47 protein-coding genes and 1 pseudogene are annotated in these 48698 nt (G+C 64.2%); 29 read left to right on the top strand and 19 right to left on the bottom strand.

The genetic code is table 11. The features are described 5' to 3' along the window. The coding region (gene mnmD, locus H928_RS0102670) for a tRNA (5-methylaminomethyl-2-thiouridine)(34)-methyltransferase MnmD (protein WP_021025114.1) at nt 1-728 on the bottom strand (728 nt) is incomplete at its 3' end. A 125-nt stretch (nt 729-853) separates the two neighbouring features. Here mnmD and H928_RS0102665 point away from each other — a divergent pair. Beyond that, a complete protein-coding gene (locus H928_RS0102665; protein ID WP_021025113.1) occupies nt 854-2155 on the top strand; it encodes a glutamate carboxypeptidase in 1302 nt (433 codons plus the stop codon). A gap of 28 nt (nt 2156-2183) precedes the next feature. On the opposite strand, the gene mmsB is transcribed toward H928_RS0102665, so the two are convergent. The 5 genes from mmsB to H928_RS0102640 form a co-directional block, all read right to left on the bottom strand. Beyond that, the gene (mmsB, locus tag H928_RS0102660; protein WP_021025112.1) at nt 2184-3083 is read right to left on the bottom strand and encodes a 3-hydroxyisobutyrate dehydrogenase; all 900 of its coding nucleotides are present in this window, start codon (nt 3081-3083) and stop codon (nt 2184-2186) included. A 70-nt stretch (nt 3084-3153) separates the two neighbouring features. Then, nucleotides 3154-3645 carry a TfoX/Sxy family protein gene (locus H928_RS0102655; protein WP_021025111.1) on the bottom strand — a complete coding sequence of 164 codons (492 nt, stop codon included), beginning with the start codon at nt 3643-3645 and terminating at the stop codon, nt 3154-3156. 42 nt (nt 3646-3687) lie between these two features. Then, entirely contained in the window at nt 3688-4854 is a 1167-nt protein-coding gene (locus H928_RS0102650; protein ID WP_021025110.1) for an acyl-CoA dehydrogenase family protein, read from the bottom strand. Nucleotides 4855-4951: 97 nt separating this feature from the next. After that, a complete protein-coding gene (locus tag H928_RS0102645) occupies nt 4952-5359 on the bottom strand; it encodes a lysozyme inhibitor LprI family protein (RefSeq protein ID WP_052329682.1) in 408 nt (135 codons plus the stop codon). Between the two features lie 68 nt (nt 5360-5427). After that, nucleotides 5428-6951 (bottom strand): CoA-acylating methylmalonate-semialdehyde dehydrogenase, encoded by a 1524-nt coding sequence (locus tag H928_RS0102640; RefSeq protein WP_021025108.1) that lies wholly within the window; start codon nt 6949-6951, stop codon nt 5428-5430. A 298-nt stretch (nt 6952-7249) separates the two neighbouring features. On the opposite strand from H928_RS0102640, the gene H928_RS0102635 reads away from it, so the two are divergent. The 3 genes from H928_RS0102635 (at nt 7250) to H928_RS0102625 (ending at nt 10265) form a co-directional block, all read left to right on the top strand. Beyond that, the gene (locus H928_RS0102635) at nt 7250-7756 is read left to right on the top strand and encodes a hypothetical protein (protein ID WP_158400437.1); all 507 of its coding nucleotides are present in this window, start codon (nt 7250-7252) and stop codon (nt 7754-7756) included. A gap of 132 nt (nt 7757-7888) precedes the next feature. Continuing rightward, entirely contained in the window at nt 7889-9292 is a 1404-nt protein-coding gene (cycA, locus tag H928_RS0102630; RefSeq protein ID WP_021025106.1) for a D-serine/D-alanine/glycine transporter, read from the top strand. A gap of 82 nt (nt 9293-9374) precedes the next feature. Next, nucleotides 9375-10265 (top strand): LysR family transcriptional regulator, encoded by an 891-nt coding sequence (locus H928_RS0102625; RefSeq protein ID WP_021025105.1) that lies wholly within the window; start codon nt 9375-9377, stop codon nt 10263-10265. A gap of 62 nt (nt 10266-10327) precedes the next feature. Here the strand turns inward: H928_RS0102625 and H928_RS0102620 are convergent, their stop codons facing one another. The 5 genes from H928_RS0102620 to H928_RS0102600 all read right to left on the bottom strand — a co-directional run bounded on the left by H928_RS0102620 (nt 10328) and on the right by H928_RS0102600 (nt 15989). Continuing rightward, the gene (locus H928_RS0102620) at nt 10328-11623 is read right to left on the bottom strand and encodes a TRAP transporter large permease (RefSeq protein WP_027010466.1); all 1296 of its coding nucleotides are present in this window, start codon (nt 11621-11623) and stop codon (nt 10328-10330) included. Next, nucleotides 11616-12122: a TRAP transporter small permease gene (locus tag H928_RS0102615; protein WP_021025103.1), complete on the bottom strand. Its 507-nt coding sequence runs from the start codon at nt 12120-12122 to the stop codon at nt 11616-11618. Before H928_RS0102615 ends, H928_RS0102620 begins: the two co-directional genes overlap by 8 nt. A gap of 89 nt (nt 12123-12211) precedes the next feature. Next, nucleotides 12212-13195, bottom strand: a complete 984-nt coding sequence (locus H928_RS0102610) for a TRAP transporter substrate-binding protein (RefSeq protein WP_021025102.1) — start codon at nt 13193-13195, stop codon at nt 12212-12214. Between the two features lie 466 nt (nt 13196-13661). Further along, nucleotides 13662-14291: a DUF2889 domain-containing protein gene (locus H928_RS0102605; protein ID WP_027010465.1), complete on the bottom strand. Its 630-nt coding sequence runs from the start codon at nt 14289-14291 to the stop codon at nt 13662-13664. A 264-nt stretch (nt 14292-14555) separates the two neighbouring features. Further along, nucleotides 14556-15989, bottom strand: a complete 1434-nt coding sequence (locus H928_RS0102600) for an aldehyde dehydrogenase family protein (RefSeq protein WP_021025100.1) — start codon at nt 15987-15989, stop codon at nt 14556-14558. Between the two features lie 265 nt (nt 15990-16254). Here H928_RS0102600 and ppa point away from each other — a divergent pair, with 265 nt between their 5' ends. From ppa to H928_RS0102550, 10 genes are all read left to right on the top strand, one after another. Continuing rightward, nucleotides 16255-16782, top strand: a complete 528-nt coding sequence (gene ppa, locus H928_RS0102595; protein ID WP_021025099.1) for an inorganic diphosphatase — start codon at nt 16255-16257, stop codon at nt 16780-16782. A 135-nt stretch (nt 16783-16917) separates the two neighbouring features. Beyond that, on the top strand, nt 16918-18030 hold the full coding sequence (locus H928_RS0102590; protein ID WP_021025098.1) for an NAD(P)/FAD-dependent oxidoreductase: 1113 nt from the start codon (nt 16918-16920) through the stop codon (nt 18028-18030). Between the two features lie 235 nt (nt 18031-18265). Next, nucleotides 18266-18583: a YqjD family protein gene (locus tag H928_RS0102585; protein WP_043338381.1), complete on the top strand. Its 318-nt coding sequence runs from the start codon at nt 18266-18268 to the stop codon at nt 18581-18583. 107 nt (nt 18584-18690) lie between these two features. Then, a complete protein-coding gene (locus H928_RS0102580) occupies nt 18691-19089 on the top strand; it encodes a phage holin family protein (protein WP_021025096.1) in 399 nt (132 codons plus the stop codon). After that, nucleotides 19089-19445 carry a hypothetical protein gene (locus H928_RS0102575; RefSeq protein ID WP_021025095.1) on the top strand — a complete coding sequence of 119 codons (357 nt, stop codon included), beginning with the start codon at nt 19089-19091 and terminating at the stop codon, nt 19443-19445. Before H928_RS0102580 ends, H928_RS0102575 begins: the two co-directional genes overlap by 1 nt. Nucleotides 19446-19852: 407 nt before the next feature. Next, nucleotides 19853-20857: a BMP family protein gene (locus H928_RS0102570; protein ID WP_021025094.1), complete on the top strand. Its 1005-nt coding sequence runs from the start codon at nt 19853-19855 to the stop codon at nt 20855-20857. Nucleotides 20858-20994: 137 nt separating this feature from the next. After that, on the top strand, nt 20995-22569 hold the full coding sequence (locus H928_RS0102565) for an ABC transporter ATP-binding protein (protein WP_027010462.1): 1575 nt from the start codon (nt 20995-20997) through the stop codon (nt 22567-22569). A 9-nt stretch (nt 22570-22578) separates the two neighbouring features. After that, nucleotides 22579-23640, top strand: a complete 1062-nt coding sequence (locus H928_RS0102560) for an ABC transporter permease (RefSeq protein WP_021025092.1) — start codon at nt 22579-22581, stop codon at nt 23638-23640. A 49-nt stretch (nt 23641-23689) separates the two neighbouring features. Next, the gene (locus H928_RS0102555; protein ID WP_021025091.1) at nt 23690-24613 is read left to right on the top strand and encodes an ABC transporter permease; all 924 of its coding nucleotides are present in this window, start codon (nt 23690-23692) and stop codon (nt 24611-24613) included. A gap of 53 nt (nt 24614-24666) precedes the next feature. Then, complete coding sequence (locus tag H928_RS0102550; RefSeq protein ID WP_021025090.1) at nt 24667-25944, top strand: amidohydrolase family protein; 1278 nt, start codon at nt 24667-24669, stop codon at nt 25942-25944. A gap of 10 nt (nt 25945-25954) precedes the next feature. Here the strand turns inward: H928_RS0102550 and H928_RS0102545 are convergent, their stop codons facing one another. Then, nucleotides 25955-27163, bottom strand: a complete 1209-nt coding sequence (locus H928_RS0102545; protein WP_021025089.1) for a glycoside hydrolase family 5 protein — start codon at nt 27161-27163, stop codon at nt 25955-25957. Nucleotides 27164-27378: 215 nt separating this feature from the next. Beyond that, nucleotides 27379-28299: a LysR substrate-binding domain-containing protein gene (locus H928_RS0102540; protein ID WP_021025088.1), complete on the bottom strand. Its 921-nt coding sequence runs from the start codon at nt 28297-28299 to the stop codon at nt 27379-27381. 161 nt (nt 28300-28460) lie between these two features. On the opposite strand from H928_RS0102540, the gene H928_RS0102535 reads away from it, so the two are divergent. The 5 genes from H928_RS0102535 (at nt 28461) to H928_RS0102515 (ending at nt 32768) form a co-directional block, all read left to right on the top strand. Beyond that, the gene (locus H928_RS0102535) at nt 28461-29228 is read left to right on the top strand and encodes an ABC transporter permease (RefSeq protein ID WP_021025087.1); all 768 of its coding nucleotides are present in this window, start codon (nt 28461-28463) and stop codon (nt 29226-29228) included. Next, on the top strand, nt 29225-30253 hold the full coding sequence (locus tag H928_RS0102530) for an ABC transporter ATP-binding protein (protein WP_021025086.1): 1029 nt from the start codon (nt 29225-29227) through the stop codon (nt 30251-30253). The genes H928_RS0102535 and H928_RS0102530 overlap by 4 nt, the downstream gene beginning before the upstream one ends. Nucleotides 30254-30314: 61 nt before the next feature. Continuing rightward, on the top strand, nt 30315-31397 hold the full coding sequence (locus tag H928_RS0102525) for an extracellular solute-binding protein (RefSeq protein ID WP_021025085.1): 1083 nt from the start codon (nt 30315-30317) through the stop codon (nt 31395-31397). Beyond that, complete coding sequence (locus H928_RS0102520; protein ID WP_021025084.1) at nt 31394-32224, top strand: ABC transporter permease; 831 nt, start codon at nt 31394-31396, stop codon at nt 32222-32224. The genes H928_RS0102525 and H928_RS0102520 overlap by 4 nt, the downstream gene beginning before the upstream one ends. Beyond that, nucleotides 32205-32768 (top strand): TIGR00725 family protein, encoded by a 564-nt coding sequence (locus H928_RS0102515; RefSeq protein ID WP_021025083.1) that lies wholly within the window; start codon nt 32205-32207, stop codon nt 32766-32768. Before H928_RS0102520 ends, H928_RS0102515 begins: the two co-directional genes overlap by 20 nt. Nucleotides 32769-33136: 368 nt before the next feature. Here the strand turns inward: H928_RS0102515 and H928_RS0102510 are convergent, their stop codons facing one another. Continuing rightward, nucleotides 33137-33412 carry an oxidative damage protection protein gene (locus H928_RS0102510; protein ID WP_027010457.1) on the bottom strand — a complete coding sequence of 92 codons (276 nt, stop codon included), beginning with the start codon at nt 33410-33412 and terminating at the stop codon, nt 33137-33139. Between the two features lie 309 nt (nt 33413-33721). On the opposite strand from H928_RS0102510, the gene H928_RS0102505 reads away from it, so the two are divergent. The 4 genes from H928_RS0102505 (at nt 33722) to pepE (ending at nt 37520) form a co-directional block, all read left to right on the top strand. Beyond that, a complete protein-coding gene (locus tag H928_RS0102505; RefSeq protein WP_021025081.1) occupies nt 33722-34768 on the top strand; it encodes a sulfate ABC transporter substrate-binding protein in 1047 nt (348 codons plus the stop codon). A gap of 62 nt (nt 34769-34830) precedes the next feature. Then, nucleotides 34831-35811 carry a CysB family HTH-type transcriptional regulator gene (locus H928_RS0102500; RefSeq protein ID WP_021025080.1) on the top strand — a complete coding sequence of 327 codons (981 nt, stop codon included), beginning with the start codon at nt 34831-34833 and terminating at the stop codon, nt 35809-35811. An 84-nt stretch (nt 35812-35895) separates the two neighbouring features. Then, the gene (locus H928_RS0102495; protein ID WP_021025079.1) at nt 35896-36660 is read left to right on the top strand and encodes a M48 family metallopeptidase; all 765 of its coding nucleotides are present in this window, start codon (nt 35896-35898) and stop codon (nt 36658-36660) included. Nucleotides 36661-36818: 158 nt separating this feature from the next. Then, the gene (gene pepE, locus H928_RS25825) at nt 36819-37520 is read left to right on the top strand and encodes a dipeptidase PepE (protein WP_021025078.1); all 702 of its coding nucleotides are present in this window, start codon (nt 36819-36821) and stop codon (nt 37518-37520) included. Nucleotides 37521-37527: 7 nt separating this feature from the next. Here the strand turns inward: pepE and bktB are convergent, their stop codons facing one another. Next, nucleotides 37528-38712 carry a beta-ketothiolase BktB gene (gene bktB, locus H928_RS0102485; RefSeq protein WP_021025077.1) on the bottom strand — a complete coding sequence of 395 codons (1185 nt, stop codon included), beginning with the start codon at nt 38710-38712 and terminating at the stop codon, nt 37528-37530. Between the two features lie 153 nt (nt 38713-38865). Beyond that, a complete protein-coding gene (locus H928_RS0102480) occupies nt 38866-39624 on the bottom strand; it encodes an SDR family NAD(P)-dependent oxidoreductase (RefSeq protein WP_021025076.1) in 759 nt (252 codons plus the stop codon). Nucleotides 39625-39747: 123 nt separating this feature from the next. On the opposite strand from H928_RS0102480, the gene H928_RS0102475 reads away from it, so the two are divergent. Next, nucleotides 39748-40452, top strand: a complete 705-nt coding sequence (locus tag H928_RS0102475) for an SDR family oxidoreductase (RefSeq protein ID WP_021025075.1) — start codon at nt 39748-39750, stop codon at nt 40450-40452. A gap of 27 nt (nt 40453-40479) precedes the next feature. Here the strand turns inward: H928_RS0102475 and H928_RS0102470 are convergent, their stop codons facing one another. Next, a complete protein-coding gene (locus H928_RS0102470) occupies nt 40480-41181 on the bottom strand; it encodes a pseudouridine synthase (protein ID WP_021025074.1) in 702 nt (233 codons plus the stop codon). Between the two features lie 257 nt (nt 41182-41438). Here H928_RS0102470 and H928_RS0102465 point away from each other — a divergent pair, with 257 nt between their 5' ends. Then, complete coding sequence (locus tag H928_RS0102465) at nt 41439-43079, top strand: 3-(methylthio)propionyl-CoA ligase (protein WP_021025073.1); 1641 nt, start codon at nt 41439-41441, stop codon at nt 43077-43079. Nucleotides 43080-43137: 58 nt separating this feature from the next. Next, the gene (locus tag H928_RS0102460) at nt 43138-43929 is read left to right on the top strand and encodes an SDR family oxidoreductase (RefSeq protein ID WP_021025072.1); all 792 of its coding nucleotides are present in this window, start codon (nt 43138-43140) and stop codon (nt 43927-43929) included. 71 nt (nt 43930-44000) lie between these two features. Here H928_RS0102460 and H928_RS0102455 read toward each other — a convergent pair whose 3' ends face one another. Together H928_RS0102455 and trmB are read right to left on the bottom strand one after the other, a co-directional pair. Beyond that, the gene (locus H928_RS0102455) at nt 44001-44975 is read right to left on the bottom strand and encodes a succinylglutamate desuccinylase/aspartoacylase family protein (protein ID WP_021025071.1); all 975 of its coding nucleotides are present in this window, start codon (nt 44973-44975) and stop codon (nt 44001-44003) included. Nucleotides 44976-45297: 322 nt separating this feature from the next. Then, complete coding sequence (gene trmB / locus H928_RS0102450) at nt 45298-46071, bottom strand: tRNA (guanosine(46)-N7)-methyltransferase TrmB (RefSeq protein WP_373604901.1); 774 nt, start codon at nt 46069-46071, stop codon at nt 45298-45300. Nucleotides 46072-46395: 324 nt separating this feature from the next. Here trmB and H928_RS0102445 point away from each other — a divergent pair, with 324 nt between their 5' ends. The 3 genes and pseudogenes from H928_RS0102445 to H928_RS25820 all read left to right on the top strand — a co-directional run. Further along, nucleotides 46396-47508 carry an acyl-CoA dehydrogenase family protein gene (locus H928_RS0102445; protein ID WP_021025069.1) on the top strand — a complete coding sequence of 371 codons (1113 nt, stop codon included), beginning with the start codon at nt 46396-46398 and terminating at the stop codon, nt 47506-47508. A 37-nt stretch (nt 47509-47545) separates the two neighbouring features. Then, nucleotides 47546-48412, top strand: coding sequence for a phosphate/phosphite/phosphonate ABC transporter substrate-binding protein (locus H928_RS0102440; RefSeq protein ID WP_021025068.1), 867 nt, complete (start codon nt 47546-47548; stop codon nt 48410-48412). A 74-nt stretch (nt 48413-48486) separates the two neighbouring features. Beyond that, nucleotides 48487-48698: pseudogene (locus H928_RS25820) on the top strand (ferritin-like domain-containing protein); the annotation flags it as partial.

Genomic DNA, 48698 nt, shown 5'->3' with positions numbered 1-48698 from the left:
CCCAGGGGCCACAGCGGCGCCTTGCGGGGCTCCCATTGGGGGGCAAAACTCGCCTGCAGGTTGTCGCGCTTGGGCGGCACGCCCGGCACCTTGCGCACCTCAAAGCCGCACTGGGCCAGGTCGCGGCGCAGTTGGGCGGCGATGGTCCAGGTCGCCAACTGGGTGCCGCGCCGGGCGCAGCGTGCCACGGCCTTCAAGCTGTGCAGGCTCCACATATCGGGGTTGCGCGCGGGGCTGAAGCCGTCCAGGTAGATGCTGTCTGCCACCAGCTCTTGCTGGCGCAGCATGGCCTGGCTGTCACCAATCAGCAGGCTGAGCAGCACCCGGCCACCGGCCAGGCGCAGGCGGTGGACGCCCGGCAGCAGCCCCCACCACTGGGCGGCGAGTTCTTCGGCCAGCGGCAGCAGATGGGGAAACTTGCGCGCCTGCGCCAAGAGGTCAGCCGCCGCAATGGGAAAGGCCTCGGTCGAGACAAAGTGCAGCAGCGCGGGGCGGGCCGGGTCTTGCTGCCAGGCATGCCAGGTGACCAGAAAATTGAGCCCAAAGCCAAAGCCGGTCTCCAGAATGCGCCATTGCGGCTGGCCGGCCCAGGCCTGGGGCAGGCCGCAGCCGGCCAGAAACACCTGCTCGGCCTGGGCCAGTGCATGGGCGGCTTCGCTGTGGTAACGGTCAGCAAAGCGGGGGCTGTAGGGCGTGCCGTCGGCCATCCATTGCACGGTCTCAGTCATGGCTTGCAAAGATCATTTCTCAAAGAAGGGGGATTGTAGGGAGTTCAGTCCCAGCGCGCGGCGCAGCATTCCCTGGATGGCGGTTTTGTGACAATTTGTTGTCAAACCCGTACTATCATGGCCCCATGCCTGATCGACCGTCTGCCCGTTCTCTAGTCTCTCACTGCCTGTGGCTGGCGCTGGCCTGGACCCTGCCTGGCCATGCCCAACCACCCGCCCAAGCCCAGCCCGCCGTCTATGCCGCTGCGCAGGCAGAGCAAACGCCCATGCTGGCGACCTTGAAAAATCTGGTGCATATCGAATCGGGTAGCCGCGATTATGGCGGTGTCAGCTATATCGCCCAGGTGGCCGCCGAGCGGCTCAAAGCACTGGGCGGCGAGGTGCAGATCATTCCGGCCAGCGATGTGGTGCGGCTGGAAGATACGCCCGAGCAGGTCGGCCCCATGGTGCAGGCCGTCTTCAAGGGCCGGGGGCAGTCGCGCATCATGATGATTGCGCACATGGACACCGTCTACCAGCGCGGCGATGTGGACAAGCAGCCGTTCCGCATTGAGGGTGACCGTGTCTACGGCCTGGGTGTCGAGGACGAAAAGCAGGGCGTGGCGCTGGTGCTGCACAGCATCGCGATGCTGCAAAAGCTGGGCTATGACAGCTTTGGCGAGATCACCGTGCTGTTCAACAGCGATGAGGAGATCAGCTCGCCGGGCTCGCGCCGGCTGATCAGCGCACTGGCGCGCGACCAGGATGCCATTTTCTCGTTCGAGAGCGGCGGCCTGCAGGGCACCCTGCACCTGGCCACCAGTGGCATTGGTGCGATGTTCCTGGATGTGCAGGGCAAATCCTCGCATGCCGGTGCCAAGCCCGAAGCAGGGGTGAATGCGCTCTATGAGCTGTCGCACCAGCTGCTGCAGATGCGAGACCTGTCGCAACCCGACAATGGCCTGAAGCTGAACTGGACCATCGCACAGGCAGGCACCACCCGCAATGTGGTGCCGCCGCATGCGCAGGCCCAGGCCGATGCGCGGGCGCTGCGGGCCCAGGATTTTCAGGCGCTGCAGGATGCGGTGCAGGAAAAAATCAAGAACCGCCTGCTGTCTGACAGCAAGGTGACGGCCAGCTTTGAGCTGCGCCGCCCGCCGATGCAGGCCAGCGATGCGGCACGCCGCATTGCCGCGCAGGCCAAGGCCATCTACCAGGATGAGCTGGGCATACCGCTGCATGTGAACGATGTGGCGCTGGGCGGCGGCACCGATGCCGCTTTTGCCGCCCTCAACACCCGGGGTGGGGTGGTCGAGGGCATGGGCGTGTGCGGCTATGGCGCGCATGACATGTATGGCGAATACATCCTGCTGGACTGCATTGCGCCGCGCCTGTACCTGGTGGCGCGCATGGTGATGGCACTGTCGGAGCCGGCGACCGCGCACTGATCGCCGGCCGCCGGAGCAGGGCTGAGGCTCAGCCCTTTTTCTGCAGCATCTTGATGACGCTGGAGAAGTCCTCCGCGCCATGGCCGGCAATGCTGTGCGCCGCATACAGCTGGCGCGCCATGCCACCCAGCGGGGTGCTGGCCTTCACCGTCATCGCGCTTTCCTGCGCCAGGCCCAGGTCCTTGAGCATCAGGTCGGTGCCAAAGCCGCCGGTGTAGCCGCGCGTGGCGGCGCTGGCCTCCTGCACGCCGGGGAAGGGGTTGTAGACCTCCAGCGCCCAGTTGCCGCCCGAGCTGCGGCGCATGATTTCGCTGAGCACCTTGGGATCCAGGCCATTGGCAACACCCAGTGCAATAGCCTCGCTGGTGCCCACCATCAAAATACCCAGCAGCATGTTGTTGCAGATCTTGGCGGTCTGGCCCGCACCGACATCGCCGGCGTGGAAGATGTTCTTGCCCATTTTCTCGAGCAGCGGACGGGCACGCTCCAGGTCGGCTGCGCTGCCGCCGACCATAAAGGTCAGCGTGCCGGCAATCGCGCCGCCGGTGCCGCCCGAGACCGGCGCATCGATAAAGCCAATGCCCAGCGCCTGCGCGGCCTTGGCCACTTTCTGGCTGGTTGCTGCCGCGATGGTGGAGCTGTCAATGATCAGCGCGCCCTTGGCGATGCCTTGCAGCAGCCCCGCCTGGCTGCCGTTGCCCAGAAACAGGCCTTCGACATGCTGGCTGGCGGGCAGCATGCTGACCACCACCTCCGCGCCATCGACGGCCTCCTGGGCGCTGGTCGCGGCGCTGCCGCCTTCTGCCACCACCTTGGCCACCGCTTCGCGGCTCAGGTCAAAAGCGCGGACCTGGTGGCCGGCTTTGGCCAGGTTGATGGCCATGGGCGCGCCCATATTGCCCAGGCCGATGAATGCGATAGTTGCCATGTTTGTCTCCTAGAAGTGTTATTGCACAGGGTTGTTAATGGACATGGATAAGGAAAGACAGCGTCAGCGTTCAAAGATCGCTGTCAAACACGCTGTGGCGTTTGCGGGCGGCGGGCGTTGGGTTCGCATCGCCAGCCGCTTTGGCGGTTTTTGCTTTTTTCAGCGGCTTGGCAGAGGGATTGGAATTAGCCGACTTGGGTTTTTTCTTCGGTGTGGCCTTGGCACGCGGGTTAAAGGCTAGCGCCGCATCGATCCAGTGCTGCCAGGCCTCACGCGTGGCATAGGCGGCGGGCCCCACCAGAAAATAGCCGTCCATCAAGCCTTTGGACGACAGCGGCCGCACTCCCGGCAGTTCTGCCACCTGGGCATGGGTTTCAGGCGCAATGCGTACCAGCAGCTCGTCGTTCTCCACGCCCAGGCACATCTTGCCGTCCACCATGAACACATGGCAGCCGAACATGGTTTTCTCTTCGACCGAGACGCCCACGGCTTGCTCGGCCAGTGCCAGGCGCACGGCATCGATAAGGCGCAGGGTTTCGGGGTCCAAAGGACGGCGGGGCATGGTGGGGGGGTGATGGGGCAGAAGGGGTAGGGAGGCGCCTGCTCAGCGGATGGCCTCGGGCGCATCCCCATCGAGCATGCGCCGGGCGATGATGACCCGCATGATCTCGTTGGTGCCTTCCAGAATCTGGTGCACCCGGGCGTCGCGCATCAGGCGCTCGAGCGGGTACTCGCGAATATAGCCGTAGCCGCCGTGCAATTGCAGCGCATCGTTGCAGACATTGAAGCCGGCGTCCGTCGCAAAGCGCTTGGCCATCGCGCAGTAGGTGGAGGCATCGCGCGCGCCGGCATCGAGCTTGCTTGCGGCCAGGCGCACCATCTGGCGCGCGGCGACCAGCTCGGTGGCCATGTCGGCCAGCTTGAACTGCAGCGCCTGAAAACTGGCAATCGGCTTGCCGAACTGCTTGCGTTCCTGCATATAGCTTTGCGCCTGGTTGAGGGCGCCCTGGGCCGCGCCCACCGAGCAGGTGGCGATATTGATGCGGCCGCCGTCGAGCCCCTTCATCGCAATCTTGAAGCCTTCGCCCTCGCGGCCCAGCAGGTGATGGGCGGGGATGCGCACATTGTCAAAGCTGATCACGCGCGTGGGCTGGCTGTTCCAGCCCATTTTTTCTTCCTTCTTGCCGTAGCTGATGCCTTCCAGGTGCGCGGGCACGGCAAAGGCGCTGATGCCCGAGGCGCCCGATTGCGCATCGCCCGTGCGGGCCATCAGCACCAGCATGTCGGTGGCGCCGGCCCCGCTGATAAAGGCCTTGCTGCCATTGATGATGTAGTCATGACCCACCAGCTCGGCCCGGGTCTTGAGCGAGGCGGCGTCGGACCCGGCACCGGGCTCGGTCAGGCAGTAGCTGGCGAGCTTCTGGCCGCTGGCGAGCAAGGGCCCCCACTCCTCGCGCACCGCGTCGCTCGCCCAGGTGCCCAGCATCCAGGTCGCCATATTGTGGATCGTGATGAAGGCGGTGGTGGAGGGGTCTACGGCGGCCAGCTCCTCGAACACCAGGGTGGCGTCGAGCCGGGGCAGCGCCAGGCCGCCAGCATTTTCGGGGGCATACAGGCCGCAAAAGCCCAGCTCGCCCGCCTTGGCAATCGCTTCGCGGGGAAAGATGGCCTCGGCATCCCAGTGCGCGGCATGCGGGGCGAGTTCCGCCTGGGCAAAGGCGCGTGCAGTGTCGGCAAAGGCGCGCTGGTCTTCTGATAGCTCGAAATCCATGGGCTGGTCTCCTGTCTCTTATCGTGCTGCGCCGGGCATGGAAGCCTGGGCAGCAGCGTTTTGTGGTGAACGCGGCTGGCTATGGTTTTTGCAGCAGCTAGTGCGGCGGGCCTTCATGCAGCCAGACCATCAACTCCTTCTTGCGCTTGCCGATTTCGGCCACCAGGCATTCGTGGTAGCGGCGCGGCCAGTCGGGCTGGGCCTCGTGCGCGGCCTGCTGCTTCTTGCAGGTGGCAGCACGCTGGCGTATCCAGTCGTTCTGGTCACGGCGCAAGGCCGGGCGCTCGTGCGCCGAGAGAATGCGCATCACATCGGCATACAGGATGTTGTTGTCGGTATCGGCTTGCTGGAAGGCCTGCACGGCGCAGGCATTGGTTTGCTCGGTATTGCCGCCGCTCACACAGGCCGCGCCGGCCTGGGCCAGCACGGTCTGCGGGGCGAGGGCAGCCGAGGCTGCAAAAAACAGAGCCAGCAGCGCTGGGCGGGATGCAAGGAAATGAGGCATAGCCCAGATCATCGCCGCAAAACTGCAGCGGTCCGGCAAAGGCCCGCTGCAGTGTTTGCCAAGGCCGCTTATTTCAGGCTGATGGTGGTGTTCACGCCATGGGCGATGGTGCTGTCGTCAAACCAGCGGGCGGTCACCGTCTTGGTCTGCGTGTAGAACATGACGACCTGCTTGCCGTAGGGGCCCAGGTCGCCGAGCTTGGAGGCGCGGCTGCCGGTGAACGAGAACAGCGGCACGGGCACAGGAATCGGCACATTGATGCCGATCTGGCCGACATCGATCTCTTCCTGGAACTTGCGCGCAGCTGCGCCGCTTTGCGTGAAGATGGCGGTGCCGTTGCCATTGGGATTGGCGTTGATGAAGGCAATGGCTTCATCGATATCGGCCGCCTCGGCAATGCAGAGCACCGGGCCAAAGATTTCCTGGTCATAGATGGCCATGCCGGGCTTGACGCCAGAGAAGACCGTTGGGCCGACAAAGTTGCCCTTTTCAAAGCCGGCGACGGCAGGCTTGCGGCCATCGAGCTCCAGCTTGGCGCCATCGGCAATGCCGCGCTCGATCAGGCTCTCCACCCGCGACAGCGCCTGGCAGGACACGACCGGGCCCACATCGGTACCGGACTCGGTACCGGCAGACACCTTCAGGGTCTTGGCCTTTTCGACCAGCTCGGGGATCCACTTCTGCGCGTCGCCCACCAGCACCACCACCGACAAGGCCATGCAGCGCTGGCCAGCAGCGCCAAAGGCGGCACCAGCGAGCGCGTTGAGCGACTGCTCCTTGTTGCAGTCAGGCAGCACGATGGCGTGGTTCTTCGCGCCCATCATGCATTGCACGCGCTTGCCGTTGAGCGATGCGCGGTTGTAGACATGGGTGCCGACCTTGGTCGAGCCGACAAAGCTGATGGCCTTGATATCGGGGTGGTCGCAGATCGCGTTGACCGCGTCTTCGCCGCCGTGGATCACGTTGAGCACACCTGGGGGCACGCCCGCTTCCAGGGCCAGCTCGCACAGGCGCATGGTCACCATCGGATCTTGCTCGGAGGGCTTGAGCACAAAGGTGTTGCCGGTGGCAATCGCCATCGGGAACATCCACAGTGGGATCATCGCCGGGAAGTTGAAGGGGGTGATGCCGGCGCACACGCCCAGCGGCTGGTTCAGGGTATAGGTGTCGACGCCATTGGCCACATTGTTGGCCAGCTCACCCAGTTGCAGCGAGCCGATGTTGGCGGCATGCTCCACCACTTCCAGGCCACGGAAGACATCGCCTTCGGCATCGGGCAGGGTCTTGCCTTGCTCGGCCGTCAGGATCGCGGCCAGCTCTTTCATGTTCTCGCGGATCAGCTGCTGGAGCTTGAGGAAGATGCGGGCGCGCGCGCCGATCGGCGTCTTCTTCCAGGTTTTGAACGCTTCCTTGGCATTGGCCACCGCGGCGTTGATCTCTTCGGGCGTGGCAAAAGGCACGCGGGCGAGCACCTGCTGCGTGGCAGGGTTGACCACATCACGCCATTGCGTGGTTTTGGATTCGACCAGCTGGCCGTTGATCAGCAGCTTGACGGTCGGCGCCAAGGTGCTGGTGGATTGCGGTGCGTTCATGTTTTGTCTCCTGGGAATCTAGAGTAGAGAGAGGCGGCAGGTTGCCGCTGGGCAACGCACCGTTATGCACATGGTAGATGTGCGCATTCGCCCAAACAAGAGGTTGGCTGCACAGGGCTGTGCGGCGCTGCACATCCGCTGGGTTGCTGGCGGCCTGGTGCATACTGGGTTGATCGCTTGCAGCAGGGAGATTTCCATGGGTTGGCTGGACAGAATTGGTCAGCTGCTGGGCGCCAAGGCGCCTGTGCAGAATGAACGCACCGCGTCTGTGCTTGCGCCGGAGCCACCCGAGCCCACGATGGACGCATGGCAGGCCTTGTGCATGGCCCTCGGCCAGGCGTTGGCCTTGGACGATAGCGATGAACTCTGGGGCGAGCTTCTGCAGGCGATCGAGCAACCCGCGCAGTACCTCGACCGTTTTGCCGATGACTTGGTCAACCGTGGCATGGAAGAGCCCGAGCAGGTCAGTCCCTGGTTGGCGCTGGTGGACGGGCTGCAGCGCCGCAAGCAGAACTTTGAGCTCGATTGGAAGCTGAACATGGATGACGCCATCTGGGCGCTGCAGCAGCTCCAGACCGTGCAGCAGCGGGGGCTGGACTTGCAGGCGCTGGCGGGCAGCCGAGCGCTGAACCACGAGGCCTTGCAGGAGGCGGGTGACTACCTGCGCAGCCAAGGCCTGAGTCTGGTCAGCTTCGACATCGATAGCGACAGCTATCCGCTGTCGGTGCTGGAGGCCAGCGCGGTTGCGCCTTTGCAGGCCTTGGCCGCGCGCGTAGGCGGCAAGTTGCTGGCTTTGCACAATTAGTTGCGCAGCATAATAACCTTTTGCCCCTGGCTGGGCTGACGCTGTTTTATCCTTGCGCACCTTCGCGGTGCGTCCGGGCCTTGGCTCGCAGGCCGCACCATCTTTCTCGCTAACGCACTGCGCTTTTTTCTCATGAGCAAACAGGCCCCAGCGGAGCAATCGGGGGCTTCGCCCGGAACCGATGACCTCCAACGCAACCTCAGCAACCGCCATATCCAGTTGATCGCCATCGGTGGCGCCATCGGCACCGGGCTTTTCATGGGCTCGGGCAAGACCATCAGCCTGGCGGGGCCGTCCATCGTGCTGGTCTACGCCATCATCGGCATCATGTTGTTCTTTGTGATGCGGGCCATGGGCGAGCTGCTGCTGTCCAACCTGCAGTACAAGTCCTTTATCGATTTCTCGGACGACCTGCTGGGGCCTTGGGCCGGCTTCTTCACCGGTTGGACCTACTGGTTCTGCTGGATCATCACCGGTATTGCCGATGTGATTGCCATTTCGGCCTATGCGCAGTTCTGGTGGCCTGATTTGCCGCAGTGGGCCCCGGCCATTGCCTGCGTGGCCGTGCTGCTGTCGCTCAACCTGCTGACCGTCAAGCTCTTTGGCGAGGTCGAGTTCTGGTTTGCGATGATCAAGATCGTGGCCATCGTCGCGCTGGTCGGTACGGGCCTCTACATGGTCAGCACCGGTTTTAGCTCGCCGGCCGGGCGCCAGGCGAACATCGCCAACCTCTGGAACGATGGCGGGCTCTTCCCCCATGGCGCCATGGGCTTTTTTGCTGGCTTCCAGATTGCGGTGTTTGCCTTTGTCGGTATCGAGCTGGTGGGCACCACGGCGGCCGAGGCCAAGGAACCGCACCGTACCCTGCCGCGCGCGATCAACTCGATTCCCGTGCGCATCATCATCTTCTACGTCTGCGCGCTGGTTGCCATCATGGCCGTCACCCCCTGGCGTGATGTGGTGCCCAGCAAGAGTCCGTTCGTCGAGCTGTTTGTGCTGGCCGGCCTGCCAGCTGCGGCCAGCGTGATCAATTTTGTCGTGCTGACCTCGGCCGCCTCGTCGGCCAACAGCGGCGTGTTCTCCACCAGCCGCATGCTTTACGGCCTGGCGCTCAAGGGCGATGCCCCGCGCTCCTTTGGCCAGCTCTCGGCCAGCAGTGTGCCTTCGCGCGGCCTGCTGTTCTCCTGCGTCTGCCTGCTGGGCGGTGCCTTTTTGATGTGGGTGGTGCCCAACCTGGTGGAAGCCTTCACCCTGGTGACCACCGTCTCGGCCATCCTCTTCATGTTTGTCTGGTCGCTGATCCTGCTGTCCTATATCAGCTACCGCAAGCAGCGCCCCGCGCTGCACCAGGCCTCCCACTACCGCATGCCGGGCGGCGTGTTCATGTGCTGGGTCTGCCTGGCCTTCTTTGCCGCCGTGCTGGTGCTGCTCAGCCTGGAGCTGGACACGCGCCAGGCGCTGATCGCGACGCCGGCCTGGTTTGTGCAGCTGGGTCTGGCCTACGCCTGGCAGCGCAAGCGCGCCAAAGTCGCCTGATCGGAGCCAGGCACGGTCCCTATCTGCTGCCCCTGTTGCAAATTTGCACAATAATGCTGTGCAACATCGACAAGGGGCTGGCATGGATTGGGATCATTTGCGCTTTTTCTGGGCCTTGGTGCAGGCCGGCACCCTGGTGGGCGCGGCCAAGGCGCTGGGTGTGGAGCACACCACAGTCTCGCGCCGCATCCAGGCTTTGGAAAAGCAGCTCGGCGCCACCTTGTTCACTCGCGAGGGCAGTGGCTACAAGCTGACCGATGCCGGCCGCCAGTTGCAGCCGCGCGCCGAGGCCATGGACCAGATTGCGCGCGGCATTGCGCCGATTGCTGCGAGCCAAAGCGCAGAGACCCCCAGCGGCGTGGTGCGCATCGGCGTGACCGAAGGCTTTGGCACCCAGGTGCTGGCCAAGCACCTGGCCTTGCTGGCCCAGCGCTACCCCTTGCTGACCATCGACCTGCTGGCCGTGCCGCGCATGCTGCAGCTCTCGCGCCGCGAAGCCGATATCGTCATCTCGCTCGAGCGCCCGGTGCGCGATACCGTCGTGACCAGCCGCCTGACCGAGTACCGCCTCTACCTCTATGGCCAGCGCGAATACCTGGCCCGCCACCCGCTGATCACCTCGACCGAAGGCCTGGCCAGCCACCGCTTTGTGCACTATGTCGATGACCAGCTCTTCACCAAGGAGCTGCAGTTTCTCGACAGCCTGAGCGCGCCCCAGCGCTTTAGCTTTCGCAGCACCAGCATCCTGGCGCAGTACACCGCCGTGCGCACCGGCGCGGGGCTGGGCGTGCTGCCGGGCTTTCTGGCTGACAAGGACCCCTTGCTGCAGCGTGTGCTGCCCGAGCAGGCGCAGTTCACCCGCACCTTTTGGATGTCGATGCCGCCCGAGCTGCGCTCGGTGCCGGGCATCCAGGTGGTCTGGCGCTTTTTGCAGGCCACGGTGCAGGAGCAGCAGGACCTGTTGCTGTGCTGAGCGCTGGCGCATAAAAAAACCGGCTGCCAAGGCAGCCGGTTCGTCGCGGATCTGCGCAAGGCTTACATGTTGTTGGGCAGCGCGGTGACGATCTGGGGGAAGAACCAGAGAATCACCAGGGCCAGCACCATCAGCGCAAAGTAGGGTGCGCAGACACGGGCCAGGTAGGTGATCTGCTTGCCTGTCATGCCTTGCAGCACAAACAGGTTGAAGCCCACCGGCGGCGTGATCTGCGCGGTCTCCACGGTGATCACCAGGAAGATACCAAACCACAGCGGATCGATGCCCGCAGCCTGGATGATGGGCAGCACCACACCCATGGTCAGCACGATGGTGGAGATGCCATCGAGGAAGCAGCCAATCAGGATGTAGAAGATGCCCAGCACGATGATCAGCATCGCAGGCGACAGGTTGAGGCTGCCGACATACTCGGCCAGCTGGCGCGGCAGGCCGATATAGCCCATCGACAAGGTCATGAAGGCGGCACCGGCCAGGATCAGCGCGATCATGCAATACAGGCGCGTGGCACCAAACAGCGAGTCCTTGAAGTTCTTCCAAGTGAGCGCGCCTTGCGTCGCAGACAGCACCAGGGAGCCCAGCACGCCAATGGCAGCCGCTTCGGTGGCCGTTGCAATGCCCGTGTAGATGCTGGCAATCACCGAGGCGATCAGCAGCACCACAGGGATCAGGTGGCGCGACTCGTGCAGCTTCTGCTTGAAGCTCATGGAGCTGTCGGCCTTGGGGATCTTGTTGGGGTTGAGCAGGGCCCAGACGATGATCCAACCACTGAACAGCAGGGCCAGCATGATGCCGGGCAGCACGCCGGCCATGAAGAGCTTGGAGATCGACATCTCAGCGGCAACACCGTAGACGATCAGGATGATCGATGGCGGAATCAGCAGACCCAGGGTGGCAGGGCCGCCCAGCGAGCCGATGACCATGTTCTCGGGGTAACCGCGCTTCATCAGCTCGGGCACATTCATCTTGCCGACGGTCGCGCAGGTGGCGGCCGAGGAGCCAGACACCGCCGCAAATATCGTGCAGCCGATCACATTGGTGTGCAGCAGGCGGCCGGGCAGCAGGTTGACCCAGGGTGCGAGGCCCCGGAACATGCTCTCCGATAAGTTGGTGCGGTAGAGAATCTCACCCATCCAGACAAAGAGCGGCAGCGCCGTCAAGGTCCAGCTGCTGGCCGATCCCCAGATGGTCATGGCCATCGCATCTCCGGCCGCGCGGGCGGTAAAGAACTCCATGCCGAACCAGGCCACACCGGCCAGGGTCAGACCCACCCAGACGCCGCCGCCCAGCAGGATCAGTAGCACCACAATCAGCGCAATGCTGGCGGTAATTTCATTCATGGTGGGCATCCTCCTTGGCCACAGGTTTGCGTTTGCCCGTCAGCTCCAGCACCAGCTCATCGCAAAAGGCGATAAAAAACACCAGGGTGCCCAGTGCCATGAAAATTTGGGGAATCCACAGCGGCGTCGCATCGATGCCCACGGAGATATCGTCGATCTCCCAGGATTGCCAGACCAGGCGTGCGGCGTAGAACGCCAAAAAGCCCGAGAGGATGGTTGCGATGCCCAGGGCAATCACTTCCATGGTCTTCAAGGCGCCACCTTTGAGCGCGCCCAGCAGCAGGGTCACGCGGATGTGTTCACCTTTTTTGAGGGTGCTGGCCAGGGCCATGAAGCCCGCTCCCGCCATCGCGTAGCCGGCATAGGCGTCGGTGCCGGGGGCACTGAAGCCGATCAGGCGGCTGACCACGGTGAGCAGCACCATCACGAGGATGCCGATCATCGACAGCCCCGCCAGCCAGGCAGAGGCGTCATACAGTCCATTGAGTAGCTTGCGCATGCTTGTCATTCAAAGCAGTAAAGGTTGCTGACTGCACAGCCCAGCCGGGGCGGGTGGCCCCGGGCGGACTGCACAGAGGAGACCGTGGCTTACTTGGAAGCCTGGTAGGCGTCCAAAATGGCCTTGCCTTCGGCCCCGGCCTTGTCGGTCCATTCCTTGATCACGGTCTCGCCCACCTTGGCCAGGTCGGCCTTGAGCTGGGCCGAGGGCAGCTCGATGCTCATGCCGCCTTGCTTCAAGGTCGCCAGCGACTTGGCATCCACTTCCTTGGATTCCTTCCAGCCGCGCTCTTCGGCAGCAGCAGCGGCCTTAAGCACGGCTTCCTGCTCAGCCTTGCCCAGCGCGTTGAAGGCCTTCTTGCTCACGGTCACGGCGTTCTTGGGAATCCAGGCCTGCACGTTGTAGTAGTACTTGAGGTTTTCAAACAGCTTGTTGTCGGCGCCGGTGGCCGACGAGGTGATCAGGCCATCGACCACGCCGGTGGCCAGCGCCTGGGACAGCTCGGCCTCTTGCACGGTGGCCGGTTGCGCGCCAATCAGCTCACCAATGCGGGCGGTGGTGGGCGAGTAAACGCGCCACTTCATGCCCTTGAGGTCCGCTGCCGAGTTGATGGGTTTCTTGGTGTAGATGCCCTGCGGTGGCCAGGCCACCGAATACAGCAGCACCTGGCCTTGCTTGTCCAGCAGCTTTTGCAGCGCCGGCTTTTGGGCCTGGTAGAGCTTGAACGCTTCGTCGTAGTTGTTGACCAGGAAAGGCAGGCCGTCGACGCCGAAGATCTGCGATTCGTTCTGGAAGCTCACCAGAAAGAATTCACCCATCTGGGCATTACCCGTTTGCACGGCACGCTTGATTTCGGGCATTTTGAACAGCGACGCACCAAAATGGGGAGTGATCTTGAGTTTGCCGCTGGTCGCTGCGTCCACGTCCTTGACGAACTGCTCGTTGTTTTTGGAGTGGAAGTTAAATGGCGCATACGCGGTGGCGAAATCCCATTTGGTTTGGGCAGCGGCTGCGGTGGCAAAACCGATGCTGGCAACCAGGGTGGCGGTGGCACAAAAAACTCGACGCTTCATGACGGCTCCTTCTAGAGACAAATAGGGCGCAGCGAATGCTGCCCGGGATGAATACGATCAACAGCCACAGCAGCGCCGGAAACAACTGCTATGCTGGTGAATTGTTTGCCAAAATTAACAGTTATTGCAAAGTAGCGCTATACGGGGTTTCAACAATAATTAATTTTTGTAGGTTTCAAAATTTCTTTTGTGGGATGTGGTATTAAAAATTGTTCAACGATTTTTGATTTTGAGCGAACACGTCCATGCATTTTGCTGTCATAGATTCCTAGGGTTAATACTAGTTTTCTGCAAGCCTGCGCAGTTTGGCCCCTAGGCAGAAGTAGCAGCAGAAGTACCTGCAGAAGTACCTTAAGACCGCCTTAAGGCCCCCAGGATGCCTGCAAAAAGTGTGCGCAAAAAAGCCACCACGGCGGCTGGGGCGCGGTGGTGGCGGGAGCAGGGCAGCGGGGCGCTGGGTGCGCGCTCAGCCTTTGTTGGCGCTGTCCGTGGTGGGCTTATCGGCGGGGCTGTCGCTAGTGGTTGCCACCGCTGCAGCGCCGGTGTTGCCTGGCTTGGGCGCTTGCCAGCCGATGAATTGGGGGTAGATCGCAGCGACGCCGGCGCCATTGAAATCCCAGCCCTTGCACTGCCCCAGGTGGCGGGGGGGCTGGTCTGATTGGGGGCGGGCAAAGGCCTGGTTCACGCTCTGAAAAGCGGCGGTTGCCATGTTGAACAACAGCTCGCGCATATGGGTGCAGCCCGCAATGCTGCCCAGGTTGGCCTCGATGGCCTTGCGCCAACCCCTGGCCATGCAGCAGCCCACCATTTTTTGCATGGCAGGCAGGGCCAGCGGGCATTCGCCCAGTGGGTGGGCATCCATCGCGACTTCGATGGCAACAACTGTAAGTGTTGTATCAATGGTACAGCGAATCCACATATGGTGAATGGGCTCTCCGGCTTTGCGCTTGCGCTCGCCCGACAGCACCAGGTCATAGGCTTTGGTGTCCACCAGCTCACCTTCGACATCCCAGAGGCCATCCTCGCGCTCGAAGCTGCGGTAGCGCACATCGCGCAAATGTTTGGGGACGCGGTTGGGGACGGGAGACAAAGGCATGGAAAAAGGGTGTCGCGGTGGGATTGTTTTTGTGGATGACCCGGCTTGGTGCAGGCCAGCGCTTGTTTGACGGCGCTGCCATGCCCCCAGTGCTGATCACTATGGGGCTGTTGCTGCGGGCTGTCTGTGCAGCAGGTGACAGGCCGGCTGTGTGCTGCGCTCAGCCCTCCATTGTAAAAACAATCGCGCCGCCGCTGCAGAGCAGGGGCGGCGCCGGGGGGGGGGGGGGGGGGGGGAGGGCGGGTGGAGCGCCCCAGTTCGGTATCAACCGTGGCGGATGGCGACGGTCTTCAGCGTGGTGAAGCCATACAGCGCCTCAAAACCCTTTTCGCGGCCATGGCCGCTGGCCTTGGTGCCGCCAAAGGGCAGCTCCACGCCGCCGCCGGCGCCATAGTTGTTGATAAAGACCTGGCCGCTGCGCAGGCGCTTGGCCACACGGAACTGGCGGCCGCCATCGCGCGTCCAGACGCCGGCCACCAGGCCGAACTGGGTGGCATTGGCCATCTTGATGGCTTCTTCTTCGCTGTCGAAAGCCATGGCGCTCAGCACTGGGCCAAAGATCTCTTCCTGGGCCAGGCGGTGGTCCACGGGCACATCGCGCAGCAAGGTGGGGGCCTGGTAGTAGCCGCCTTCGGGCGCCTCGTCGACGATCTGGCCTTGGGCGACGATGGAGATGCCGTCGTTGTGCGCATCGCTCAGAAAATCCCAGACGCGTTGCTGCTGGGTCTGGCGGATCAGCGGGCCCAGGTCCAGGTCCAGGCTGGCCGGGCCCACGAGCAGCGCTTCGAAGGCGCTGCCCAGGCGAGCGAGCAGGGTTTCGTAGATGCTGCGCTCGACCAGCAGGCGCGAGCCGGCCGAGCAGGTCTGGCCGGAGTTCTGGATGATGGCGTTGATGATGGTCGGGATGGCGGCATCCAGATCGGCATCGGCGAACACGATCTGCGGGCTCTTGCCGCCCAGCTCCAAGGTGCAGGGGCAGTGGCGCTCGGCAGCCGCCTGCTCTATCAAGGTGCCGATGCGGGGGCTGCCGGTAAAGCTGATGTGGTCCACATCAGGGTTGCGGGCCAGTGCATCGCCCACTTCATGGCCAAAGCCGGTGACGATATTGATCGCGCCGGCAGGAAAGCCCACGTCAGCGGCCAGTTGCGCCACGCGGATGAGGCTCAGGCACGCATCTTCCGAGGGCTTGACCACGCAGACATTGCCTGCCGCCAGCGCCGCACCCACGCAGCGGCCAAAAATCTGCATCGGGTAGTTCCAGGGCACGATGTGGCCGGTCACGCCATGGGGCTCGCGCCAGGTCAGCACGCTGAAATCATGGGGGTAGGGAATGGTCTCGCCGTGGAGCTTGTCGGCAGCGCCCGCATAGAACTCGAAATAGCGGCCCAGGGCCAGTGCATCGGCCTTGGCCTGCTTGGTGGGCTTGCCGCAGTCGCGCTGCTCGATGGCGGCGAGTTCGTCGGCGTGCTCGAGCACCTTGGCCGACAGGCGCATCATCAGGCGGCTGCGCTCGGCCGGGCTGGTCTTGCGCCAGACGTTCTCATAGCACAGGCGCGCGGCCTGCACCGCATGGTCCACGTCCTCGGCGTTGCCGCGCTGGATTTCATCAAAGGGTTGGCCGTCCGAGGGGTCAATGACGGGGATGGTCTTGCCCGACAGCGAGGGCACAGAGGCGTTGGCGATGTAATGCAATTGCATGGCGTTGTTCCGTTCTGGGTGCAATAGGCGGCGGAGTCTGCCAGGCGGCAGGCTCGAAACGGCCCCCACAATAGCGCAGGAATGGGGCTGCGCCTACCGGGATGAGCCCGCGGTTGTCACGGGTTTGACCGCCCCATTTGCCCAGGCGCTCGGCATTTTTTGGGCAATGGCTGGCCAATGCACCTAAAATCACGGGGCTTTGCCGCTGGCGGGCCGCTTTTTGCGCGCTGTCGGCCCTCCATTCAATTGACCTCATAGGAATCGCATGTCCTTCGAAAAACTGACCCCTGGCTCCAAGGCCCCTGATGTCTTCAATGTTGTGATCGAAATCTCGGCCAACTCCGCTCCTGTGAAGTACGAAGTGGACAAGGACTCGGGCTGCGTGTTCGTGGACCGCTTCCTGGGTACCGCCATGCACTACCCGTTGAACTACGGCTATGTGCCCCAAACCCTGTCGGGTGATGGCGACCCCGTGGACGTGCTGGTGATGACGCCTTTCCCCCTGCCTACCGGCGTGGTGGTGCCTTGCCGCGCGATCGGCATCCTGCACATGGAAGACGAGTCCGGTGTGGACGGCAAGGTGCTGGCGGTGCCCACCCAAAAGCTGCTGCCTGCCTACGACAAGATCAACCACCTGAGCGACATCCACGACCTGGTGCTCCAGCAGATCTCGCACTTCTTCGAACACTACAAGGACCTGGAAAAGGGCAAGTGGGTGAAGGTTCTGGGCTGGAAGGGCGTGGACGAAGCCCACAAGGAAATCGTGGACGGCATCGCCAACTACAACAAATAAAAAGACGCCGCCTGCTGGGGCCTGTGGCCCTGGCCAGGCAACGCTGACGAAAGCCGGTTTTTCACCGGCTTTTTGCTTTTGGGCGATGCGCCAGGCGCTAAGCTGGCGGGCATATAAAAGCGAAGGAGCGAGCAAGTGGCCGATATTGTCGATTGCGTGGTGATTGGTGCGGGGGTGGCGGGGCTGGCTGTCGCCCGCGAGCTGGCCTTGGCCGGGCGTGAGGTGCTGGTGCTGGAGGCGCAGGATGCTATTGGCACGGGCACCAGCTCGCGCAACAGCGAAGTGATCCATGCCGGCATCTACTACGCCCAGGGCTCGCGCAAGGCGCGCTGGTGTGTGGAGGGCAAGGCCCTGCTGTATGCCTACTGCCAGGAGCGCGGCATTGACCACCAGCGCTGCGGCAAGCTGATTGTGGCCACGTCGGAGGCGCAACGCGCCAAGCTGCAGGACATTGCCCGCCATGCCGCTGCCAACGGTGTCGATGACCTGGTGCTACTCAGCCGCGAGGAGGCCAGGGCCATGGAGCCCGCGCTGGAATGCGTGGCCGCGCTGCATTCGCCCAGCACCGGCATTGTCGACAGCCACGGGCTGATGCTGAGCCTGCAGGGCGATCTGGAAAACGCCGGTGGCATGGTGGTGTTCAACAGCCCGCTGGCCGCCGCCCGCTGCGAAGAGGGCGGCATCCTGCTGCGCACCGAAGACGGCACCGAGCTGCAGGCCAGGACCGTGGTCAATGCCGCAGGCCTGTGGGCGCCCGATCTGGCGCGCAAGTTCGAAGGCGCTGACTTGTCGCAGCTGCCCAGGGCCCACTATGCCAAGGGCAACTATTTCACCTTAAGCGGCCGCGCGCCGTTCAAGCAGCTGATCTACCCGGTCCCCGAAGTGGGTGGCCTGGGTGTGCACCTGACCCTGGACCTGGGCGGCCAGGCCAAGTTTGGCCCGGATGTGCAGTGGGTGGACAGCGCCGATGACCTGGTGGTGGACCCGGCACGGGGCGACGCCTTTTATGCTGCTGTGCGCCGCTACTGGCCCGACCTGCAGGATGGCGCGCTGGCAGCCGGTTACGCCGGTATCCGGCCCAAGATCAGTGGCCCGGGAGAGCCCGATGCCGACTTTGTGCTGCAAGGCCCTGAGGTGCATGGCGCACCGGGCCTGTTCCACCTGCTGGGCATCGAATCGCCCGGGCTGACCAGCTGCCTGGCCATTGCCAAGGCGGTGAACGAAGCGGTGGCCCAGGAAGCGGCTTGACCGCCGTCAAGGGGCAGGTGCGCAGGACCTGCGATGCGCAGCTAAATGCGACAAAAGCCACAGTTTGACGGCGATAGTCGGAATCTTCTGACAGGCAGGGCTGCATATCGGAACCCGTGGCTGTCGCTTTCTCCGTTAACATGTAACGGAGCTTGCGCCCTGCAGCAGCCAGCCCTGGCTGCGCAGGGTGGATGCGGAACTTTCCTGTAGCCTGACCAAGAAAAGGATGATGAACATGCGTAAATCCAATTTGCTGAGCGATACCGTTGAGAATGCCCAGGCTGATCTGGAAAAACTGGTGAGCGATCTGCGCGGCGTGCTGTCGAGCAAGGACCTGGACGGCGTGCCCGACATCAAGCAACTGCGCCAACGCCTGGAAGACAGCGCGGGTGATGCCCGTGAAGGCGCTGTGCGCGCGGCACAAGAAGCCGCCCGCCAGGCCAAGGAAGCTGCGCTGGCAGCTGACCGCTATGCCCATGACGAGCCCTGGCGCGTTGCCGGTGCAGCGCTGGCCGTCGGCGCGCTGATCGGTTTTATCTTCTCGCGCCGCTAAGCTGAGCCCGAAGCCAGCGTGGGCACCATGGCCGCGCTGACAAGGCCCGCCGGGCCGACACCAAGAACAAGGGGCACCCAGGTGCCCCATATGCACGAGGAGAGTCCATGAACTGGTTGTCTGTGCTGGGCGTCGATGACATGCTGGCGCGCTTTCGCGCCTTGCTGTCGGAAAGCGCCATAGCGGCTGAAGACCGAATGGATCTGCTGGCCATTGAATGGCAGGAGCAGAAAAAGAACCTGATCTGGCTGGTCCTGATGGGTTTGGTGGTCGCGGGTCTGACCATTGTGGCCCTGACGGTGCTCTCGGGCGCCATCATCATTTCTTTCTGGGATACGCCTAACCGCATGCTGGCCACCTGGCTGGTAGCCGGTGTCTGGCTGGTGCTGTGGCTGGGCGTGCTGGCCTTCCTGTACCTGACCACGAAGAAGGCCGCCAACCCCTTCCAGCTGACCAAGACCGTGCTGCGCCAGGACTGGCAAGCGGTCAAGGGCCGTCTCAAGTAATGCAAGGGACCCAAGCGATGATCAACCCCAGCAAAGACGCGGAGCTGCAACTGCTGCAGGCCACCGACCCGCAAGCGCGAGAAGTGCTGCTGCGCATCCAGAACCAGCGCGAGCGCCTCGATGGCCGCCGCTTGGCGCGTGAGCAAGCCTTGGCGCTGCGCCGCGATGCCACCGGCGGCCAGCACCACCCCATGGCCTATGGCACCCTGGCCGAGCGCCTGATCAGCTTTGGCCGCGAGCATCCGCTGGTCTGCGCTGGCCTGGTGGGCGCCGGCCTGCTGCTGGGGCCGCGCAAGCTCATTCGCATGGCCACCATTGCGATGCCCATTGTGATGAAGCTGCGCCGCAACCACTGAGCAGCGCCAAGCGCGCTGGCTCAGCACTGCGCCACAGCCCTAAGACCGCCATGCCGCCCTGCATGGCGGTTTTTTTTTTGTGCCGCATTGCCATACGCGTATTCCCGAAGATAGGGACTGCCCGCTTGCTGCCAGCGATCTCGTGGCGAAAAATGGCTTCAAGCGCCGCTGATGTGGGTAGAATGCGCGGCGCGCTGTGTATATACGCATTGCGTGATGCACTTGTCTTGTGCGTGTGTCTGCCGCTGCAAGCGCTGTCGCTTGGCAGCCAGCCACACGTTGCTGCTCTCAATGCAGGAGCGCTCACAGGCGGGTGCAGCACGTTGGCACAAGACACGGTACAGAACTTGCTTCTCTCGCCCGCCCACTTGGATGGCAAGTGGATCTCACCCCTAAGGAGTTTCTTGATGACTACACGGCGTCGTATTGTTCAAACCTGCCTGGCTGCACTGCCCCTCGCGCTGGCTGGCCTGTCGGCTGCCCCGGCCTGGGCGCAGACCAAGGTGAAGGTCGCGGCGGTCTACACCGTGCCGTACGAGCAGCAATGGGTCAGCCGCATCCATGAGGCACTGAAGGCCGCCGAGGCGCGTGGCGAGATCGAGTACAAGTCCAGCGAAAACGTGGCCAATGCCGACTATGAGCGCGTGATGCGCGAGTACGCCACCGGCGGCGCGCAGCTGATGTTTGGTGAGGTGTTTGGTGTGGAAGCGGCGGCGCGCAAGGTCGCCAAGGACTTTCCCAAGACCGCCTTTGTGATGGGTTCGTCGGGCAAGATCCAGGCGCCCAACTTCAGCGTGTTCGACAACTACATCCAGGAGCCCGCCTACCTGTCGGGCATGGTCGCTGGCGGCATGAGCAAGACCAACAAGATCGGCATGGTCGGCGGCTTCCCCATCCCCGAAGTCAACCGCCTGATGCACGCCTTCATGGCGGGTGCCAAGGAAACCAATCCCAAGGTGGAGTTCACCGTCAGCTTCATCAACAGCTGGTTTGATCCACCCAAGGCCAAGGAAGCGACTTTTGCGATGATCGACAAGGGTGCCGATGTGCTCTACGCCGAGCGTTTTGGCGTGAGCGATGCGGCCAAGGAAAAGGGCAAACTGGCGATTGGCAATGTGATCAACACCCAGGCGCAGTACCCTGACACCGTGGTGGCCTCGGCGCTGTGGCACATGGAGCCGAGCGTCGAGCGCGCGATCAAGGCGGTCAAGGACGGCAGCTACAAGGCCGAGGACTACGGTCCGTACTCGATGATGAAGTACAAGGGCTCGTCGCTGGCACCGTTTGGCACCTTCGAGAAGAAGCTGCCGGCCGACCTGATCGCCAAGGTGCAGGCCAAGCAGGCCGACATCCTGTCGGGCAAGTTCGTCGTGAAGGTCGACGACTCGCAACCCAAGTCCACGGCCAAGTAAGCCGGGCCTGGATTGCCTAGGCGCTGGGCTCTGGCAGCTCGGCGCCACCAACTTCCAGCTCCGGCCCATGCCGGGGCTGTTTTTGTGCCAGCTGCCAGGCCCGTCGCCTGCCCAGCGAACCCAGCGGCCCTTTGCCCATGTCTCTTCCAAGTTCCTCTCCTGTCGTGCTCCAGCTGCACGGCATCACCAAACGCTTTGGCCCGCTGGTGGCCAATGACGGCATTTCGCTGACCCTGCACCGGGGCGAGATCGTGGCCTTGCTGGGCGAGAACGGCGCGGGCAAATCCACCTTGATGTCGATCCTGTTTGGCCACTATGTGGCCGATGCGGGGCGCATTGATGTGATGGGCCAGGCGCTGCCGCCGGGCCAGCCGCGCGCCTCGCTGGCTGCGGGCATCGGCATGGTGCACCAGCACTTTGCGCTGGCCGACAACCTGAGCGTGCTGGACAACATCATGGTGGGCAGCGAATCGCTGCTGCGCCTCAAGTCAGCCAAGCGCCAGGCCCGCGCCAAGCTGGTCGAGGTCGCGCGCCAGTTTGGCCTGGTGGTCGATCCGGATGCGCGCGTGGGCAGCCTGTCGGTGGGTGAGCGCCAACGGGTGGAAATCCTCAAGGCGCTGTACCGGGGCGCCAAGATCTTGATTCTGGACGAGCCCACCGCCGTGCTGACCCCGCAGGAGAGCGAGGCGCTGTTTGCGACCCTGTCCCAGATGGTGGCCCAAGGCCTGTCGATCATCTTCATCAGCCACAAGCTGGGCGAAGTGCTGCGCGTGGCCGACCGCGTCGCCGTGCTGCGCCACGGCAAGCTGGTGGCCGAGGCGCCAACCGCAGGCAGCACGCAGGCGCAGCTGGCGCAGTGGATGGTGGGCGAGGCGGTGAGTCTGCCCGAGCGCCAACCTGCCGCCAAGGTGGGCAATGAGGTCTGCAGCCTGCGCAATGTGCACACCACGGCATCGGCCAAATCCACCGCGCGCGATCGCCTGGTGGATGTGTCGCTGGTGCTGAGGGCCGGGGAGATGGTGGCAATTGCCGGTGTCTCGGGCAACGGCCAGGTGGCCTTGGCCGATATGCTCTGCGGCATGCGCCGCCCGGGCCAGGGCAGCGTGCAGTACCTGGGCGCGCCGATGCCGGCGTCGGCCGTGGCCCTGGTCGCCCAGGGCGTGGCGCGCATCCCGGAAGACCGCCATGGCACCGGCGTGGTCGGTGATTTGCCGGTGTGGGAAAACGCGGTGTCCGAGCGGCTGCGCAGCCCCTGGTTCTCACGCTGGGGCTGGGTGCGCCGTGCGCAGGCACGCAGCCAGGCCCAGCATGTGTCCCAGCAGTTCGATGTGCGCGGCGGTGGGCTGGATGCGCCTGCCCGTTCGCTGTCCGGCGGCAATATGCAAAAGCTGATCCTGGGCCGGGCGCTGTTAGCACCCCAAGGCGCCGAGGGCATGGCGCCGCGCCTGATTGTGGCGCACCAGCCTACCTGGGGCCTCGATATTGGCGCGGTGCGCTTTGTGCACCAGCAGTTGCTGGCGGCCCGCGATGCCGGCGCTGCAGTGCTGCTGATCTCGGACGACCTGGACGAGGTGCTGGCGCTCGGAGACCGCATCGGCGTGATGCACGAGGGGCATCTGTTCCCCGTGCTGCCTTTTGCGGACTGGAGCCGCGAGACCATCGGTCTGGCCATGGCCGGATCTCCTATGACAGCGCCTGCGCGCCAGGGCTGAGAGACTGCAATGCGTATAGAAAAAAGAGCAACCCCCTCGAAGCTGGCCATGGTGGCTGCGCCCTTGGGTGCGGTGGTATTTACCTTGGCCATCAGCGGCTTGCTGGTGCTATGGGCGGGTGCGCCCGTTGGTGCTACTTATGTGGCGCTGTTCAAAGGGGCCTTTGGCTCGCTGTTTGCGCTGTCGGAGACCTTGACGCGCGCCGTGCCGCTGATCCTGACGGGGCTGGCGGCTGCGGTGGCTTTCCGCGCACGGCTGTTCAATATCGGTGCCGAAGGCCAGCTCTATGCCGGCGCGGTGGCGGCCGTGGCGGTGGGCGGCATGCATGGCGGCACGGGCTTTGAGCTGCCCATTTATCTGCTGTTTCCGCTGATGCTGCTGGCAGCAGCACTGGCTGGCGCGGCCTTGCTGCTGGGCCCGGCCTTGATGAAGACCAAGCTGGGCGTGGACGAGGTGGTGACCACCTTGCTGCTGAACTTTGTCATGCTGCTGGCCGTGTCCTACCTGCTCGATGGCCCGATGAAAGACCCGATGGCGATGGGCTGGCCGCAGAGCGTGGCGCTGCAGGGCGACCTGGAGCTGGGCAAGCTGATTGCGCAGACCCGTTTGCACAACGGCTTGCTGATGGCGGTGGGCCTGGCGGTCGCGTTGTGGCTGCTGCTGCAGCGGGCCGTGCCGGGCTTTGACATCCGCGCAGCCGGCGCCAACCCCCGCGCAGCGGCCTTTGCCGGCGTGCCGGTGACCCGCACCGTCGTGCTGGTGGCGCTGCTGTCGGGCGGGCTCGCGGGCCTGGCCGGCGCCATCGAGGTGGCGGGCCGCACCAGCTACCTGACCCTAGACATGTCGCCCGGCTATGGTTACAGCGGCATCGTGATTGCGATGCTGGCCGGCCTGCACCCGCTGGGTGTCGTGGCCTCGGCCGTGTTTGTGGCCGGCATGCTGGTGGGAGCCGACAGCATGAGCCGCGCCGTCGGCGTGCCCAATGCGATTGCCGATGTGATCGTGGCCGCCTCGCTCTTGTCGGTGCTGGTGGCCAGCCTGATGACCCAATACCGCCTGCGCAGAAAGTGAGCGCTGTGATGTTGAAACCCCAAAAACAGACGGCAGCGCGAGGTGCAGCATGAGCGATGTGATGGATATTTTGGCCAATGCCTCCTTCTGGGTGGCCGTGCTGCGTACAGCCACGCCGCTGCTGCTGGGCACGCTGGGGGTGCTGCTGTGCGAGCGCGCCGGCGTGCTGAACCTGGGCATCGAGGGCATCATGGTGGCCGGTGCCTTTACCGGCTGGCTGACCGTGTATGCCGGCCACGGCCTGTGGACGGGCGTGCTGGTGGCCGCGCTCACCGGCGCGGTGCTGGGCAGCCTGCATGCCTGGCTGACGGTGGGTCTGGCGCTGTCGCAGCACGTATCGGGCCTGGGCATCACGATGCTGGCTACGGCCTTGTCGTACTACGGTTACCGCGTGAGCTTTCCCAAGGTGAACACGCCGCCCACGATCACGCCGTTTGAGGCCATGGACTGGCTGCCGATTCCGATTCTGGGCGACCAGACCGCCTTGACCTTGCTGGCGCTGCTGCTGGTGCCGCTCTTGGCCTGGGTGCTGTTTCGCACGCCGCTGGGTTTGGCGGTTCGCATGGTGGGCGAGAACCCGCAGGCCGCAGAAGGCCAGGGTGTGGCCGTGATGGCGGTGCGCAGCGGTGCGATCATTGCGGGCTCGGCGCTGATGGGGGTGGCCGGTGCCTTTTTGACCCTGTCGGCCTTCAATGCCTTTTTCTTCAACATGGTTAACGGCCGGGGCTGGATCTGCGTGGCGCTGGTGGTGTTTGCCTCCTGGCGGCCGGGCAAGGCTTTGCTGGGCGCGCTGCTGTTTGCGTTCTTCGACGCACTGCAGCTGCGCCTGCAGCAGTCGGGCGATGGCCTCGTGCCTTACCAGTTCTATCTGATGTTGCCGTACCTGCTGTCGATCCTGGCGCTGGTGCTGGTGGCCCGCAAAGCTGCCTATCCGCAGGCGCTGATGAAACCCTACCGCAAAGGCGAGCGCTGAGCCGCGCTTCGCGCCCCACGATGCAGACCCTGGTCTGCCTACAAGGATAAAAAATGCTTGATTTATTGATTCGCAATGCCAGCCTGCCCGATGGCCGCAAGAACATGTCGGTCGCCGTGCAGGACGGCAAGATTGCCGAGGTGAGCGAGGGCCTGCAGGCGCCCGCTGCCGAGGTGGTGGACGCCCAGGGCCTGCTGCTGAGCCCACCCTTTGTGGACCCGCATTTCCACATGGATGCCACCCTGAGCTATGGCATGCCGCGTGTGAACGAAAGCGGCACCTTGCTCGAAGGCATTGCGCTGTGGGGCGAACTCAAGCCCCAGCTGACGCATGAGGCGCTGGTCGAGCGTGCCTTGGCCTACTGCGACTGGGCGGTGGCGCGCGGCCTGCTGGCCATTCGCAGCCATGTGGACACCAGCGACCCGAGCCTGCTGCCGGTCGAAGCCATGCTCGATGTGCAAAAGCGCGTGGCGCCCTATATCGACCTGCAGCTGGTGGCCTTTCCGCAAGACGGCGTGCTGCGCACACCGGGCGGGCTGGACAACCTGCAGCGCGCGCTCGACCTGGGCGTCGATGTCGTCGGCGGCATTCCGCACTTTGAGCGCACCATGGCCGATGGGGCAGAGAGCGTGCGCATTCTCTGCGAGCTGGCCGCCGAGCGCGGCAAGCGGGTGGACATGCACTGCGACGAGTCGGACGACCCGATGTCGCGCCATGTGGAAACCCTGGCCTACCACACGCAGCGCCTGGGCCTGCAGGGCCGCGTGACTGGCTCGCACCTGACCTCCATGCACAGCATGGACAACTACTACGTCAGCAAGCTGATGGCCTTGATGGCCGAGGCGCAGCTGGGCGTTGTCAGCAACCCCTTGATCAATATCACGATCCAGGGCCGCCATGACACTTACCCCAAGCGCCGTGGCATGACGCGCGTGCCCGAGCTGATGGCCGCAGGCCTCACGGTGGCCTTTGGCCATGACTGCGTGATGGACCCCTGGTACAGCCTGGGTTCGGGCGATGCGCTGGAGGTGGCCAGCATGGGCCTGCATGTGGCGCAGATGACCAGCCGCGCCGGCATGCAGCAGTGCTTTGATGCGATCACCTGCAACCCCGCACGCCTCTTGGGCCTGCAAGGGTATGGCATTGAAAAGGGCGCCCATGCCGACTTTGTGCTGCTGCATGCCAAGGACCCGGTGGAGGCCCTGCGCCTCAAAGCCACGCGCCTGGGCGTATGGCGCCGTGGCCAGCGCATTGCCAGCACACCGGCACCGGTGGCTAGCTTGAACTTGCCAGGGCGACCTGCCAGCACCACGCTGCTGAGCGCGCGCTAAGCGGCGCCTTTCAGCGCTGCTGCAAGTGCTGCTGCAAGCGCTTGCGGATCGGCTCGAACTCCGGTGTCGCGCTGCGCTTGACCGGGTCGGGCAGGCCTTTTTCCATCGCATCCCAGTAGCGCCAGTCCACCTTGGCCTGGCCCAGTTCGTAGTCCATGGCGTCCCAGGCATCTTCGCGAAAGCTGTAGAAGGCCCAGTGGTAGCGCTTGTCCTCGGTATAAGACAGAACATCGTCCAGGTACTGGCTGCAGCTGCCGAGCATGCGCACACAGCCAAACTCGCCCATGACAATTTGCTCCGGCGCAATCGCCAAGGAGCGCGCCCAGCTGTTGACGGCACCCAGGTACTGGGCCACGCGCTGCTGGTTCCAGGGCTGGGTCTTGCCGGCAAACGGCACCTCGCCCGGGTAGCGGTAGGGCTGCTTGCGCTTCATGTTGGGGGTGCTGGTGGCCTGGTAGGGCTCGTACATATGAAAGCTGTAGAGCACCCGTTTGTCAGCCAGCGCTTCGGGCCAGTAAGCGAAGGCATCGGCCGCACCATACCAGCCGGCATCGACCATGATGGGCGTGTCCGGGTCGACTGCCCGGATCTGGGCAATCAGGTACTGGTAGAACGCGGGCAGGTCGCGCGACCCGCCTTTCGCCTTCGCATACCAGGCCTGCATCGCCTGGGCGCTGGCATGCTCGGGCATGCCGCCTTGTTTTTCGGGCGCGGGCTCGTTGATCAGGTTATAGGCCGCTATGCCGGGCGTGTCCTTCAAGGCGCGGGCGAGGTCCTGCCAAAACTGGCCGGCGGTCTTCCAGTGCGCCCGGTCCTGCCAGATGCGGTCATCAAACTGCCCCTGGTTGTTTTGCGACCAGCGTGACAGCGGCAGGGACAGCGGCGCAATCACCACTTTGAGCCCCGCCGCATGGGCCTTGGCTACCGATGCCTGGAGCGTGGCAAGGTCCGATGCCACCAGCTGCTGGTAGTCGTCCGCATTGCCCATCAAAAAATCGCGCTGCGCAGGCTTCCATTTGTCATACGACAGCCGTACCCAGCTGGCGCCGTAGCCGCGCAGCGCTTCGTAATAGTGGGCATCCGGCGGCAAGCGGTTAAAGCTGTTGCCGCCCCTTTGTGTGGTGGTCCAGAAGGCCGCCAGGTCGGCCGCTTCGGCTGCTTGCACGGATGCGGACAGCGCCATCGCGACGGCCAGGCTGGGTACAGAGATCTTGAACATCGAAGCAGGGCGTTGAAGGCCGGTGACGGGGGATGCGGCAGATGCTATCACTGGTAATGCTTTGATTGATTTCTGTTTGCAACGGGCTTGGGCGCTATTTCTGGCCGCTTTCCGAGGCATATCGCCGGGCCCAGCCCTTGCGCTTGCTCACACAATGGCTTGGCGATCTCGTTGGTGTTGGAGAAAGCCGGAGACCCGGGTGGCGCTTCTGCTTTTTAGGGATGACCAGGCAGGCTTGGCACCGCTTCCTGGCTGCCACCCTCAGTCAGCAGCCATTGCCGCAGCTGCGCAAAGGCGGGAGACTGCATGCGATCGGGCCGGTAGCACAGGTAGTGGCCATGCTCGACGGCGGTGGCTCCTTCGAATGGCGTGACCAGCACGCCTTCTGCCAGTTCGTCTTCGACCAGGATGAGGGGAACAAAGGCGATGCCCAGACCACAGCGCGCTGCCTGAATCAAGGCCGAGTACTGCGCAAACCGAGGGCCCGCAATCAGCAACTGGTGGGTGATGCCATGGGCAGCGGCCCATTGCGACCAGGCGCCCTGGGCTTCTTCATGGTGCAGCAAGGTATGGGCCAGCACATCGGCGGGGTCCTGGATCTTGTGCAGGCCCTGCATCAGCGCGCTGGAAGCGATAACCACGAATTCGCGCCCGGCGATGTATTCGTTGACCACACCGGCGTAGTCGGCTGGGTTGTAGCGGATGGCGGCATCGACATGGGCCGGCAGGTTCTCCAGCGGCGCCAGATGGCGGCTGAAGCTCAAGGTGGCGCGGGGGTGGGCCTGGCGAAAGCGCGGCAGGCGGGGAATGAGCCAGCGGGTGAAAAAGGTCGGCACGCAGCTGAGGGTCAGCACATTCGTGTCCGCGCCGGCGCGGACCTCGTAGGTGGCGGTCTCCAGGCTGCGCAGGCTGCCCGTGATCTTGAGCCAGTAGCTGCGGCCCACGGGCGTGAGCTCTACACCGCGCCCCAGCTTTTGCAGCAGGGCCGTGCCCAGAAAGCCCTCCAGCGAGGCAATCTGCTTGCTCACGGCGCTGGTGGTCACGCACAGCGAGGAGGCAGCCAGGGTCAGGCTGGAATGGCGGGCCACGGCGTCGAGCGCGAGCAGCTCCTGGATGGTGGGGCAGTCCCGTTTCATAGTCTCAGTCAGTGGTTTTGTTGATGAAAAGTAGCCAGAACACTTTCCATTAATTCAATGATGGTGCCGCATTGTCACAGCAATGCAATACCAATATAAGGCCCGATCGCTACACTAACGTGTCTGAAAAGGAAAGTATTAATTTTTTACTGGGAGACAAGATGGTTCGTGGCATTGCCATCGTCTATGGCCTGTATCTGCTGCTGCCGATGGCATTGTTGGCCGTGGGCAGCTTTGGGCAGAACTGGACCAATAGCTTGCTGCCTTCGGGTTTCACCGGGCAGTGGTACATGGATTTGTGGAGCGACCCGTCGTTCCGCAAGGGCTTCATCTCCAGCCTAGTGGTAGCGCTGTCCACCTGCGCGATCAACGCGGTGCTGGCGCTGCCGCTGGCCTATTCCCTGCACCAGGGTGCAACGCGCGGCCGCGCTTTCGCAGCCCGCATCGTGAGCGCCATGCCCGTTGCCGTGCCCGCCATCACGCTGGGCTTCGGCTACATGATTGTCTTCAACACCGACACCTTGCCCTGGCTGGGCAGCACACCGCTGCTGATTGCCGCGCATGTGATTGCAACCCTGCCTTATCTCACCAACACCTTGCTGACCGACCTGCGCCACCTCGGCATCGAGCGGCTGGAGCAGGCGGCCGCCACCTTGGGCGCGGGCGAATGGCAGCGCTTCAGCGGCATCGTGCTGCCCAGCCTGCGCCAGAGCATGCTCTCCGGGCTGGTGATGGTGGCGGCGCTGTCGATCGGGGAGTTCAACCTCTCCAATCTGCTGGTCGGTTTCCAGAACCGCACCTACCCGGTGGTGCTGCTGCAGGCCTTCTATGGCGCAACCGGCTTTGCCTGCGCTGCTACGGTGATCCTGCTGCTGCTGGCCAGCCTGGCAGCGCTTCTGTCTTCTTCTCTTTTGCGTAAATCCCCATGAGCCTGACTTTCCAGAACGTCAGTTACCGCTACCCCGGCAGCCAGCAAGGGCTGCACGAGGTGTCCTTTGACATTGGCGAGGGCGAGCTGGTGGCGGTGATCGGCCCCAGCGGCTCGGGCAAGTCCACCCTGCTCAAGCTGGTTGCGGGGCTGGAGACCGGCTACCAGGGCCGCATCGCACTGGCTGGCCAGGACATGGCGGGCACGCCGGTGCACCTGCGCGGTATTGGCATGGTGTTCCAGAGCTATGCGCTGTTTCCGCACCTGTCGGTGCGGGACAACGTGGCCTACGGGCTGGCGCTGCGCAAGATGCCAGCCGCACAGCGCCATGCCCGGGCGGCAGAGCTCTTGGAGGTGGTGGGCCTGTCCGATTTTGCGCAGCGCGGTGTGCAGCAGCTCTCCGGCGGGCAGCAGCAGCGGGTGGCGCTGGCGCGCGCGCTGGCCATCGATCCGCGTGCGCTGCTGCTGGACGAGCCGCTGTCTGCGCTGGATGCCAGCGTGCGGGGCCATCTGCGCGACCAGATCCGTGCCCTGCAGCAGCAGTTTGGTGCCACCACCTTGCTGGTCACCCACGACCAGGAAGAGGCGCTGGCCATGGCCGACCGCGTGGCGGTGCTCAAGGAAGGGCGGCTGCTGCAGATTGCCACGCCCAAGGAAATTTACGACATGCCGAACTGCCGCGCCGTGGCGGAGTTCGTCGGGCTCTCCACCATATTGGAAGGGCAGGTGGCCTCCAGCGGCCGCGTGGACTTTGGTTTTGCCGAGCTGTCCGTGCCCACCGGCAGCCATCGCCCCGGGCAGAAGGTGCATGCGCTGATCCGCCCCGAGCATATTGAGCCAGACCCGCAGCCTGGGCAGACCAATACCTTGCAGGGCCGTGCGGGGGCCTGTCGTTACCTAGGGTCGCTCACGCGCTATGACTTTGCGGTGGAGGGCGCGCCGCGCGCCTTCCTGGCCGAAGGCCGGCAGCCGGCAGGCCAGGCCATTGCCATCGCGCCCGAGCACATTCGCTTGCTGGATGCCTGAGTACAGCACCAACCATTTAGCACCACACCGACACCAAACTTTTCAACGAAGGAAAACCGCTATGCAACGCCGACATCTCATCCAAGCCGCTGCTGCCTTGCCTTTGGCTGCCCTGGTCCAGCGCACATCCTGGGCACAAGAGGGCGCGGAACTCTATGCCGGAGAAAAAGAGCTCTACGAGCTGGCCAAAAAAGAAGGTTTTTGCGTCTCCTTCGACACCGGCCCGGAATGGGCCAACTGGAAGGCCTTGTTTGCCGAGTTCAAGAAGCGCTACCCCGATGTCGAGCTGAGCTACAACGACCTGGGATCGGCAGCTACCGTGGTCGCGCTGGAGAAGATGCGCCGCCGCCCCCAGGCAGACACCGCGTACTACTTTGCGGCCTCGGCCGTCGATGCCGCGAAGAAGGATGTGGTCGCGCCTTTCAAGCCCATCCACTTCGACAAGTTGCCCGAGGTGTTCCGTGAGGCAGAAGGGCGCTGGTTCACCATCCACACCTTGAACATCGCCTTCCTGGTGAACAAGAAGCTGGTCAAGAATGTGCCCACCGGCTGGGCCGATCTGCTCAAGCCCGAGTACAAGAACAGCGTGACCTACCTGGATCCCCGCAGTGCCGGCGTGGGCCAGGTGCTGACCTTGGCCGCAGCCTACGGCAACGGTGGCAGCGTAGACAATGTCAAGCCCGGCACGGACTACCTGGGCAAGCTGCATGCCGCAGGCAACGTGCAGCGCGTGGAGGGCACCACCCCTTATGCCAAGTTCATCAAGGGTGAGATCCCGATCTGGATCGGCTACGAGAATGACGGCCTCAAGGCCAAGCATAGCGACGGCATGGGCGAGGCCTGCGAAGTTGTCATCCCCAAGGAGGCCAGCGTGGCCGCGCCCTACGCCATCAGCCTCGTCAAGGGCGGCCCCAACCCGAACGCCGGCAAGCTGTGGCTGAACTTCATCATGAGCGAGGCCGGCCAGCAGCTCTTTGCCAAGGGCTTCGTGCGGCCTGCCGTTCCAGGCGTCAAGCTGCCCGACGATGTGGCTAGCAAGCTGCCTGCGGCAGCGCAGATCCGTCCGCTCGATGTCATCAAGGCCTCGGCCAAGAAGGCCGAGATCGACCAGCTCTGGGCGCAGGCCACGCTGGGTCGCTCATGAGCGGTTGGATCCGCCGTTTTGGCGCCTGGCCTGCCTGGTGCTTTATGGCGCTGTTCTTTGTGTTGCCCCTGGCATCGTTGGTGCCCGAGGCCATGGCGGACGGCGGCAGCGCCTTTGCCCGCTTGTGGGGCAACCCGCTGCTGGGCCGGGCCGTGCTGAACACCTTGGTGCTGGGCCTGACCGCTGGTGCAGTCTCTGGCTTGGTGGGCACGGTGATCGCCATTGAGCTGGGGCGCCAGCCGCTGCAGCGCCGGCGCTGGATGATGACCTTGCTGGGGCTGCCGCTGGCCTTCTCGGGCCTGGTGATCGCCTATGGCTTCATCCTGGCCTTTGGGCGCTCGGGCTTTGTCACACAGCTGCTGGTGGCGCTGGGCTTTGACGGCGCCGCTGTGGGCAGCTGGATCTATGGCACGGTCGGCCTGGGCTGCGCCTATGCCTACTACCTGGTGCCCCGCGTGGCGCTGTCGCTCTACCCGGTGTTTGCCAACCTCGATCTGCGGCCCATGCTGGCGGCGCGCACCTTGGGCGCCACGCGATGGCGCGCGTTCCGCGACACGGTGGTGGCCGAGGTGGCGCCATCGGTGGCGTCCAACGCCTGCCTGGTGGCTGCCATTGCGATGGGCACCTACGGCACGGCGCTGGCGTTGGTGGGGACGCAGCTCAACATTCTTCCGCTGATGCTGTTTGCACAGGTCAGCGATGGCGGATCGGACCTGAGCGTCGCATCTGCCTTGTCATTGCTTTTGATGGCGCTGTGCGTCATCGTCATGGGATTGGGAGACACGATTGCACGCCAACGCGAAACACATGCAGCAGGATCACATTGATGCGCTGGGCTTGCCGCCCGGGTTGACGGACGCACTGCGGCGGCTGGCCAGGCACCAGGCCAGCCCGGCGCGCCACCGCCGGCCGGTGGGGGTCATTGGGCCGGGTGATGCCGATGGGCAGGTCTATGCCGATGCGCGCCTGATTGCACGCGCGCTGGCTGCCGCCGGCATGGCCATCGTCTGCGGGGGGCGCGGCGGTGTGATGGCTGCAGCCTCACAGGGCGCCACCGAAGCGGGCGGGGTCGCCATCGGCATCCTGCCCGAAGAAGACGAGCGCCATGCGAATCCCTATCTCAGCGTGGCCTTGCCCACCGGGATCGGTGAAATGCGCAATGCCTTGATTGCGCGCAGTGCCCTGTGCCTGGTTGCCGTGGGCTACAACATGGGAACGCTCTCCGAGATGGCCCTGGGCCTAAAGTGGGAGCGCCCGGTGTTTGTGCTGCACGGCAAGCTGTCCTTGCCCGGCGCGGTGGAGGTAGCGGATGTGCAGCAGATGCTGGGCTGCGTCGTGGACTGCCTTTTGGGCGATGCTGCGTGTGCCTGAATGCCGGCGATGCTGGCGGTGCGGGCGATAGCGCCCGCATGTTGGCCTGGTTCCTAAGGCCTAAGCACGCCCCGCAGGGAAGAGGCCGAAGCTGCAGTTCACGCAAGGCTTGGCGTGTAGTTTGTACGACCTAGGCGTACTCCACCCTCGCCGCTAAATTGGGGAACTCGTTCTGCATGTCGTCCAGTAGCCATGGCCGCATTTCAGCAGGCGTTGGACGATAGCCCTCTGAACCCTATATTTCTACCGAGGGATGTTTACGGACTGCGCAGCGAGCCCATCGCGCAGGGACATAAGAAATGGCAGCCTCGGCTGCCACTTTTTGTGCCTGGGACCTGTCCCAGGCTTGCACTTGTGCGACTGCCGTATCAGTCTGCAGTAGGCGGCACATAGCCGACGGCCGCATCGGCGCCTTCGCCAAAGAAATGGTTTTCCATCTGGCGGGCCAGGTACTGGCGGGCGCGCTGGTCGGCCAGGTTCAGGCGGTTTTCATTGACCAGCATGGTCTGGTGCTTGAGCCAGCCAGCCCAGGCTTCCTTGCTGACGTTTTCCCACAGGCGCTTGCCCAGCTCACCAGGGTAGGGGGGAAAGTCGAGGCCCTCGGCTTCTTTGTGCAGTTTGACGCAGTTGACCATACGTGCCATGGGAGATGCTTCCTTCGTTGGGTTGACGCTGTTGCACTGGCAGGGTGCTTGCCCGATGCTGCCGCAGTCTGCGGGCGGGTTGCCCAGCATGGCCTGCTTTGCCCGCACCACCAACCAGGGTTGGGGCACTGGCGAGCTTCCTGCCTTGCCAGCCCCGAAACCGGGCCTGGCAGATGCCTTTTCGCGTCTTGTTAATAAGTTTCAGTCATAAAAAACTGAATTAATAGTAGTTTGAGTTTTTATGGCCGCGTTTCAGAATGTGTTCAAGCCTAACAAGCCCTACGACTTTTGCCATTCTGAAAGTGTTCCATGCAACAACGCCGCCACTTTATCAAGTTTCCGATAGCCGCAGCCGCAGTCGCGTCTCTGATGGCGCTGGCACCCGCAGTTTTTAGCGGCGCAGCCCATGCCCAGGCACCAGCACCGGTGACCTTGCTCAACGTGTCCTACGACCCGACCCGTGAGCTGTACAACCAGTTCAACCAGGCCTTTGCCAAGCACTGGAAGGACACGACCGGCCAGACCGTGACCATCAAGCAGTCGCATGGCGGCTCAGGCAAGCAGGCGCGCGCCATCATCGATGGCATCGAAGCCGATGTGGCCACCTTGGCGCTGGCCGGCGACATTGATGCGCTGAACAAGCACGGCCAGCTGGTGCCGGCCGATTGGCAAAAGCGCCTGCCGCTCAACAGCGCGCCTTACACCTCGACCATTGTGTTCCTGGTCAAAAAGGGCAATCCCAAGGGCATCAAGGACTGGGGCGATCTGATCAAGCCCGATGTGAAGGTGATCACCCCCAACCCCAAGACCAGTGGCGGCGCGCGCTGGAACTACCTGGCCGCCTGGGAGTTTGGCAAACGCAACTATGGCGGTGAGGCTGGTGCCAAGGACTACATCAGCAAGCTGTTCAAGAATGTGCCGATTCTCGATACCGGCGCGCGCGGCTCGACCGTGACCTTTGTGCAGCGCGGCCAGGGCGATGTGCTGCTGGCCTGGGAAAACGAGGCCTACCTGGCACTGAAGGAGTTTGGCCCCGAGAAGTTCGAGATCGTCACGCCTTCGCTGTCGATCCTGGCCGAGCCTACCGTGACCGTCGTCGACAAGGTGGTGGACAAGCGCGGCACGCGCAAGATTGCCGATGCCTACCTGCAGTACCTGTACTCGGACGAGGGCCAGGACATTGCCGGCCGCAACTTCTACCGCCCCACGGCCGAAGCGGCCAAGGCCAAGTACGCCAGCCAGTTTGCGACGCTCAAGCTCTTCACCATCGATGAGGCCTTTGGCGGCTGGACCAAGGCCGACGCTGCGCACTTTGCCGATGGCGGCAGCTTTGACCAGATCTACACCAAGAAATAAGCAAGGACGCTGAACCGGCCGCCGGGTACCCCCTGGCGGTTGGGTCCAAGAAGGTGAATGTTATGAATTTTCAGCAACTGCGGGCCGTGCGCGAAGCCGCCCGCAATGGCTACAACCTGACCGAGGTGGCGCATGTGCTCTACACCTCGCAGCCAGGCGTGAGCCGCCAGATCCGCGAGTTGGAAGACGAGCTGGGCGTGGACATCTTTATCCGCGCTGGCAAGCGCCTGACCGGACTGACCCCGCCGGGCGAGGCCATTTTGCCGATTGTGGACCGCTTGCTGCTGGAGTCCGAAAACCTGCGCCGCGCCGGTGCCGATTTTCATGCCAGCCGCAGCGGCCAGCTGAGCATTGCCGCCACCCACTCGCAGGCACGCTATGCGCTGCCGCTGGTGGTGCGCGATTTTCGCGAGCAGTTTCCCGATGTGGCCCTGCACCTGCACCAGGGCTCGCCCCGCCAGGTCGCCGAGATGCTGCTGAGCGGCGCGGCCGATATCGGTGTGGCCACCGAGGCACTCACCGGTTATGCAAGCTTGGCGACCCTGCCGGGCTACCGCTGGACCCACTCGGTGGTCGTGCCCCCGGGCCACCCCTTGCTGGCCCAGCAAGAGGCTGGACGGCCATTGACCCTGCAGTCGCTGGTGCGCTTTCCGATCATCACCTATGAGCAGGGCTATACCGGCCGCTCGCATATCGATGAGTCGTTTGCCGCCGCCGAGGTCACGCCCAATGTGGTGCTGACCGCCATGGATGCGGACGTGATCAAGACCTATGTCGAGCTGGGCATGGGCATCGGCATTGTCGCCTCCATCGCCTTTGACGAGGAGCGCGACCGCAACCTGCGCGCCATCGACGCCGGCCATTTGTTCAAGGTCAACACCACGCGCATTGCGCTGCGCAAGGGCGTGTGGCTGCGTGCCTATGCGCTGCAGTTCATCGAGAGCTTTGTGCCGACCTTGAAGCGCGAGGTGGTGTTGCAGGCCGTGTCGGCCACCGCACCGGATGAGGCATCTGTGCAGGCCGCCGCGCAGAAAGCAGCCTGAGTGATCTGCGGGGTATAGAAACTATTACTTCGATAAGCGCACGCTATGATGCACGTTTTTAACGTGTAGATGAGGAGATAGCGAATGCGCAAAACTTTGATGCTCACGGGTCTGGTTGCAGCCATGGCCTTGGCCGGTTGCAAGACCATGGACGCGGGCAACCTGGGCGGTCTGATGGATTCGGGCTCCACGGCGATGAAGGCCATGACACTGACCGATGGCGATGTCGTGGCCTTGTCCAATGAGTCCTGCGCCGCGCTGGACAAGCAAAACAAGCTCGCGCCTGCGAACAACAAGTACAGCCAGCGTCTGGCCAAGGTCGTCGCCAATATGCCGCAAGAGGTGGAAGGCAAGAAGGCCGACTACAAGGTCTACCTGACCAGCGATGTGAACGCCTGGGCAATGGCCAATGGCTGCATCCGCGTCTACAGCGGACTGATGGACCTGATGAACGACGACGAACTGCGCGGCGTGATCGGCCATGAAATTGGCCACGTGGCGCTGGGCCACAGCAAGCGCCGCATGCAGACGGCCTATGCGACATCGGCCGCACGCCAGATTGCTGCGAGCAGCGGCAATGCCACCTTGGCATCGCTGTCGAGCTCGCAAGCGGGCGAGCTGGGTGAAAAGTTCATCCATGCGCAGTTCTCGCAGGCCAACGAGTCTGCCGCCGACAACTACTCCTTTGACCTGCTCACCAAGCAAAAGATGGAGCGCAAGGGCCTTGTCACCGCGTTCCAGAAGCTCGCCAAGTTGAGCGGCGGCAGCGGCAACTCGCTGATGGATTCGCACCCACCGTCGGACGCCCGCGCCAAGGCGATGCAGGCGCGGCTGGACAGCGGCAAGTAAGCCGTCGATAGCCCAAGAGGGGACTGGTGCGGTGCATGCCACCGCGCCAGTCCCTTTTTTTGCGCTCGGCTCCTTTGTCGGCGCCGACCTTCTGTGCTTGGGTGACGCCGCCGCAGTGCACGGGCTGCTATGCTGGCTGCCTCATTCAAAGAGGTGTTATGCAGTTACTGTTGTTGAGCAACTCCCGTGCCCCGGATGGCGGCTACCTGACCTTTTGCCGCGAAGCGCTGGCCCTTCAGATGAACGGCGTGCAAAAGGCGCTGTTTGTGCCCTTTGCGGGTGTGACGCTCAGTTGGAATGACTACACCGCGCAGGTGCAGGATGCCATTGCGCATACAGGCGTGCAGCTGGTGGGCGCGGACCAGGACAATGCCCTGGAACAGTTCTTGGCCGGGGATATTCAGGCGATCATCGTCGGTGGCGGCAATACCTTCCAGCTGCTGGCCCAATGCCGCAAGCGGGGCTGGCTGGTGCGCATGGGCGACGCGGTGCGCTCGGGCCGCATGTCGTATACCGGTTGGAGTGCAGGGGCCAATCTGGCGGGCCTGACGATCAACACCACCAATGACATGCCAATCGTCGACCCGCAGGGCTTTGGCGCGCTGGGCCTGGTGCCGTTTTGCATCAACCCGCACTACCACAACAGCCTGCCGCCCGGCCACCAGGGAGAGACGCGCGACCAGCGCCTGGCGGAGTTCCTGGTCGCCAACCCGGACAAGCAGGTAGTGGCTCTGCCCGAAGGCAGCTGGCTGCGCGTGCAGGGTGGCCAGATCGAAGTGGCAGGGCAGTTTGCGGCCAAGCGCTTTGCGGCGGGCAAGCCGGTGGAAGACTTGCCCGTGGGGACTGCGCTGGCGCTTTAAGGCTTGGTTAGACGCGTTCGAAGATGGCGGCAATGCCCTGGCCGCCGCCAATGCACATGGTGACCAGCGCATAGCGGCCGCCGGTGCGGTGCAGCTCATGGATCGCCTTGACGGTGATGATCGCGCCGGTCGCGCCAATCGGGTGGCCCAGCGAGATGCCCGAACCATTGGGGTTGACCTTGGCAGGGTCCGCGCCCAGGCCCTTGGTCACTGCGCAGGCTTGTGCGGCAAAGGCTTCGTTGGCTTCGATGACATCCATCTGGTCCAGCTTGAGGCCGGTCTTGGCCAGCACGGCCTTGGACGCGGGCACGGGGCCAATGCCCATGATCTTGGGATCGACCCCTGCATGGGCATAGCCCACCAAACGGGCCAGCGGCTTGGCTCCGCGCGCCTTGGCGGCGGCGGCCTCCATCAGCACCACCGCCGCGGCGGCGTCGTTGATGCCCGAGGCGTTGGCGGCGGTGACCGTGCCGTCTTCCTTGATAAATACGGGCTTCATCTTCTGGAAGTCTTCGATCTTGGCGCCGGCGCGGAAGTGCTCGTCTTTGTCAAAGGCGATATCGCCCTTCTTGCTTTTAAGGATGACCGGCACGATCTGGCCGGCAAAGCGGTTCTCGGCCCAGGCCTGCTCGGCGCGCTGGTGGCTGCTCAAGGCCAGTTGGTCCTGGTCATCGCGGCTGATGCCAAATTCCTTGGCCACGTTCTCAGCGGTCACACCCATGTGGATGTTGTGGAAGGGGTCGTGCAGCGCGCCGGTCATCATGTCGATCATCTTGAAATCGCCCATGCGTGCGCCCCAGCGGCTGGTGGTGCTGGCGTAGGGCGCGCGGCTCATGTTCTCGGCACCGGCACCAATCGCCACGTCATAGTCGCCCAGCAGGATGCCCTGGCTGGCGGTCACAATCGCCTGCAGCCCCGAGCCGCAGAGGCGGTTGACATTCATCGCCGGCGTCTCCTGCGGGCAGCCGCCCTGGATGGCGGCCACGCGGCTCAGGTACATGTCCTTGGGTTCCGTGTTGACCACGTGGCCGAAGACCACATGGCCCACGTCCTTGCCTTCAATGCCGGCGCGGGCCAGCGACTCCTTGACGACCAGCGCACCCAGCTCGGTCGGTGGAACATCCTTGAGGCTGCCGCCAAAGGTGCCGATGGCAGTGCGCACGGCGCTGCAGACAAGTACTTCACGGGACATGGAAAGGTCTCCTGTTTAGGTTGGAATGGGCATGCAAATGTTGCCTTGCAGCATTATTGCCAGCCAGACCGCCGCTGTGCAAACCGCAGGCGGTCAGCGCGCACCTTGGTGACAGTCCATGGCGGGCATGGACCCTGCGCTGCGCGCCGTGGTTCAAGGCTCGCGCACGTCGGCGATCACGTTCTGGCCAAAGTCGGCGCGGTCCAGCCAGCCCAGCACCTTGGCAGCGGCTTCTGCCGGGCTGCTGAGTTTGCCGCCCTCATGCAGGCCCTTGAAGTTGCCCACATCGGGGAAGGCACCCGCATCGGCATTGCGCAGCTGCACCTGCATGTCAGTATCGATCACGCCGGGTGCGAGCGAGACAATCTTGGCGCCATGGGGCTTTTGGGCTTCTTCCAGCGCCACGCAGCGTGCATAGGCATCCATGCCGGCCTTGGCGGTGCAGTAGGCGGCCTGCGATGCCATGGGGCGGCGGCCCAGGCCGGACGAGACATTGAGCACTTTCTTGGGCACGGTCCAGCTGTCGGTCGCACCCAGAAACACCCCCGTCAGCGCCATCGGCGCCTCCAGCCCCACGCGCAGCGCATTGCGCAGGTCGGGCGTGGCCAGGTCGGACAGCGGCGCGATCTGCGGAATCACGCCAGCGTTGTTGATCAAGGTGATGCTGGCCCAGTCGCTGGCCTGGAGGCTGCGCAGCCAGTCGCCCAGGCGCTGGGCGGCGGCATCGGTATCGCCCAGGTCCTGCTCCCACTGGATGAGCTGGTCCGGCGATGGAGCGGCAGCGGCCAGCGCGCTGGAGCTGCGGCGCGCAATGCTGAGCACGGTATGGCCCTTGGCCAGAAGTTGCTGGCCCATGGCCAGGCCCATGCCGCGCGAGCCGCCGGTGAGGATGGTGAGGTGTTTGGTGGTCATAACCGGCTATCGTAACGGCAGTTGGGCCTGGGCGTTACGGCGTTTTTCCCGGTGGCCTGCACAAGCGCGGCGGCTTGGTTAGGATGGGCAGCTTTGGAATCACAAAGACAAAGGAAGCACAGCATGAACCAACCCAAAGTAGCCATCGTGATCGCCGGTGGATCCGGCATGGGCGCAGCGGCAGCACGCCAGTTGCACCAGGCCGGTTATGCGCTGGGGATTATGTCGTCCTCGGGCAAGGGTGAGGCGCTGGCCCAGGAGCTGGGCGGAGTGGGCGTGACGGGCTCCAACCAGAATGTGGCCGACATGCAAAAGCTGGTGGATGCGGTGATGGCGCGCTATGGCCGCATCGATGTGCTGGTCAATGGTGCCGGCCACGGCCCCAAGGGCGATCTGCTGTCGATCAGCGATGAGGACTGGATCAAGGGCCTGGAGGTGTACTTTCTGAACGTGGTGCGCGCCACGCGCCTGGTTGCGCCCATTATGCAAAAGCAGGGCGGCGGCGCCATCATCAATATTTCGTCGGCCTGGGCGTTTGAGCCGGCAGCGCTGTTCCCCACCTCTGCCATGGCACGCTCCGGGCTGGCGGCCTTCACCAAGATCTTCTGCGACGAATACGGCAAGCACAACATCCGCATGAACAATGTGCTGCCCGGCTGGATCGACAGCCTGCCCAAGAAGGACGAGCGCCAGGCAGCGGTGCCACTGCAGCGCTACGGCAAAGCCGACGAGATTGGCGCCACCGTGGCCTTTTTGGCCTCCGAGGGGGCGGCCTATATCACCGGCCAGAACATCCGCGTGGATGGCGGCCTGATGCGCCACGTTTAAGACGATCCGGCCGTTCCAGCACGGCCGTTAGAAATCAGCCGCCAGCCGGCAGTCCAGCCACTGGCCGGTCACCGGGTGGGCAAAAACCAGCTGCTGCGCCTGCAGCAGCAGGCGTGGCGCCATCGCCTGCACTGCGGCGCTGGCATAGAGGCCATCACCCAGCATTGCATGGCCGATGGCCTGCATATGCAGGCGCAGCTGGTGGGTGCGACCGGTCAGCGGCCCCAGCCACAGGCGCGTGCTGCCGGCAGGGATGGCGGGCAGGGCGGCCGCTTCCTCCGCATTCATCGCCCGCCACCAGGTCTGGCTGGGCTTGCCCATCTCCCCATCCACCCGCTGCAAAGGGCGGCGCTCCCAGTCGGCGATCAGTGGCAGATCGACCAGGCTCCAGCGGTGGCCATCCTGCGGCATCGCGGCATGCAGCGCATGGCTGGGTGGCAGCGGTTGTGCAGCGGGGCTTCCGCAGACGACGGCGGTATAGCGCTTGCGCACGGCGCGGGCCGCAAAGGCATCGCCCAGCGCACGCTGCACGGCCAGGCTGCGCGCCATCACCACCAGGCCCGAGGTGGGCTGGTCCAGCCGGTGCACCACCAGCGCATCGGGCCATTGCTGCTGGGCCCGGGCGCTCAGGCAATCCTGCTTGTCTTCTCCCCGGCCGGGGACGCACAACAGGCCCGATGGCTTGTTCAGCACCAGCAGGTGTTCGTCGATGTAATCGGGGATCAGCATGGGGAGGGGGTGAGAGCGCAGCGCCCGATTCTAAGTGCTGCAGCCTAGGTGACAGCGCGCGCTGCGCACTGCGCGCGCCTGCCTGTACTGTATGCCTCGTCATAAGCTGCAGGCATTTGCTCATGCAGCCCGCTGGCAGTGCGGGTTGCTACGATGCCCTTTGCCGCGCGCACGCGCTATAAAAACAGATGCATGCCGGTGGTGGTATGTGCAGCCTTGACTGTGCGCCGCCACTGGCCATACCACAAGGAGACCCAATGCTAGGCCTGATGCAAAAGCAGCAACTGCTGACCTCCAACCTGCTGGAGTTTGCGGAGCGTTACCACCGCGATACCGAAATCGTCTCGCGCCGAGTGGAAGGTGATATCCACCGCTACACCTATGGCGATTTTGCGCAGCGCGCCCGGCAGCTGGCGCAGACCCTGGATGGCATGGGGCTGGCAGCGGGCACGCGCGTGGCGAGCCTGGCCTGGAATGGCTACCGCCATATGGAGCTGTACTACGGCGTGGGCGGATCGGGCCGGGTCATCCATACCCTGAACCCCAGGCTGCACCCGGACCAGGTGGTCTGGATCGTCAACCATGCCGAAGACGAGGTGCTGTGCTTTGACAGCTGCTTCCTGCCTATCGTGCAAGCCATCCACGCGCGCTGCCCTACGGTGCGCCAATGGGTGGCGCTGTGCGATGCCGACCAGTTGCCTGCCGATGCCGGCATCCCGGGCCTGGTTGCCTACGAGGCCTGGATTGCGGCTGCCGACGGCGCCTACCAGTGGCCCGAGTTTGACGAAAACACCGCCTGCGGCATGTGCTACACCAGCGGCACCACGGGCAACCCCAAGGCGGTGCTGTACTCGCACCGCAGCACCGTCTTGCATGCCTATGGCGCCTCGCTGCCCGATGTGATGGACATCTCCTCGCGCGATGTGGTGCTGCCCGTCGTGCCGATGTTCCACGTCAACGCCTGGGGCCTGCCGTTTTCCGGGCCGCTCAATGGTGCCAAGCTGGTGTTTCCCGGCCCGGCGCTCGATGGCCCCTCGGTCTACGCGCTGATGGAGGCCGAGAAGGTGACCTTTGCCGCCGGCGTGCCCACCGTCTGGCAGATGCTGCTGAGCCATGTGCAAAGCCAGGGCCTGCGCTTTAGCAGCCTGCAGCGCACCATCATTGGCGGCTCGGCCTGCCCGCCAGCGATGATCAAGACCTTCCAGGAAGACTATGGCGTCACCGTGCTGCATGCCTGGGGCATGACCGAGCTCAGCCCCCTGGGCACCGTCTGCACCTTGAAGCACAAGCACCTGGAGCTGCCGGCCGACACCCAGGCGCAGCTGCTGGCCAAGCAGGGCCGGGTCATCTTTGGCGTGGACATGAAGATCGTTGGCGACGATGGCCAGGACCAGCCCTGGGATGGCAAGACCTATGGCGACCTGCTGGTGCGCGGCCCCTGGGTGGTGGCGGACTACTACCGCAGCGAGGGCGCCTCGCCGCTGGTCACTGATGCGCAGGGGCGCGACTGGTTTCCCACTGGTGACGTGGCCACCATCGATGCCGATGGCTTTATGCAGATCACCGACCGCAGCAAGGATGTGATCAAGTCCGGCGGTGAATGGATCAGCTCCATCGATATCGAGAACATTGCGATGGCGCACCCGGCCGTCGCCATGGCTGCCTGCGTGGGCATGCCCCATCCCAAGTGGGACGAGCGGCCGGTGGTGTTTGTCGCGCTCAAGAAGGGCGCCGCTGTCAGCGAGCAGGACTTGCTTGCCTTCTACCAGGGCAAGATGGCCAAGTGGCAGATCCCCGATGCCGTGATCTTTGTGGATGCCATTCCGCTGGGCGCCACCGGCAAGATGCTCAAGACCCGGCTGCGCGAGCAGTTCAAGGACTATGTGCTGCCGGCTTGACGGCCCCTTGGAATAATTCGCTAAACCCCTTTTTCCAGGCATACCAGGAGGCCTTTGCATGACGCGCAAGATTGGGCAATTATTGGATCTGACCGGCAAGACGGCCCTGATCACCGGCGGCTCACGTGGCCTGGGGCTGCAGCTGGCCCATGCGCTGGGCGAGGCCGGTGCCAAGGTGGTGGTGACCAGCCGCAAGGCCAGTGAGCTGGAGGCCGCGGTGGCGGAGCTGAGCGGCGCTGGCATCGATGCGCGCTGGATCGCCGCCGACTGCGCGGTCGACAGCGAGATCGAGCGCCTGGCCATCGAGGTGCTCGAACGCGTGGGCGATGTGGACATTTTGGTCAACAACGCCGGTGCCAGCTGGGGGGCGCCGGCAGAAGACCATCCGGCCGCTGCCTGGGACAAGGTGATGAACCTGAATGTGCGGGGCTATTTTCTGCTGTCGCAGCAGCTGGCCAAGCGCTGCATGATTGCGCGCCGGCAGGGCGCCATCATCAACCTGGCATCGATTGCCGGGCTGGGCGGCAACCCAGTGGGCATGAAGACCATCGCCTACAACACCAGCAAGGGCGCGGTCATCAATTTCACCCGCGCGCTCGCTGCCGAATGGGGGCATTACGGCATCCGCGTCAATGCCATTGCGCCGGGTTTTTTCCGCACCAAGATGGCCAATGGCCTGATTGACCAGATCGGCGAGGATGCGATGACCGCCGGCGTGCCGCTGGGGCGCCTGGGTGGGGATGATGATTTGAAGGGCGCTGCCGTGCTGCTGGCCAGCGATGCGGGCAAACACATCACCGGCCAATGCCTGGCCGTTGATGGCGGCGTCAGCATTGTCACTGCGGGTTGATGCGGGCAGCCTGAACCGGTCAGGCTGGCCGGGTAATTCGATGGGCTGCCCGCAAAGGGCAGCCCCCTGTATCAGCTGTGGTCCGTCTGCGCCAGGTAGAACCACTCGCGGTTCACTGCGGCATCGGGCTGGGGGAAGATCACGCAGCCATCGAAGGGCGCCAGAATCTGGCTGCCATCGGCGCGGGTCGCGAGCAGGTCACCCTGGCTGAACGGATCAAAGTTCTGCCACTCCTTTTGCATGCGGTCATCGGCGCTTTGGCGCATGAACACCTGGCGCATATGGTGGGTGGTGTACTGGGCGACGGGCTCGACGGTCACATCGGCCATCTCCAGCAGGGCCAGCACGCCAGCGATGCAGCGGTCGGCCACCTCGATGGCCTGGGGCTCTTCGTGTGAGCCCGATTCCACGGTGATCGCGTAGCCCCCCCGGCTGCGCATGAACTCATTGGTGCCGATGCCATGCTCGGGGCGAATCGCGCCGCCGCTGGCCTTGACGGCTTGCTCATACACCTCCAGCCAGCCTTGCACGATGACGGGCAGGCCCACGGCCTTGGCAAAGGCCTCTTCCTCTTGCTGGCGGGCAAAGGGCTCCAGCGTGCCAGTGTTGTTGAGCGGGCCGGTCATCGCAAAGGCCCGGCCTTCGCCGCTGTAGGAGTGCAGATCGAGCAGCGCATCATGGCTCTCCAGCAGCGGTGCCAGTGCATTGACCATATGGTCTTCAAAGTTCTGCGGCTGGGCCTGGGGCACAAAGTTGCGGTTGAGGTTGCGGTCACCTTCGCGCTCGTTCTTGATAAAGGCCTTGGGGTTGGCCACGGGCACCATGGTGAGGCGCCCGCGCTTGAGGCGCACTTGGCCCGATTCAAAGCGCTCGATCCAGCGGCGGATCGCATGCGTGCCACTTTGCTCATTGCCATGCACGGCGCCAAAGATCAGCAGCGAGGGGCCCGGCACGGCGGACGCCCAGCCATAGCTGCGCAGCGCAGCCGGTTGCTCGGCAGAAGGGCTGTGGTCCTGTTGCGGGATATGGAAGCGAGAGACGGTCATTGCAGTTTTCCGGTGTGATGGCCTGCCAGCCCGGGCCGCTGCGTCACAAGCCTTGCATCCCGCCAGGGGCTGTCGCACCAGAGCAGGGCGCAAGGTTTATACCCACAACCGTGGGGCAGGGGGCGGCGTGTGCCATTGGCCCCAGCGCGTGGGTGCCAGCAGCCATCCTACCGCATAGTGCGCTGCAGGCGGCCGATTCTGCTATCAATTTTGATACGCAAAGCAACGGTTACTTAATCAGCTCGGTGCGCCGGGCAGCCAAAAACGAAAAAGGCTGCCGAGGCAGCCTTTGCGAGAGCGTGGGCCATTTAGCCCAGCACGCTTATGCGGCGCGGGTGAACACCAGGTCCCAGACACCATGGCCCAGACGCAAGCCCCGGTTTTCGAACTTGGTCAGCGGGCGGTACTCAGGCTGCGGCGCGTAGCCGTCGGCCGTGTTCTTCAGGTCGGGGTTGGCCGAGAGCACCTCGAGCATCTGCTCGGCATAGGGCTGCCAGTCGGTGGCGCAGTGGATATAGCCACCGGGCTTCAAATGGGCGACGAGCTGGGCCACAAACGGCGCCTGGATCAGGCGGCGCTTGTTGTGCTTTTTCTTGTGCCAGGGATCAGGGAAGAACACATGGATGCCGTCGAGCGAGCCCGGCTGCAGCATGTTCTCCAGCACTTCCACGGCGTCGTGCTGGAAGATGCGGATATTGGTGATGTCCTGCTCGCCAATGCGCTTGAGCAGCGCGCCCACGCCCGGCTCATGCACTTCGCAGCACAGAAAGTTGTCGTCCGGGCGAACGCGGGCGATGTGCGCGGTGGCCTCACCCATGCCAAAGCCGATTTCCAAAATCACCTTGGCCTGGCGGCCAAAGGCTGCTTCGGCATTGAAGGCCTCGCCGGTGTAGGGCAGTACATAGCGGGTGCCCAGCGTCTCAAAGGCCTTGGCCTGTCCGGTGGTGGTGCGGCCTGCGCGGCGCACGTAGGAGCGGATGGTCTTGGGATGGGCCACATCCGCAGGCGCATGGCCGGGCGCACTGCTGGCATCGCGTGCGTTGGTGATGATGGGCTCGGGCACGGGGCCAGCAGCAGGCGTCGAAGAAGATTGCATGGTCATGGAGGTGCCGCTCAGCACAAGCGGCAGGGGTGGCGCTTGCCCGGCAAGGGGCGCTGGGCCGCGTCAAAAAAGGGGCTATTGTAGATTTTTCCAGTCTGCAATGGCAAAACGCTGGGCAATCGCCGTGTGCGCCCGCTGCCATCTGGCTGCAAAATCGCTGCCTATAATGCCCTTTTCAATGTGACGTCTGTCGTGATTGCAGGTCTGTGTGCGACAGGAAACACGGGGTAGGGGCTCGGGAGCGCAGCATGCGCCTGGCCGCTTTCTGCCCCATGGGTTCCGGTATGGGCCTGCCTTTGCGCCAGCATCTGGAGCAGCATGGACATCCTTTCGTCGTTGGAGCCGATCGTGCGCGACCTCATTGCGCCGGCGGCCGCGCATACCGATAGCCAGGCGGTCTACCCGCGCCAGGCGCTGCAGGCCTTGGGCAGCCAGGGGCTGCTGGGCCTTATCAGTGCCGCTGAGGTGGGCGGCATGGGTGCAGGCCTGCACGATGCGGTACAAGTGGTGGAACGCATTGCCCAGGACTGCCCCTGCACGGCCATGGTGCTGACCATGCACTACTGCGGCGTGGCGCTGATCGAGCCTTTTGCCGCTGAAGACACGCGCCGCGCCATTGCCCAGGGCCGCCATATCACCACCTTGGCGGTGTCGGAGACCGGCTCGCGCAGCCATATCTGGGCGCCCACCGGTACCGCCGCTGCGCAGGGCCAGGGCGCGGTACTGCTCAATGCCCACAAAAGCATGATCACCTCGGCGGGCGAGGCCGATTCCTATGTCTGGATCTCGCGGGCGAGCACGGGCGAGGGCAATACGCTGTGGCTGGTCGACAGCCGTCTGCCCGGGCTGCAGATCCCGTCGCGCTTTGACGGCATGGGGCTGCGCGGCAATGCCTCGTCTCCCATCATCGCGCAGGATGTGGCTGTGCCGCAGGCCTGCCGCTTGGGCGAGGATGGCCAGGGCGAGGACCTCAAGGCCCGCTACCTGATGCCGTATTTCCCCACTTTGATCGCGACCACGTCGGTCGGTCTGATGCAAGGGGTGCTGCGCCGCGCTGTGCAGCATGTGGCCACCACCCGCTTTGCCGAAAACGGCAGCGGCCTGGCCGACCTGCCGACCATCCGGGCTTACCTCGCCAAGGCCCAGCTCAAGGCCGACCAGGCCCGCTTGCTGCGCGATGACGCGGTGCAGGCGGTGCTGGCCGGGCGCCCCGATGCCAAGACCCGGCTGCTTCAATGCAAGGCCGCTGCGGCCGAGGCGGCGCTGGAGGTGAGCGATACGGCGATGCGCGTCTGCGGCGGCGCGGCCTTTCGCAAGGACCTGGGCATTGAGCGGCTGTTCCGCGATGCCCGCGCAGCCTCGGTGATGGCGCCCACCACCGATGTGATCTATGACCTGCTGGGCAAGGCGCTGTGCGAGGCCGCAGCCTGAGCCCCCGTGACCCAACCAACCGGAGAGACATGCACCCATGACCGCTTCCTACACCACCCTCAAGATGGGCGCCGTGGCCTATGCGCCCAAGGTCATCACCATCTGGGAGGGCTTCAAGGCCCACTTCATCGAGCAGGGCCTGTACTTTGACTATGTGCTGTATTCCAACTACGAGTCGCTGACCGAGGCGCTGATGGATGGCACGGTGCAACTGGCCTGGAACTCGCCGCTCGCCTTTGTGCGCGCCGAGCTGATGGCGCGGGCCGCTGGCCAGCAGGTGCGATCGATCGCGATGCGTGACACCGACATGGATGTGCAGTCGCTGCTGGTGGTACGCGCAGACAGCCCCGCCCAGACCCTGGCCGACCTGCGCGGCCAGACGCTGGGCTTTGGCGCCATTGATTCGCCCCAGGCCACCTTGATTCCGCTGGACCACCTGCGCCAGCACGGCCTGCTGGCGGGCCAGGATTTTCAGGCGCGCCGCTTTGATGTGCTGGGCGGCAAGCATGGCGACCATATTGGTGGCGAGCGCCTGGCGGCCAAGGCCATGGTGGCCGGTGAGATTGCGGCGTCCTGGATGGTTGCCAAGAACTACCTGGCCTTTGCCGCCGAAGGGACCCTGCCTGCAGGCGCCACGCGCGTGCTCGACACCTCGCAGCCTTTTGACCACTGCAATATGACCGCCGGCCCGAGCATCAACGCTGCCGATGCGGCGCGCTTTACCGAGATCTTGCTGGCCATGTCCTGGGATGACCCGCTGATTCGCCCCTTGCTGGAGTTGGAAGGCCTCAAGGTCTGGCATCCCGGCCGCGCTTCGGGCTATGTGCCCTTGTCCCGTGCGGTGCGCGATGAGCGCTTCTACGATGACGCGGGCCGCATCCTGGCGGCGGACTACCGGTACTGAGGCCCATGGAAAAACCGCCAGCCCCCTGCAGCAGTACGGGCCCTGCAAGCCCAGGCCAGACCGACCCCGCGAGCATGCCGCTGGTTGATTTGGGCCAGCTGGGCTTTGATGCCGGTGCGCACCTGCTGGTCAAGCACGGCCTGGCCGCTGTCGCCGTGGGCGAGTCCATCCGGGTGAGCGGCCAGGCGCCGGGCTGGCAGGCGCAGTTGGCCGCCTGGTGCCAGGCCCAGGGCCATGCGCTGCAAACGCCAACCGGCTGGTTGCGCCAGCCGGCCTTGCTGGTGCG

This window comes from Comamonas sp. B-9 (assembly GCF_000410635.1).
In the GTDB taxonomy this organism is placed as follows: Bacteria; Pseudomonadota; Gammaproteobacteria; order Burkholderiales; family Burkholderiaceae_C; genus Comamonas.
Note: the sequence above shows the minus strand (reverse complement) of the source record. Positions and strands in the feature narration are given on the sequence as shown.

What these genes read in the sequence shown, in the direction of transcription:
- H928_RS0102445 (WP_021025069.1), top strand. Translation starts at nt 46,396, where the DNA reads ATGGACATCCTTTCGTCGTTGGAGCCGATCGTGCGCGACCTCATTGCG.
- H928_RS0102460 (WP_021025072.1), top strand. Translation starts at nt 43,138, where the DNA reads ATGACGCGCAAGATTGGGCAATTATTGGATCTGACCGGCAAGACGGCC.
- H928_RS0102625 (WP_021025105.1), top strand. Translation starts at nt 9,375, where the DNA reads ATGGATTGGGATCATTTGCGCTTTTTCTGGGCCTTGGTGCAGGCCGGC.
- H928_RS0102470 (WP_021025074.1), bottom strand. Translation starts at nt 41,181, where the DNA reads ATGCTGATCCCCGATTACATCGACGAACACCTGCTGGTGCTGAACAAG.
- H928_RS0102545 (WP_021025089.1), bottom strand. Translation starts at nt 27,163, where the DNA reads ATGTTCAAGATCTCTGTACCCAGCCTGGCCGTCGCGATGGCGCTGTCC.
- H928_RS0102550 (WP_021025090.1), top strand. Translation starts at nt 24,667, where the DNA reads ATGCTTGATTTATTGATTCGCAATGCCAGCCTGCCCGATGGCCGCAAG.
- H928_RS0102520 (WP_021025084.1), top strand. Translation starts at nt 31,394, where the DNA reads ATGAGCGGTTGGATCCGCCGTTTTGGCGCCTGGCCTGCCTGGTGCTTT.
- H928_RS0102500 (WP_021025080.1), top strand. Translation starts at nt 34,831, where the DNA reads ATGAATTTTCAGCAACTGCGGGCCGTGCGCGAAGCCGCCCGCAATGGC.
- pepE (WP_021025078.1), top strand. Translation starts at nt 36,819, where the DNA reads ATGCAGTTACTGTTGTTGAGCAACTCCCGTGCCCCGGATGGCGGCTAC.
- ppa (WP_021025099.1), top strand. Translation starts at nt 16,255, where the DNA reads ATGTCCTTCGAAAAACTGACCCCTGGCTCCAAGGCCCCTGATGTCTTC.
- H928_RS0102570 (WP_021025094.1), top strand. Translation starts at nt 19,853, where the DNA reads ATGACTACACGGCGTCGTATTGTTCAAACCTGCCTGGCTGCACTGCCC.
- H928_RS0102635 (WP_158400437.1), top strand. Translation starts at nt 7,250, where the DNA reads ATGGACGCATGGCAGGCCTTGTGCATGGCCCTCGGCCAGGCGTTGGCC.
- H928_RS0102615 (WP_021025103.1), bottom strand. Translation starts at nt 12,122, where the DNA reads ATGCGCAAGCTACTCAATGGACTGTATGACGCCTCTGCCTGGCTGGCG.
- mmsB (WP_021025112.1), bottom strand. Translation starts at nt 3,083, where the DNA reads ATGGCAACTATCGCATTCATCGGCCTGGGCAATATGGGCGCGCCCATG.
- H928_RS0102555 (WP_021025091.1), top strand. Translation starts at nt 23,690, where the DNA reads ATGAGCGATGTGATGGATATTTTGGCCAATGCCTCCTTCTGGGTGGCC.
- H928_RS0102475 (WP_021025075.1), top strand. Translation starts at nt 39,748, where the DNA reads ATGAACCAACCCAAAGTAGCCATCGTGATCGCCGGTGGATCCGGCATG.
- H928_RS0102465 (WP_021025073.1), top strand. Translation starts at nt 41,439, where the DNA reads ATGCTAGGCCTGATGCAAAAGCAGCAACTGCTGACCTCCAACCTGCTG.
- H928_RS0102535 (WP_021025087.1), top strand. Translation starts at nt 28,461, where the DNA reads ATGGTTCGTGGCATTGCCATCGTCTATGGCCTGTATCTGCTGCTGCCG.
- H928_RS0102655 (WP_021025111.1), bottom strand. Translation starts at nt 3,645, where the DNA reads ATGCCCCGCCGTCCTTTGGACCCCGAAACCCTGCGCCTTATCGATGCC.
- H928_RS0102665 (WP_021025113.1), top strand. Translation starts at nt 854, where the DNA reads ATGCCTGATCGACCGTCTGCCCGTTCTCTAGTCTCTCACTGCCTGTGG.
- cycA (WP_021025106.1), top strand. Translation starts at nt 7,889, where the DNA reads ATGAGCAAACAGGCCCCAGCGGAGCAATCGGGGGCTTCGCCCGGAACC.
- H928_RS0102610 (WP_021025102.1), bottom strand. Translation starts at nt 13,195, where the DNA reads ATGAAGCGTCGAGTTTTTTGTGCCACCGCCACCCTGGTTGCCAGCATC.
- H928_RS0102540 (WP_021025088.1), bottom strand. Translation starts at nt 28,299, where the DNA reads ATGAAACGGGACTGCCCCACCATCCAGGAGCTGCTCGCGCTCGACGCC.
- H928_RS0102495 (WP_021025079.1), top strand. Translation starts at nt 35,896, where the DNA reads ATGCGCAAAACTTTGATGCTCACGGGTCTGGTTGCAGCCATGGCCTTG.
- H928_RS0102515 (WP_021025083.1), top strand. Translation starts at nt 32,205, where the DNA reads ATGCAGCAGGATCACATTGATGCGCTGGGCTTGCCGCCCGGGTTGACG.
- H928_RS0102455 (WP_021025071.1), bottom strand. Translation starts at nt 44,975, where the DNA reads ATGACCGTCTCTCGCTTCCATATCCCGCAACAGGACCACAGCCCTTCT.
- H928_RS0102650 (WP_021025110.1), bottom strand. Translation starts at nt 4,854, where the DNA reads ATGGATTTCGAGCTATCAGAAGACCAGCGCGCCTTTGCCGACACTGCA.
- H928_RS0102565 (WP_027010462.1), top strand. Translation starts at nt 20,995, where the DNA reads ATGTCTCTTCCAAGTTCCTCTCCTGTCGTGCTCCAGCTGCACGGCATC.
- H928_RS0102525 (WP_021025085.1), top strand. Translation starts at nt 30,315, where the DNA reads ATGCAACGCCGACATCTCATCCAAGCCGCTGCTGCCTTGCCTTTGGCT.
- trmB (WP_373604901.1), bottom strand. Translation starts at nt 46,071, where the DNA reads ATGCAATCTTCTTCGACGCCTGCTGCTGGCCCCGTGCCCGAGCCCATC.
- H928_RS0102440 (WP_021025068.1), top strand. Translation starts at nt 47,546, where the DNA reads ATGACCGCTTCCTACACCACCCTCAAGATGGGCGCCGTGGCCTATGCG.
- H928_RS0102620 (WP_027010466.1), bottom strand. Translation starts at nt 11,623, where the DNA reads ATGAATGAAATTACCGCCAGCATTGCGCTGATTGTGGTGCTACTGATC.
- H928_RS0102530 (WP_021025086.1), top strand. Translation starts at nt 29,225, where the DNA reads ATGAGCCTGACTTTCCAGAACGTCAGTTACCGCTACCCCGGCAGCCAG.
- H928_RS0102510 (WP_027010457.1), bottom strand. Translation starts at nt 33,412, where the DNA reads ATGGCACGTATGGTCAACTGCGTCAAACTGCACAAAGAAGCCGAGGGC.
- H928_RS0102640 (WP_021025108.1), bottom strand. Translation starts at nt 6,951, where the DNA reads ATGAACGCACCGCAATCCACCAGCACCTTGGCGCCGACCGTCAAGCTG.
- bktB (WP_021025077.1), bottom strand. Translation starts at nt 38,712, where the DNA reads ATGTCCCGTGAAGTACTTGTCTGCAGCGCCGTGCGCACTGCCATCGGC.
- H928_RS0102600 (WP_021025100.1), bottom strand. Translation starts at nt 15,989, where the DNA reads ATGCAATTGCATTACATCGCCAACGCCTCTGTGCCCTCGCTGTCGGGC.
- H928_RS0102645 (WP_052329682.1), bottom strand. Translation starts at nt 5,359, where the DNA reads ATGCCTCATTTCCTTGCATCCCGCCCAGCGCTGCTGGCTCTGTTTTTT.
- H928_RS0102585 (WP_043338381.1), top strand. Translation starts at nt 18,266, where the DNA reads ATGCGTAAATCCAATTTGCTGAGCGATACCGTTGAGAATGCCCAGGCT.
- H928_RS0102480 (WP_021025076.1), bottom strand. Translation starts at nt 39,624, where the DNA reads ATGACCACCAAACACCTCACCATCCTCACCGGCGGCTCGCGCGGCATG.
- H928_RS0102560 (WP_021025092.1), top strand. Translation starts at nt 22,579, where the DNA reads ATGCGTATAGAAAAAAGAGCAACCCCCTCGAAGCTGGCCATGGTGGCT.
- H928_RS0102505 (WP_021025081.1), top strand. Translation starts at nt 33,722, where the DNA reads ATGCAACAACGCCGCCACTTTATCAAGTTTCCGATAGCCGCAGCCGCA.
- H928_RS0102575 (WP_021025095.1), top strand. Translation starts at nt 19,089, where the DNA reads ATGCAAGGGACCCAAGCGATGATCAACCCCAGCAAAGACGCGGAGCTG.
- H928_RS0102580 (WP_021025096.1), top strand. Translation starts at nt 18,691, where the DNA reads ATGAACTGGTTGTCTGTGCTGGGCGTCGATGACATGCTGGCGCGCTTT.
- H928_RS0102605 (WP_027010465.1), bottom strand. Translation starts at nt 14,291, where the DNA reads ATGCCTTTGTCTCCCGTCCCCAACCGCGTCCCCAAACATTTGCGCGAT.